The 57,671-nt window shown below is 57.4% G+C and carries 50 protein-coding genes, 1 tRNA gene and 2 pseudogenes (2 of these 53 running past the window's edge); 22 read left to right on the top strand and 31 right to left on the bottom strand.

Annotated features, from left to right (window positions below; translation table 11 throughout):
- Both FS690_RS06700 and copA read right to left on the bottom strand, forming a co-directional pair.
- Positions 1-218: the 5' end (the start) of a TraB/GumN family protein gene (locus tag FS690_RS06700; protein WP_104084635.1), read on the bottom strand. It extends 592 nt beyond the left edge of the window; 218 of the gene's 810 nt are visible here — the first part of the coding sequence; the start codon lies at positions 216-218; its stop codon lies beyond the left edge, outside the window.
- A gap of 71 nt (positions 219-289) precedes the next feature.
- Positions 290-2,797: a copper-exporting P-type ATPase CopA gene (copA, locus tag FS690_RS06695; protein ID WP_145339227.1), complete on the bottom strand. Its 2,508-nt coding sequence runs from the start codon at positions 2,795-2,797 to the stop codon at positions 290-292.
- 94 nt (positions 2,798-2,891) lie between these two features.
- Between copA and cueR the strand changes: the two genes are divergently transcribed.
- Positions 2,892-3,308 carry a Cu(I)-responsive transcriptional regulator gene (cueR, locus tag FS690_RS06690; protein ID WP_071668947.1) on the top strand — a complete coding sequence of 139 codons (417 nt, stop codon included), beginning with the start codon at positions 2,892-2,894 and terminating at the stop codon, positions 3,306-3,308.
- Here the strand turns inward: cueR and FS690_RS06685 are convergent.
- From FS690_RS06685 to tesA, 5 genes are all read right to left on the bottom strand, one after another.
- Positions 3,284-3,742 (bottom strand): NfeD family protein, encoded by a 459-nt coding sequence (locus FS690_RS06685; protein WP_071668948.1) that lies wholly within the window; start codon positions 3,740-3,742, stop codon positions 3,284-3,286. The two genes, cueR and FS690_RS06685, sit on opposite strands and share 25 nt — an antisense overlap.
- A complete protein-coding gene (locus FS690_RS06680; protein ID WP_145339225.1) occupies positions 3,742-4,656 on the bottom strand; it encodes an SPFH domain-containing protein in 915 nt (304 codons plus the stop codon). Before FS690_RS06680 ends, FS690_RS06685 begins: the two co-directional genes overlap by 1 nt.
- A 58-nt stretch (positions 4,657-4,714) precedes the next feature.
- Entirely contained in the window at positions 4,715-5,569 is an 855-nt protein-coding gene (locus FS690_RS06675) for a co-chaperone YbbN (protein WP_094111783.1), read from the bottom strand.
- Between the two features lie 79 nt (positions 5,570-5,648).
- Positions 5,649-6,422 carry an SDR family oxidoreductase gene (locus FS690_RS06670; RefSeq protein WP_104084638.1) on the bottom strand — a complete coding sequence of 258 codons (774 nt, stop codon included), beginning with the start codon at positions 6,420-6,422 and terminating at the stop codon, positions 5,649-5,651.
- Positions 6,423-6,447: 25 nt separating this feature from the next.
- Complete coding sequence (gene tesA / locus FS690_RS06665; protein WP_139803627.1) at positions 6,448-7,080, bottom strand: multifunctional acyl-CoA thioesterase I/protease I/lysophospholipase L1; 633 nt, start codon at positions 7,078-7,080, stop codon at positions 6,448-6,450.
- Between tesA and ybbA the strand changes: the two genes are divergently transcribed.
- Positions 7,048-7,734, top strand: a complete 687-nt coding sequence (gene ybbA, locus FS690_RS06660; RefSeq protein WP_039383054.1) for a putative ABC transporter ATP-binding protein YbbA — start codon at positions 7,048-7,050, stop codon at positions 7,732-7,734. The two genes, tesA and ybbA, sit on opposite strands and share 33 nt — an antisense overlap.
- The gene (gene ybbP, locus FS690_RS06655) at positions 7,731-10,148 is read left to right on the top strand and encodes a putative ABC transporter permease subunit YbbP (RefSeq protein WP_104084640.1); all 2,418 of its coding nucleotides are present in this window, start codon (positions 7,731-7,733) and stop codon (positions 10,146-10,148) included. The genes ybbA and ybbP overlap by 4 nt, the downstream gene beginning before the upstream one ends.
- A gap of 36 nt (positions 10,149-10,184) precedes the next feature.
- Here the strand turns inward: ybbP and purK are convergent, their stop codons facing one another.
- The 4 genes from purK to ppiB all read right to left on the bottom strand — a co-directional run bounded on the left by purK (position 10,185) and on the right by ppiB (position 13,097).
- Positions 10,185-11,249 (bottom strand): 5-(carboxyamino)imidazole ribonucleotide synthase, encoded by a 1,065-nt coding sequence (gene purK / locus FS690_RS06650; protein ID WP_039383059.1) that lies wholly within the window; start codon positions 11,247-11,249, stop codon positions 10,185-10,187.
- Complete coding sequence (gene purE / locus FS690_RS06645) at positions 11,246-11,755, bottom strand: 5-(carboxyamino)imidazole ribonucleotide mutase (protein WP_039383061.1); 510 nt, start codon at positions 11,753-11,755, stop codon at positions 11,246-11,248. Before purE ends, purK begins: the two co-directional genes overlap by 4 nt.
- A 131-nt stretch (positions 11,756-11,886) precedes the next feature.
- Positions 11,887-12,603 carry a UDP-2,3-diacylglucosamine diphosphatase gene (lpxH, locus tag FS690_RS06640; protein ID WP_094111780.1) on the bottom strand — a complete coding sequence of 239 codons (717 nt, stop codon included), beginning with the start codon at positions 12,601-12,603 and terminating at the stop codon, positions 11,887-11,889.
- Positions 12,603-13,097: a peptidylprolyl isomerase B gene (gene ppiB, locus FS690_RS06635; RefSeq protein WP_039383066.1), complete on the bottom strand. Its 495-nt coding sequence runs from the start codon at positions 13,095-13,097 to the stop codon at positions 12,603-12,605. The genes lpxH and ppiB overlap by 1 nt, the downstream gene beginning before the upstream one ends.
- Before the next feature lie 215 nt (positions 13,098-13,312).
- Here ppiB and cysS point away from each other — a divergent pair, with 215 nt between their 5' ends.
- Positions 13,313-14,698, top strand: coding sequence for a cysteine--tRNA ligase (gene cysS / locus FS690_RS06630; protein WP_145339223.1), 1,386 nt, complete (start codon positions 13,313-13,315; stop codon positions 14,696-14,698).
- A 33-nt stretch (positions 14,699-14,731) separates the two neighbouring features.
- Here the strand turns inward: cysS and ybcJ are convergent, their stop codons facing one another.
- Both ybcJ and folD read right to left on the bottom strand, forming a co-directional pair.
- A complete protein-coding gene (ybcJ, locus tag FS690_RS06625; RefSeq protein WP_039383070.1) occupies positions 14,732-14,944 on the bottom strand; it encodes a ribosome-associated protein YbcJ in 213 nt (70 codons plus the stop codon).
- Positions 14,944-15,810, bottom strand: coding sequence for a bifunctional methylenetetrahydrofolate dehydrogenase/methenyltetrahydrofolate cyclohydrolase FolD (gene folD, locus FS690_RS06620; protein WP_039383072.1), 867 nt, complete (start codon positions 15,808-15,810; stop codon positions 14,944-14,946). Before folD ends, ybcJ begins: the two co-directional genes overlap by 1 nt.
- 175 nt (positions 15,811-15,985) lie before the next feature.
- Here folD and FS690_RS06615 point away from each other — a divergent pair, with 175 nt between their 5' ends.
- Both FS690_RS06615 and FS690_RS06610 read left to right on the top strand, forming a co-directional pair.
- Positions 15,986-16,489 (top strand): DUF1198 family protein, encoded by a 504-nt coding sequence (locus FS690_RS06615; protein ID WP_108569674.1) that lies wholly within the window; start codon positions 15,986-15,988, stop codon positions 16,487-16,489.
- Between the two features lie 95 nt (positions 16,490-16,584).
- Positions 16,585-16,661 (top strand) — tRNA-Arg (locus FS690_RS06610).
- Between the two features lie 193 nt (positions 16,662-16,854).
- On the opposite strand, the gene FS690_RS06605 is transcribed toward FS690_RS06610, so the two are convergent.
- From FS690_RS06605 to FS690_RS06585, 5 genes are read right to left on the bottom strand one after another with little or no spacing between them, the layout of a single operon-like run.
- Positions 16,855-18,279 carry a hypothetical protein gene (locus FS690_RS06605; RefSeq protein ID WP_108569675.1) on the bottom strand — a complete coding sequence of 475 codons (1,425 nt, stop codon included), beginning with the start codon at positions 18,277-18,279 and terminating at the stop codon, positions 16,855-16,857.
- Positions 18,280-18,534: a PAAR domain-containing protein gene (locus tag FS690_RS06600; RefSeq protein ID WP_094111777.1), complete on the bottom strand. Its 255-nt coding sequence runs from the start codon at positions 18,532-18,534 to the stop codon at positions 18,280-18,282. It lies immediately after the preceding gene.
- A 50-nt stretch (positions 18,535-18,584) separates the two neighbouring features.
- Positions 18,585-19,286 (bottom strand): hypothetical protein, encoded by a 702-nt coding sequence (locus FS690_RS06595; protein WP_145339221.1) that lies wholly within the window; start codon positions 19,284-19,286, stop codon positions 18,585-18,587.
- Between the two features lie 44 nt (positions 19,287-19,330).
- Positions 19,331-21,475: a DUF3274 domain-containing protein gene (locus tag FS690_RS06590; RefSeq protein WP_108569678.1), complete on the bottom strand. Its 2,145-nt coding sequence runs from the start codon at positions 21,473-21,475 to the stop codon at positions 19,331-19,333.
- Entirely contained in the window at positions 21,472-24,009 is a 2,538-nt protein-coding gene (locus FS690_RS06585) for a type VI secretion system Vgr family protein (protein ID WP_094111774.1), read from the bottom strand. Before FS690_RS06585 ends, FS690_RS06590 begins: the two co-directional genes overlap by 4 nt.
- 437 nt (positions 24,010-24,446) lie before the next feature.
- Between FS690_RS06585 and FS690_RS06580 the strand changes: the two genes are divergently transcribed.
- The 7 genes and pseudogenes from FS690_RS06580 to FS690_RS18635 all read left to right on the top strand — a co-directional run.
- Positions 24,447-26,138: a ShlB/FhaC/HecB family hemolysin secretion/activation protein gene (locus FS690_RS06580; RefSeq protein ID WP_145339220.1), complete on the top strand. Its 1,692-nt coding sequence runs from the start codon at positions 24,447-24,449 to the stop codon at positions 26,136-26,138.
- A 2-nt stretch (positions 26,139-26,140) separates the two neighbouring features.
- The gene (locus FS690_RS06575; RefSeq protein ID WP_094111773.1) at positions 26,141-26,668 is read left to right on the top strand and encodes a toxin-activating lysine-acyltransferase; all 528 of its coding nucleotides are present in this window, start codon (positions 26,141-26,143) and stop codon (positions 26,666-26,668) included.
- A 12-nt stretch (positions 26,669-26,680) separates the two neighbouring features.
- The gene (locus FS690_RS06570) at positions 26,681-35,359 is read left to right on the top strand and encodes a hemagglutinin repeat-containing protein (RefSeq protein ID WP_145339218.1); all 8,679 of its coding nucleotides are present in this window, start codon (positions 26,681-26,683) and stop codon (positions 35,357-35,359) included.
- 9 nt (positions 35,360-35,368) lie between these two features.
- On the top strand, positions 35,369-35,716 hold the full coding sequence (locus FS690_RS06565) for an immunity 8 family protein (RefSeq protein WP_108569680.1): 348 nt from the start codon (positions 35,369-35,371) through the stop codon (positions 35,714-35,716).
- An 85-nt stretch (positions 35,717-35,801) separates the two neighbouring features.
- Positions 35,802-36,684, top strand: a pseudogene (locus tag FS690_RS06560) (VENN motif pre-toxin domain-containing protein); the annotation flags it as partial.
- Positions 36,685-36,689: 5 nt separating this feature from the next.
- Entirely contained in the window at positions 36,690-37,100 is a 411-nt protein-coding gene (locus FS690_RS06555) for a hypothetical protein (RefSeq protein WP_145339216.1), read from the top strand.
- Positions 37,070-37,441: pseudogene (locus FS690_RS18635) on the top strand (VENN motif pre-toxin domain-containing protein); the annotation flags it as partial. The gene FS690_RS06555 and the pseudogene FS690_RS18635, both read left to right, overlap by 31 nt.
- 773 nt (positions 37,442-38,214) lie before the next feature.
- Here the strand turns inward: FS690_RS18635 and FS690_RS06540 are convergent.
- Entirely contained in the window at positions 38,215-39,318 is a 1,104-nt protein-coding gene (locus tag FS690_RS06540; protein ID WP_104084651.1) for an AI-2E family transporter, read from the bottom strand.
- A 131-nt stretch (positions 39,319-39,449) separates the two neighbouring features.
- Between FS690_RS06540 and FS690_RS06535 the strand changes: the two genes are divergently transcribed.
- The 3 genes from FS690_RS06535 to FS690_RS06525 all read left to right on the top strand — a co-directional run bounded on the left by FS690_RS06535 (position 39,450) and on the right by FS690_RS06525 (position 41,616).
- The gene (locus FS690_RS06535) at positions 39,450-39,680 is read left to right on the top strand and encodes a DUF1272 domain-containing protein (protein WP_145339212.1); all 231 of its coding nucleotides are present in this window, start codon (positions 39,450-39,452) and stop codon (positions 39,678-39,680) included.
- A gap of 588 nt (positions 39,681-40,268) precedes the next feature.
- Complete coding sequence (locus FS690_RS06530) at positions 40,269-40,688, top strand: RcnB family protein (protein WP_145339347.1); 420 nt, start codon at positions 40,269-40,271, stop codon at positions 40,686-40,688.
- Between the two features lie 103 nt (positions 40,689-40,791).
- Complete coding sequence (locus tag FS690_RS06525) at positions 40,792-41,616, top strand: Cof-type HAD-IIB family hydrolase (RefSeq protein WP_071668971.1); 825 nt, start codon at positions 40,792-40,794, stop codon at positions 41,614-41,616.
- Positions 41,617-41,635: 19 nt separating this feature from the next.
- Here FS690_RS06525 and FS690_RS06520 read toward each other — a convergent pair whose 3' ends face one another.
- Positions 41,636-42,781 carry an iron-containing alcohol dehydrogenase gene (locus tag FS690_RS06520; protein ID WP_145339211.1) on the bottom strand — a complete coding sequence of 382 codons (1,146 nt, stop codon included), beginning with the start codon at positions 42,779-42,781 and terminating at the stop codon, positions 41,636-41,638.
- Between the two features lie 276 nt (positions 42,782-43,057).
- Between FS690_RS06520 and gntT the strand changes: the two genes are divergently transcribed.
- Complete coding sequence (gntT, locus tag FS690_RS06515) at positions 43,058-44,374, top strand: gluconate transporter (RefSeq protein ID WP_039383106.1); 1,317 nt, start codon at positions 43,058-43,060, stop codon at positions 44,372-44,374.
- A 39-nt stretch (positions 44,375-44,413) separates the two neighbouring features.
- On the opposite strand, the gene FS690_RS06510 is transcribed toward gntT, so the two are convergent.
- The gene (locus tag FS690_RS06510; protein ID WP_039383108.1) at positions 44,414-44,659 is read right to left on the bottom strand and encodes a hypothetical protein; all 246 of its coding nucleotides are present in this window, start codon (positions 44,657-44,659) and stop codon (positions 44,414-44,416) included.
- Positions 44,660-45,602: 943 nt separating this feature from the next.
- On the opposite strand from FS690_RS06510, the gene pagP reads away from it, so the two are divergent.
- The 5 genes from pagP (at position 45,603) to tatE (ending at position 48,430) form a co-directional block, all read left to right on the top strand.
- Complete coding sequence (gene pagP / locus FS690_RS06500) at positions 45,603-46,175, top strand: lipid IV(A) palmitoyltransferase PagP (RefSeq protein ID WP_342039323.1); 573 nt, start codon at positions 45,603-45,605, stop codon at positions 46,173-46,175.
- A gap of 150 nt (positions 46,176-46,325) precedes the next feature.
- Positions 46,326-46,535, top strand: coding sequence for a transcription antiterminator/RNA stability regulator CspE (gene cspE / locus FS690_RS06495; protein WP_010615627.1), 210 nt, complete (start codon positions 46,326-46,328; stop codon positions 46,533-46,535).
- A 347-nt stretch (positions 46,536-46,882) separates the two neighbouring features.
- A complete protein-coding gene (locus FS690_RS06490; RefSeq protein WP_094112225.1) occupies positions 46,883-47,308 on the top strand; it encodes a GNAT family N-acetyltransferase in 426 nt (141 codons plus the stop codon).
- A 24-nt stretch (positions 47,309-47,332) separates the two neighbouring features.
- On the top strand, positions 47,333-48,127 hold the full coding sequence (locus FS690_RS06485; protein ID WP_108569685.1) for a deaminated glutathione amidase: 795 nt from the start codon (positions 47,333-47,335) through the stop codon (positions 48,125-48,127).
- Between the two features lie 99 nt (positions 48,128-48,226).
- A complete protein-coding gene (tatE, locus tag FS690_RS06480; RefSeq protein WP_039383119.1) occupies positions 48,227-48,430 on the top strand; it encodes a twin-arginine translocase subunit TatE in 204 nt (67 codons plus the stop codon).
- A gap of 98 nt (positions 48,431-48,528) precedes the next feature.
- Here tatE and lipA read toward each other — a convergent pair whose 3' ends face one another.
- The 10 genes from lipA to nadD all read right to left on the bottom strand — a co-directional run.
- Complete coding sequence (gene lipA / locus FS690_RS06475) at positions 48,529-49,494, bottom strand: lipoyl synthase (RefSeq protein ID WP_039383121.1); 966 nt, start codon at positions 49,492-49,494, stop codon at positions 48,529-48,531.
- A 176-nt stretch (positions 49,495-49,670) separates the two neighbouring features.
- Positions 49,671-50,321, bottom strand: a complete 651-nt coding sequence (gene lipB, locus FS690_RS06470) for a lipoyl(octanoyl) transferase LipB (RefSeq protein WP_145339207.1) — start codon at positions 50,319-50,321, stop codon at positions 49,671-49,673.
- Positions 50,322-50,390: 69 nt separating this feature from the next.
- The gene (gene ybeD / locus FS690_RS06465; protein WP_039383125.1) at positions 50,391-50,654 is read right to left on the bottom strand and encodes a DUF493 family protein YbeD; all 264 of its coding nucleotides are present in this window, start codon (positions 50,652-50,654) and stop codon (positions 50,391-50,393) included.
- Between the two features lie 95 nt (positions 50,655-50,749).
- Positions 50,750-51,961 (bottom strand): D-alanyl-D-alanine carboxypeptidase DacA, encoded by a 1,212-nt coding sequence (gene dacA, locus FS690_RS06460; RefSeq protein ID WP_039383127.1) that lies wholly within the window; start codon positions 51,959-51,961, stop codon positions 50,750-50,752.
- 123 nt (positions 51,962-52,084) lie between these two features.
- Complete coding sequence (rlpA, locus tag FS690_RS06455; protein ID WP_104084660.1) at positions 52,085-53,164, bottom strand: endolytic peptidoglycan transglycosylase RlpA; 1,080 nt, start codon at positions 53,162-53,164, stop codon at positions 52,085-52,087.
- A gap of 10 nt (positions 53,165-53,174) precedes the next feature.
- The gene (gene mrdB / locus FS690_RS06450; protein ID WP_039385756.1) at positions 53,175-54,287 is read right to left on the bottom strand and encodes a peptidoglycan glycosyltransferase MrdB; all 1,113 of its coding nucleotides are present in this window, start codon (positions 54,285-54,287) and stop codon (positions 53,175-53,177) included.
- Positions 54,288-54,295: 8 nt separating this feature from the next.
- Positions 54,296-56,200 carry a peptidoglycan DD-transpeptidase MrdA gene (gene mrdA, locus FS690_RS06445; protein ID WP_071668977.1) on the bottom strand — a complete coding sequence of 635 codons (1,905 nt, stop codon included), beginning with the start codon at positions 56,198-56,200 and terminating at the stop codon, positions 54,296-54,298.
- A gap of 33 nt (positions 56,201-56,233) precedes the next feature.
- Positions 56,234-56,704: a 23S rRNA (pseudouridine(1915)-N(3))-methyltransferase RlmH gene (gene rlmH / locus FS690_RS06440; protein ID WP_071668978.1), complete on the bottom strand. Its 471-nt coding sequence runs from the start codon at positions 56,702-56,704 to the stop codon at positions 56,234-56,236.
- 3 nt (positions 56,705-56,707) lie between these two features.
- Positions 56,708-57,025 carry a ribosome silencing factor gene (rsfS, locus tag FS690_RS06435; protein ID WP_071668979.1) on the bottom strand — a complete coding sequence of 106 codons (318 nt, stop codon included), beginning with the start codon at positions 57,023-57,025 and terminating at the stop codon, positions 56,708-56,710.
- 111 nt (positions 57,026-57,136) lie between these two features.
- On the bottom strand, positions 57,137-57,671 hold the 3' portion of the coding sequence (gene nadD, locus FS690_RS06430) for a nicotinate-nucleotide adenylyltransferase (protein WP_094111645.1). Its footprint extends 134 nt past the window's final position; only the last 535 of its 669 coding nucleotides appear in the window; its start codon lies beyond the right edge, outside the window; it ends in the stop codon at positions 57,137-57,139.

The following is a 57,671-nucleotide window of genomic DNA, read 5'->3' as shown; positions in this document are numbered from 1 at the left end:
CGCGTGATGTCCGCCTCAACAATCAGCGCATCCGCTTTCTGCAGCTGACGCAGCAGGCCGGCTGGCAGAGGCTGCATGTTGCGTGTGCCCATATGGATACTGCCGGTCAGATGCAGCAGCCGGTCGCCCAGACGCATATCCATTGCCGGCCAGCGGTAGGCAGACGGAAAAAGCGCGGCGATCCGCTGCCAGAGACGTTGCCAGATAGGGCTGTTCATGTCCGCTCCTGTTACGGTTAAACCGTCATGCTAACGATTTATTTCGGCTAAAAACAGCGCGCTGGCTGCTATTACCGGTCGGGCGGAGTGAAACGCAGCAGGCGGTTTGCATTGCTGACGACGGTGATGGAAGAGAGGGCCATTGCTGCCCCCGCGACAATCGGGCTCAGCAGCAGGCCGGTAAAGGGATAGAGCACGCCCGCCGCAATCGGAATACCCAGGCTGTTATACACAAATGCGCCCAGCAGATTCTGGCGCATATTGCGCAGCGTGGCCTGCGAAATCGCCAGGGCATCCGCTACCCCATGCAGGTCGTTACGCATCAGCGTAAGCGGCGCCGTTTCGACCGCGACATCGCTGCCGCTGCCCATCGCAATACCGGTATCCGCCTGCGCTAACGCTGGCGCATCGTTGATGCCATCTCCTATCATCATCACCCGGCGCCCCTGCTGCTGCAGTCGGCTTATGGCTTCTGCTTTACCCTCTGGCAGCACGCCGGCGATCACTTCATCAATTCCCGCTTCAGCAGCGATAGCGCGGGCTGTGGCCTGATGATCGCCCGTCAGCATCACCAGCCGGTAGCCAGCCTGATGCAGCCGCTGCAGTGCCGCTTTACTCTCCGGCCGCAGATTATCGCGCAGCGCAATCAGGCCCAGCAGCTGGTGCGCGTCGGCCAGCAGCACTGGCGTAGCACCGCTTGCCGCGATGCGTTCGATATCTGCCCGGGCGGCGTCATAGTTAATCTGCTGCTCATCAAGCAGGGCCGTGTTGCCCAGCAGCAGGGTCTGACCTGCCACCTGTGCGCTCACGCCCCTGCCGCGCAGCGTCCGGAAGCGGGTGATCTCTGCTGCCGGCGGCTGCGGCGCGGCAGCAAGGATCGCGCTGGCAAGCGGATGCGTGGATCCCTGCTCCAGCTCCGCTGCGGCCTGCAGGATCTGCTGTTGATCCCGGTCAGCATAGCAGCAGATCTCGCCGATCTGCGGCGATCCCTGCGTCAGCGTACCGGTTTTATCAAACACCAGCGTGTCAGTTTCGCTGGCGTGCTGCAGCGCGTCGGCATCGCGCACCAGGATACCCAGCTCTGCCGCACGGCCGGTGCCGGCGATGATCGACATCGGCGTGGCCAGCCCCAGCGCACAGGGACAGGCGATGATCAGGACGGTAGTGATGATCACCAGCGCATAGGCGAGCTGCGGCTGTGGACCAATCAGATACCAGGTGAGGCCGCTCAGCAGCGCAATCGCTACCACAACCGGTACGAAAACGGCAGAGATGCGATCGGCGAGGCGGCCAATCTCCGGCTTGCTGCTTTGCGCCTGACGCACCAGATTAATAATACGTGCCAGCGTGGTGTGGCTGCCGGTGGCGCTGGCGATAAAGCGCAGCGTGCCATCCTGCACCACCGTACCGGCATAGACTTTGCTGCCAGGCGCTTTTTCCTGCGGCACGGCTTCGCCGGTCAGCATCGCTTCATCGCACCACGCCTCTCCCTGCGTGACGTCGCCATCCACCGGTACCCGATCGCCGGTGACCAGCTTCAGAGTCATACCGGCGGTGACGGCGCTCAGCGGCAGCTGCTGCTCACCCTGTTCGGTGACCACGCACGCCTGCGCCGGCGTCAGATCCAGCAGCCGCTCCAGCGCGCGCGAGGCGCGCTGACGGGCACGCTGTTCCAGCGCGTGCCCGAGGTTAATCAGGCCGATGATCATGACGCTGGCTTCAAAGTAGAGGTGGCGTGCCTGCAGCGGAAAAAATTCCGGCCACAGCGCCACGCTTATCGAATAGAGCCAGGCAGCGCCGGTGCCGAGCGCCACCAGCGTATCCATGGTGGCGGTGGCTAATCGCAGGCTGCGCCAGGCGCTGCGGTAAAAGTGGCCGCCGGCAATGATCATGACCAGCAGCGTGGCAACGCCCAGCGTACGCCACAGCGTCTGATTCTCCGGCGTCAGCATCATATGATCGCCCGCCATGCCCCAGAACATCATCGGCACGCCAAACCCCAGCGCCAGCGCCGACTGCCAGCTGAAGCGGCGCATCGCCTGCCGCGCGTTCGCCTGATGACGCTCGCGCCGGCGCTGTTCATCCTCAATCACTTCAGCGCTGTAGCCTGCCTTGTCTACGGCGGCAATCAGCGCCGGTGCGTTAACCTCACCCAGCACCAGCGCGCTGCGTTCACCGAGGTTAACGCGTGCTTCCGTGACGCCGGATACCGCGCGCAGCGCGTTCTCTACCCGGCTGACGCAGCTGGCGCAGCTCATGCCATCAATCAGCAGATGCTGTACCGGCAGCGCCGCTTCTGCCGGCTGAGAGGCCGTTGTCAGCGCCTCCGGCGGCGGCTCCTGAGCTGTCAACGGATCAGACTTTGGGGATGTTGCCTCAGGCTGCAGCGTGGCGTGGTAGCCAGCCTGCTCTACGGTTGCGATCAGCTCGCTGGCGCTGGCCGTCCCGGTCACGCGTGCCTCCTGCTGCGTGACCTCCGCCTGCTCGACGTCGCTGCGCTGTTCCAGCGCCTCTTTAACCCGTTTGACACAGTGGCCGCAGGAAAGCCCCTCCAGCGCCAGCGTTTGTCTGTCTGACATGATAGTCTCCTTAGTGAACAGAGTTGACCGGCTGCACCGGTTACAGTAGTTATAAGCGTAAACCTTCCATTCGGGGGAAGGTCAAGGAGCCGGCATGAATATCAGCGACGTTGCCAGAAAAACCGGGCTGACCAGTAAAGCGATCCGCTTTTATGAAGAGAAAGGGATCGTGACGCCGCCGCTGCGTAGCGGAAATGGCTACCGGCACTATGACGAACGCCATCTGGAAGAGCTGCATCTGCTGCGCCAGGCGCGCCAGGTTGGCTTTACGCTGGATGAGTGCCGCGAGCTGGTGGCGCTGTTCAACGATCCTGCGCGGCACAGCGCAGATGTCAAAGCGCGCACGCTGCAGAAGGCTGAAGAAATTGCAGCGCATATTGAGGAGCTGCACGCCATGCGGGCGCGCCTGCTGTCACTGGCAGAGGCGTGTCCCGGCGACGAGGGCGCCGAGTGCCCGATAATGAATCAGCTGGCGGGCTGCTGCGGTCACTCCGGCGGTAAACGCGGCTGAATCAGCAGCGTGATCCCTTCAACCGCCGTGACCGTCACCCGCGTGCCCGCGGGCAGATCGTCTGTTGCCTGTACGCGCCAGCTGCTGTCACCAATCTGTACATGTCCGATACCACTTTTAAGCGGCGTCTCCAGCGTCAGCTGCCGGCCAATCAGCTCTTTACCGCGCTGGTTCAGCGTGTTGGGTTGCTGCGTTGCAGCCTGATGGCGCATCCAGCCATACCAGCCCAGCGCACTCAGCAGCGTCAGCGCGGCAAACAGCAGCCCCTGACCAGCCCACGAGAAGGGCCACAGCCACTCGGCCAGGCCAACCAGCAGCGCCGCCATACCGCACCAGAGCAGATAACCGCTGGTGCCCAGCATTTCGGCTGCCAGCAGCAGCCCGCCCAGCGTCAGCCAGAACCAGTGCGGATGGGCAATCAGCTCCATCAGCATTACGGCCTCCGCTCCGCATAACGCTCTTTCAGCAGTTCACTGATGCCCGCTACCGAGCCGATCAGGCTGCTGGCATCGAGCGGCATCATCACCACTTTACTGTTGCCGGCTTCGCCAATTTTCTGCAGCGCATCAGTATATTTCTGCGCAACAAAGTAGTTAATGGCCTGGATATCACCGGCGGCGATCGCGTCAGACACCATGCGCGTGGCGTTCGCTTCCGCCTCTGCCTGCCGCTCACGCGCCTCGGCCTGTAAAAAAGCGGAGGTGCGCTCGCCTTCCGCTTTCAGAATCTGTGACTGCTTGTCGCCTTCAGCGCGCAGTATGGCGGCCTGACGCACGCCTTCAGCAGCCAGAATATCGGCGCGTTTGGTACGCTCAGCTTTCATCTGCGCATTCATGGCAGCGATCAGCTCCTGCGGTGGCCGCACATCGCGGATCTCAATGCGGGTAATTTTGACGCCCCAGGGGTTTGTCGCTTCATCAACGATATGCAGCAGGCGGGTGTTGATGTTGTCACGCTGCGACAGCATCTCATCCAGCTCCATGCCGCCAAGGACCGTGCGAATGTTAGTCATCGTGAGGTTGATTATCGCCAGCTCCAGATTGCTGACCTCATAGGCGGCACGCGCCGGGTCAACGACCTGAATAAAGCAGACGGCATCAATGGTGACGTTGGCGTTATCTTTGGAGATGATCTCCTGAGAAGGGATATCGAGCACCTGCTCCATCATATTGATGCGGCGTCCCACGCGATCCATAAACGGCACCACCAGGTTAAGCCCCGGCGAGAGCGTACGGGTGTAGCGTCCGAAGCGCTCTACCGTCCACTGATAGCCCTGCGGAACAATCTTGATACCGGCCCATACAATCACCAGCACCAGCACGATGATAACAGGAATAGCGGTCAGCATATAACCTCCTGGCTGTCAGATTACCGGGCCGAGTCGCTTCGGCCCGTCTGCGTATCCGTCAGTAGAGCAGCGAATAGAGCTGTCGGCGATAGCGCGAGGCGAGGGCGTCGCCGGTGCCAAGCGCGGCCAGGATCTCCTGGAACATTTTGCGCACTTCACCGTCACCGGCAGCGAGATCGCTTTTCAGAAAGCCCAGCAGCAGCTCCAGCGCCTCTTCATTACGCCCAACCTGATGCAGCTGTAACGCAAGTTTAGCAGCCAGGGTCGCGTTCTGCGGCTCGGCGTTCAGCTGCTCCTGCAGCAGCTGGATCTCAGGCGTATCCGCCGCCTGCTTCAGCAGGTCGATCTGTGAGACCAGGCTCTGATAGCGTGTATCCTGATCCTGCAGCGGCACCACATCCAGCACCGCTTCCGCTTCATCACTGCGGTTCAGGGCGATCAGCACTTCTGCCAGCAGAAAGCCAATCTCACTGTTTTTATTGCTCAGCTGCCAGGCATCTTTCAGCAGCGGCAGCGCCTCCAGCGGCTTGTTCTGCTGCATCAGTTCCATAGCCTGCTGCGCTTTCAGCTCCTCTTCGCGCGGCAGAACTTTTTCCAGTAGCGCGCGGATCGCCTCTTCCGGCTGCGGGCCCTGGAAACCATCTACCGGCTGTCCGTTCTGGAACAGATAAACCGTGGGCAGCGAGCGCAGACCGAACTGTGATGCCACCGCGGGCTCGTTGTCGCAATCGAGTTTTGCCAACAGGAACTGGCCGGCATACTCCTGTGCCAGACGCTCCAGCACCGGGGTAAGCTGCAGGCAGTGCTGGCTGCGTTCAGACCAGAAATAGAACAGAACCGGCAGCTGCATGGATTGCTCCAGCGTCTGCTGCAAATTGGACTCATTGATGTCGGTGATCAAAGCGTGTGACATGAAAAACGCTCCTGGCAGAAAGTGTAAAGAGAATATGGGGATAAAGTGTCCCGCTTCAAGCGCTGACTGATGTTACCGCTCAGTTGCTGCACAAAATGCGATCCAGCATCCAGCCCGGCAGCAGTCGTTTCAGAAAACTCATGCCCCAGGCCACCAGCGTAACCGGATAGCGCAGCCGAGGGTGACGGCTCTCCAGCGCATGGCGCAGTTTGGGCAGAATCGCTTCCGGCGGCAGGGTAAAACGCGCTGCGATACCGGGATTCTGCACCGGCTTCTCCTGTTCACCCTGCTGCACGTTATCAGTGAAGCGCGTGGCGATCGGTCCTGGCTCTATCAGGCTGACGCGCACGCCGCTGGCGCGCACTTCCATACGCAGCGCATCGCTCCACGCCTCCAGCGCCCACTTGCTGGCGGCATAGGCGCCACGCCCCGGGGTGGAGATCAGTCCCAGCACCGAGCTGGTATTGATAATGCGGCCGTCGCCGCTGTTCTGCAGCGCCGGCAGCAGCCGCATCGTCAGCTGATGGGTACCAAAGAGGTTGGTGGAGAACTGCTTTTCAAGCTGCTGGCGGCTGACGCTGCTCAGCGGCCCATACTGGCCAAATCCGCCGTTATTAAATAGCCCGTGCAGGCAATGCCCGGTGAGTGCCAGCACCTGTTCTGCCGCGGCATCCACACTTGCGGCATCGTCGAGGTCGAGCAGGATGCCGGTATATCCCAGAGCAGTCATCCGCGCAACATCCTCGGCGCGGCGGCAGGCGGCAAGCACGTGGTAGCCGCGCGCCTGTAAATCGCTGGCGGCTGCCAGCCCGATACCGCTGGAGCAGCCGGTGATCAAAACCGATTTTTGCATTTCTTTACCTGTCAAATAGCACGACTTAGCGCGAGTCATGCTTAACTAGCGGAGCCAGCGCGTCAGCCATAATGCCGGCAATAAACGGCTGCGCATCCGGATTGGGGTGAATACCATCCTGCTGCATCCACTCCGGCTTCAGATAGACCTGCTCCATAAAAAAGGGCACCAGCGGCAGGCTGTACTCTTCCGCCAGGCGCGGATAGATGGCGCTGAACGCTTCAGTGTATCGTCGTCCATAATTAGCAGGCAGCCGGATCTGCATCAGCAGCGGCTGCGCGTCAGCGGCTTTCACCGCAAGGATAATCGCACGCAGATCCTGCGCGATAGCCTGCGGCGGAAAACCGCGTAAACCATCATTACCGCCCAGTTCGATTAACACCCAGCGCGGCTGATGCTGTTTTAATAGTGCAGGCAGCCGTGCCAGACCCTGTCCGGCGGTATCACCGCTGATGCTGGCGTTGACGACGTTGGGCTGCTGCTGCCAGCGCGTGCTGAGCAGGGCAGGCCAGGCGGCGCTGGCAGACATCCGGTAGCCGGCGCTCAGGCTGTCACCTAATACCATCAGCGTATCGGCTGCAGCGATGCGCGATACCAGCAGCAGCACCACACACAGGAAGGGATAATGCCAGCGGAAAACATTGTTGCGGTTCATCATCTTACTAAGTCCGTCGGTCAGGGTGAGCATCAGCTCTCAATCCTTACCGGAGTTGAGCTGGTTGTCAAACCAGCCGAAACGCTCGCGCTGATTGGCGAATCGGGATCGGGGAAGTCGACGCTGCTGGGGATCCTCGCCGGGCTGGATGATGGCAGCAGCGGCGAGGTTCATCTGCTGGGTCAGCCGCTGCACCGCATGAACGAAGAGCAGCGCGCGGCGCTGCGCGCACGCGAAGTCGGTTTTGTGTTTCAGTCATTTATGCTGGTGCCCACGCTAAATGCGCTGGAGAACGTGCAGCTGCCGGCGCTGCTGCGCGGCGAGAGCGATCGCGACAGCCGGGCACAGGCCAGCGAGCTGCTGGCGCAGCTTGGCCTGAAAGCGCGCCTGCATCATCTTCCTGCACAGCTTTCAGGAGGCGAACAGCAGCGGGTGGCGCTGGCGCGCGCATTTAGCGGGCGTCCCGGCCTGCTGTTTGCGGATGAGCCCACCGGTAATCTCGATCGTCAGACCGGGGAGCGCATTGCCGATCTGCTGTTCTCGCTCAACCGTGATTACGCCACAACGCTGATCCTGGTGACCCATGATGAGCAGCTGGCCGCGCGCTGCGATCGGCGGCTGCGGCTGCGTGACGGCAAGCTGTGGGAGGAGGCATGATCTGGCGCTGGTTCTGGCGCGAATGGCGCTCGCCTTCGCTGCTGATTGTCTGGCTGGCGCTGACGCTGGCGGTGGCCTGCGTGCTGGCTTTGGGTTCCATCAGCGATCGCATGGAGAAAGGACTCAGCCAGCAGAGCCGCGACTTTATGGCGGGCGATCGTACGCTGCGCAGCAGCCGGCCGGTGCCGGAAGCCTGGCTGACGCAGGCGCGTGAGGAGGGATTAGCGATCAGCCGTCAACTCAGCTTCACCACTATGACCTTTGCGCGGGAGACGCCGCAGCTGGCAGATGTTAAAGCGGTGGATGACGCCTATCCGATGTTTGGTACATTGCAGACCGAGCCACCGGGCCTGCGTCCGGCGGCAGGCAGCGTGCTGGTCGCCGCGCGTCTGCTGGCGCTGCTGGATCTGCGCGTCGGCGATCCGATAGAGGTCGGCGACGCCACGCTGCGCATTGCCGGTACGGTGATCCAGGAGCCGGACAGCGGATTCAATCCCTTCCAGACGGCGCCTCGTCTGTTAATGAACCTGGCGGACGTTGAAAAAACCGGCGCCGTTCAGCCCGGCAGCCGCCTGAGCTGGCGCTATAAGTTTTCCGGCGACGCCGCACCGCTGGCGCGCTACGATCGCTGGATCGAGCCGCGCCTTAAAGGGGGCGAACGCTGGATAAGCACCGAAAACTCAGAGGATGCGCTGGGCCGTTCCATGCAGCGCGCGCAGCAGTTTCTGCTGCTGTCGGCATTACTGACGCTGCTACTGGCCATCGCGGCCGTGGCGGTAGCGATGAGCCACTACTGCCGCAGCCGTTACGATCTGGTGGCGGTGCTGAAAACGCTGGGGGCCACGCGACGTGCACTGCAGCGGCTGATTATCGGCCAGTGGCTGGCGGTGCTGCTGTTAGCGGGCGTGACCGGCAGCGCGCTGGGGCAGGGGATCGAACTGCTGCTGCTTACCCTGCTGAAGCCGGTGCTGCCCGCATCGCTGCCTGCCGCCAGCCTCTGGCCATGGCTCTGGGCGCTGGGCACCATGTTTGTTATTTCCCTGCTGGTGGGGCTGCGTCCTTATCGTCTGCTGATGGCGACCCAGCCGCTGCGCGTACTGCGGCGCGATGCGGTGGCGCGCGTCTGGCCGCTGCGCGTCTATCTGCCGGCGATGGCGCTGGTGGTGGTGCTGCTGCTGGCGCTGCTGCTGGGGGGCAGCAAAATGCTCTGGGCGCTGCTCACCGGCATCGTACTGCTGGCGCTGCTGCTCGCCGTGCTGGGCTGGGGTACGCTGCTGCTGCTGCGCCGGCTGGTCGTGCGTAACCTGGCGCTGCGGCTGGCCATTAACCGTCTGCTGCGACAGCCGGCAATGACGCTGAGCCAGCTGGCCGCGTTCTCGCTCTCTTTTATGCTGCTGGCGCTGCTGCTGGTTATGCGCGGCGATCTGCTCGATCGCTGGCAGCAGCAGCTGCCGCCGGATGCACCAAACTATTTTCTGCTGAATATTACGCAGGCGCAGGTGCCACAGGTGCGTGACTTTTTGCAGCAGCATCAGATCAAACCGGAAACCTTTTATCCCGTCGTGCGCGCGCGTCTGGTTGAGCTGAACGGCAAAGCTGCCGATCCGCGTCAGGATAATGCGCTGAACCGCGAGCTCAATCTGACCTGGCAGGCGCAGCGGCCGGATCACAACCCGCTGCTTGCCGGCAGCTGGCCCCCGCGGCCAGGGGAGGTTTCGATTGAAGCCGAACTGGCGCAGCGGCTGGGCGTTAAGCCAGGGGATGAGCTGACCTTTAGCGGCGATACGCAGACGTTCAGCGCGCGCATCAGCAGTCTGCGTAAGGTGGACTGGGAGAGCCTGCGGCCTAACTTCTTTTTTATCTTCCCGCCCGGCGCGCTGGAGCAGCAGCCGCAGACATGGCTGACCAGCTTCCGCATGGCGAATAATCCGGCGCTGCTGGCGCAGCTGAACCGGACGTTCCCGACGCTGAGCCTGCTCGATATTGGCAGCATCATGAAACAGATTGGCCAGGTGCTGGCGCAGGTGAGTCAGGCGCTGGAAATCATGGTGGTGCTGGTGACGCTGTGCGGTGTCCTGCTGCTGCTGGCGCAGATCCAGATCGGCATGCGCCAGCGTCGTCAGGAGCTGGTGGTGTATCGCACGCTGGGCGCGAGCAAACGTCTGCTGCGCGGCACGCTGTGGTGTGAGTTTGCTCTGCTCGGCGTGGTTTCCGGAATAGCGGCTGCGCTGGGTGCAGAGGCCGCGCTGTGGGCACTGCAGCGTAAAATTTTCGATTTTCCCTGGCAGCCCGACTGGACGCTGTGGTTTGCGCTACCGCTGTGCGGAGCGCTTCTGCTGTCGCTGTGCGGCGGCTGGCTGGGCGTGCGACTGCTGAAGGGCAAAGCGCTGTTCCGGCGCTTTGAAGCGGCGTAATCAGGATCCCTCTGTCTGAGGGATCCCGTCAGCAACTCAGAGCTTCGCCTGCGCCCAGGCGAGGCCCGAGGCGTATTCCGGCGGCAGCAGCGGCTGCAGCGCGTGCAGGGCAGTGGCAAGACGTGATGGCTCACTGTCAGTGAGATTCAGGTGTCCCACCTTGCGGCCAGGCCGGACCTCTTTGCCATACCAGTGCAGATGCACCAGCGGCTGCGCCAGCCAGGCGTGGTTTACGTCGCTGCCGATCAGATTCACCATCACCGAGGGTGCGAATACCGCCGGCTGCGGCAGCGGCAGGCCAAGAATGGCGCGCAGATGCAGCTCAAACTGGCTGATGGACGCGCCGTTCTGCGTCCAGTGACCGCTGTTGTGCACGCGCGGTGCCAGCTCATTGATCAGCAGTCCCTGCGGCGTGATAAAGCACTCCATCGCCATGACGCCCACGTAATCCAGCGCCTGCATAATGGCGCGCAGCATGGTTTCCGCCTGCTGCTGCTGTGCACTATCCGCCTGCGGGAACGCCACGCTGGTGCGCAGAATGCCCTCTTCGTGCAGGTTGTGTGTCAGCGGGTAGAATACCATGCTGCCATCCTGACCGCGCGCGCCTACCAGCGAAACCTCACCGCTAAAATTTATGCCCTGTTCAACAATGCACTCGCCATAGCACTCAGCGGGTAACGTCTCTGTTTCATCCGCCCGCAGCCGCCACTGGCCGCGACCGTCATAACCGCCGGTGCGGCGTTTGACAATCGCCAGTTCGCCCAGCTTCTCAAACACCGCCGGCCACTCATCAGGTGCGGCCAGCAGCTGCCACGGTGCGGTAGCCAGACCAAGCTCATCCAGCAGCTGCTTCTGCGTCAAACGGTCGGCAAGGCGCGGGAAGATATCGCGGTTCACAAAGGCGGGGTGGCGGGCGAGCTCGCGCGTCAGGGCGGTTTCCGGCCAGCGTTCAATCTCGGCGGTGATCACGCTCTCTGCAATGGGCAGCGAGGCGGGCTCCGCATCCAGTCCCACCGGATAGACCGCAATGCCCAGCGGCTCAGCCGCCTGGCGCAGCATACGGCCCAGCTGACCGTTACCCAGTACGCATACCGGCTTCATGCCTCACCCCGCGGATCCGGATTCTCCAGCACCTCATCGGTCTGCGCCTGGCGCCACGCGGTGAGACGCGATGCCAGTGCCGCATCGTGGGTGGCCAGGATCTGCGCGGCCAGCAGCGCCGCGTTGGCTGCGCCCGCTTTGCCAATGGCCAGCGTACCCACCGGAATGCCGCGCGGCATCTGTACAATCGAGTAGAGGCTGTCAACACCGCTCAGCGCGGCGCTCTGCACCGGTACGCCCAGCACCGGCACCAGCGTTTTTGCTGCGATCATGCCGGGCAGATGCGCAGCACCGCCGGCGCCCGCAATAATCACCTGGTAGCCATGCGCAGCGGCACCTTCAGCAAAACTGAACAGCTTGTCCGGGGTGCGGTGGGCAGAAACCACCTCCACGTGAAAGGGAACGTCCAGGCTGTTGAGAATTTCCTCGGCGAACTGCATGGTAGCCCAGTCACTTCTGGAACCCATGACGATAGCGATACGAGCCGGGGCGGCAGTGGATGACATGCGGTCAACTCCTGTGAATAGACAAACGAACCTGGCCGGTGAGGCAGGTAAGAAGGGCACAGAGGATAGCATGAGATAGCAGCAAGGAAAACGGTTGCGCGGCCAGAAAACGGGCAATTGCACCCGTAAAATCAGAAGGGGAAGGCGATCAGTTTTATGCCGCTGGCGTCCAGCTGGATCATCGAGCCTGCGTTGTGCCATGCCCCAAGAACAGCGCGCTGCGCGGGAAGGCCATTCAGAGAGAGCGTGTGGATTTCCGGCCGGTGCGTATGGCCGTGGATCAGCAGCGGAGCCTGCTGGCGCTGCATGGCTGCTGCCACCGCCTGCGGGTTTACATCCATAATGGCCAGCGATTTATGCTGGTTCGCCTGCCGGCTGCCGGCGCGCATTCTGGTCGCGATGCGCAACCGCAGACGCAGTGGCAACGCCAGAAACAGCCGCTGCAGCCAGCGCTGGTGGACCTTTGCGCGAAAGCGCTGATAGCCAGCATCGTCCGTGCAGAGCGTGTCGCCGTGCATAATCAGCACGCGCTGACCATACAGCTCCAGCACCTTCTCCTCCGGCAATAGCGTCATGCCGCTGGCGCGGGCAAAGCGCTTGCCCAACAGGAAATCGCGGTTGCCGTGAATAAAATAGACCGGCACCGGCAGGGCGCGCAGGGCGGTGGCGATCTGCTGATGCAGCGGATTAGGATCGTCATCGCCAATCCAGGCTTCAAACAGATCGCCCAGGATGTAAAGCGCCTCGCACTGCCGCGCTTCACCCTGCAAAAAATGCAGAAAACCGGCAGTAATTGCCGGTTCTTCCTGACACAGATGGAGATCTGCGATAAACAGCGTGCGCGACATTACTCGCTGACGGTCACTTTCTGGATGACAACGTCTTCGGTCGGCACGTCCTGATGCATACCGCTGCGGCCGGTTTTCACCGCTTTGATTTTTTCGACGACATCCATACCTTCAACCACTTCAGCAAACACGCAGTAACCCCAGCCCTGCAGGCTTTCGTCGCGGAAGTTCAGGAAGTCGTTGTCAGCAACGTTGATAAAGAACTGTGCGGTTGCCGAGTGCGGAGCCTGAGTGCGCGCCATCGCCAGCGTGCCTTTGGTGTTTTTCAGGCCGTTGTTCGCTTCGTTGCGGATTTCAGCTTTAGTAGCTTTCTGCTTCATGCCCGGTTCGAAACCGCCGCCCTGAACCATAAAGCCATTGATGACACGGTGGAAAATAGTGTTGTCATAAAAACCTTCACGGCAGTAGTCCAGGAAGTTCTGTACGGTGGCCGGCGCTTTATCATCAAAGGTTTTGATTACGATATCGCCATGGTTCGTCTGGAAAGTGACCATTATATTCGTCCTGTGGAGGTTGTATTCAGTATCAGTTGCCGCGTTCGCATGCGGACGGGCATTTTGTCGACGCCTCTTATAACATAATTTCCCGGAACGCGTCAGCAAGGCAACGGCATCTGGTATCTCAGCGATGCACAAGTCAGAAAAATACGGCACAATATCAGGCTACCAAAGAAGGCGTCTCCCGCACACGATAAAAACGGAACCGTTCAATGCTAAAGATCTATAACACCCTGAGTCGACAGAAAGAGGAATTTAAACCTATTCATGCTGGTGAAATCGGCATGTACGTGTGTGGTATTACGGTTTACGACCTCTGTCATATCGGCCATGGGCGTACGTTTGTGGCATTTGACGTGGTGGCGCGTTACCTGCGCTATATTGGCTATCAGCTGAAGTATGTGCGTAATATCACTGATATTGATGACAAAATTATTCGCCGCGCTAACGAAAATGGCGAAACCATTGAGACGCTGACCAACCGCATGATTGCGGAGATGCACCAGGATTTTGCCGCGCTGGGCATCCTGCCGCCCGATCTGGAACCACGCGCCACGCGCCATATTGCGGAAATTATTGAGCTGGTGGAGCGGCTGATTGAACGCGGTCACGCCTACGTGGCGGAGAACGGCGATGTGATGTTTGATGTGCTGAGCGATACCGATTATGGCGCGCTGTCGCGTCAGGATCTGGAGCGGCTGCAGGCGGGTGCCCGTGTGGAAGTGGCAGAGGTAAAACGCAACCCGATGGATTTCGTGCTGTGGAAGATGTCCAAAGCCGATGAGCCGTCGTGGGAATCGCCGTGGGGCAACGGTCGTCCGGGCTGGCACATCGAGTGCTCCGCCATGAACTGCAAGCAGCTTGGCAGCCACTTTGATATTCACGGCGGCGGCTCTGACCTGATGTTTCCGCACCATGAAAATGAAGTGGCGCAGTCCACCTGCGCGCACGACGGTCCCTATGTCAATTACTGGATGCACTCCGGCATGGTGATGGTTGACCGTGAGAAGATGTCAAAATCACTCGGCAACTTCTTCACCGTGCGCGATGTGCTGCAGCACTATGACGCCGAAACCGTACGCTATTTCCTGATGTCAGGCCACTATCGCAGCCAGCTTAACTACGGCGAAGATAACCTCAACCAGGCACGTGCGGCGCTGGAGCGTCTGTATACCGCACTGCGGCATACCGATACCGGCGCGCAGCCTGCCGGTGGCGAAGCTTTTGAAGCGCGTTTCCGCGCGGCGATGGATGATGACTTCAACACGCCTGAAGCCTACTCGGTGCTGTTTGATATGGCGCGCGACGTGAACCGCCTGAAGAGTGAAGATAAAGCGGCGGCTGACGGGCTGGCGGCCAGATTGCGCGAGCTGGCGAATGTGCTGGGGATACTGCAGCAGGATCCGGAGCTGTTCCTGCAGAGCGGAGCGCAGACGAATAATGACGAAGTCGCAGAGATTGAGCAGCTGATCAAAATGCGCAACGACGCGCGTCAGGCGAAAGACTGGGCGCAGGCGGATGTGGCGCGTGACCGGCTCAACGCGCTCGGCATTGTGCTGGAAGATGGTCCGCAGGGCACCACCTGGCGACGTAAATAAGAAAAAAGGGCGAACCCGGGTTCGCCCTTTTTGCTATGCGACCACCGTTATGCGCTGGCCGGCAAACTCTACCGTCTGTCCGGCGACGATTTTACAGCGCTTGCGCGTTTCAATCGCCCCGTTCACGCGCACTTCACCTTCATCAATCACCGCTTTGGCCTGCGCGCCGCTCTCTACCCAGCCTTCCAGCTTCAGCAGATCGCACAGATCAACGTGCTGATGTTTACCCAGTGAGAAACTCGCCATTATGCTTCCTCCACGTCGTGATACGCTTCGCACGCCAGCAGCGTGTTTTCAATTAAAGTGGCTACCGTCATCGGCCCGACCCCGCCCGGGACTGGCGTAATGTAAGAGGCGCGCTCAGCGGCAGCGGCAAAATCAACGTCGCCCACCACTTTACCGCTCTCCAGCCGGTTGATGCCGACGTCAATCACCACCGCGCCTGGTTTGATCCAGTCACCCGGAATAAAACCGGGCTTGCCCACGGCCACGACCAGCAGATCGGCGTGCTCCACGTGATGGCGCAGATCGCGGGTGAAGCGGTGAGTAACCGTCGTGGTACAGCCTGCCAGCAGCAGCTCCATGCTCATCGGGCGGCCAACGATGTTAGACGCGCCGACCACTACGGCGTTCAGGCCATAGGTATCGATGTTATAACGCTCCAGCAGCGTGATAATACCGCGCGGCGTGCAGGGACGCAGTTTCGGCGCACGCTGGCAGAGGCGACCCACGTTATAGGGATGGAAACCATCCACATCTTTATCCGGCGTGATGCGCTCCAGCACCTTGACGTTGTCGATACCGGCCGGCAGCGGCAGCTGCACCAGAATGCCGTCAATCGCCGGGTCACTGTTCAGCTCATCAATCAGCGTCAGCAGCTCGCTTTCGCCGGTGGAGTCGGGCAGGTTATAAGCACGGGAGACAAAGCCCACCTCTTCGCAGGCGCGACGTTTATGCGTAACGTAGATCTGCGAAGCGGGATTTTCGCCCACCAGGATCACGGCCAGACCCGGCGCACGTTTGCCCGCCGCCAGGCGCTGCTGCACTTTTTCCGCAACTTCGCTACGCACCTGCTGCGCAATCGTTTTACCGTCAATAATTTTTGCTGCCATCAGAGAGGAAATCCATCTGTAGAGAGTTAAATCGGGGATGGTGCCTATTCTGGCAGAAGCGCGGGCAGCTGTCAGTCACAGTTTCAGCAGCCTGCGCGCTTTCAGGCTTTTTTCGTGGTGACGCGTGCCAGCCTGCATAGGTATGATATCTGCAGGACACTCTGGGAACGATGTAATGATCTGGATAATGCTTGCCACTCTGGCAGTGGTGTTTGTGGCTGGATTTCAGCTGATCACCGCCGCCTCACGTCACGCTGCCCAGCGGCTCAGCAAGCGGCTGCAGCTGCCGCCGGTACAGGTGGAGTCAATGCTCTCGATGATGGGGAAAGAGGCGGCGAAAGAGTTTACCGACTACCTCAGCCGCGATAACGAAACGCACCTGCATAATGGCGCAGCGGTACTGCTGATCTGGCAGGTACTGATTGTTGACGGCAGCGAAGAGAACAGCCAGCGCTGGCATGCGATCCTCAGCCGCGCCGGTTTCCCGGCACTCATCAGCCGCCAGCAGCTGCTGCTCGCGCTGGGCTTTCTGCGCCAGCTGGAGCCGGACAGCCAGGAGCTGCACGCGCTGCGTGAGCAATATAATGCGCGCTTTACGCCACAAGGGATTGAGCTGGAAGGGGAATCCACCGGCACCAGTAATCTCGTGTCGCTCAGCGAATGGCGCAAACGCCATTGATGCAAATTGGTTATTCCCGCAGCACTCCGCTGCACAGAAACGGCAAAAACGTTGACGTACCCGCTTCCCGACGTATAATCCGACCCAACTCCTCAGCGCCCTTAGCTCAGCTGGATAGAGCACCGGCCTTCTAAGCCGTAGGTCACAGGTTCGAATCCTGTAGGGCGCGCCAAGTCAAATCAAGCAGTTACGCCACTCCGCCAGCTTTCATATTTTCAGCATGGGACAGATTTGGGACACGACTGCCTGAGGGTCGCCGTCGCAGTTTTTCGCCGCTCTGTTAACAATAGCGGCTCAGCTATCTGAATTAACAATACAGTGACATAAGGATTTCAGACGCGGTTGCTGAAACCGTACAGTATGTTTTACTCATAATCGTAATAACTGTTGAGCTCAGCTTCTTTTTTATAACTTTTCCCGAGCATAAACCCGATAGATAAAAGCGTTAAGATTATCGGCATGATAAATACTGCGCTGCGGGTAAAGAAATCTTTTTCAAAGCTCCATCCCACCTCGATACTGATTGTCATAAGCAGCAGAGAGGTGGCAAGTATAAAACTGCAGCCAAGCAGACTGCCGCTCTTTTTGAGACTTTTGATGTAGGCAGGGCTGTAATTGTCCTCGGGCCGGGCAAGTTTCCCGTTCATTTGAAGAAACGTGATTTGCTCGCCTCTCTTCTCCCTTGCTGCCAGCAGCTGAGCACGTTCTCCGTTACGAACTGCCATGGCTGCCCAGTCCATCATCAGCCACTGATAGCCCGTCGTCCAGGTATCGGCTATCCGCATATTTTGCCAGCTCCGGACGTTAATTCCTGCATTGTTCTCCGCCAGGGAATTTTTCAGCAAATTAAGACTTTCTCCCTGCAGATCGCTGGTCCAGACGTGCCGCAGGTCAGCGGGCCTGACTTGCCCGGCAGACAGCAGTGCATTAATCCTGCGCTCAAGGTTATAAATTTGAGCGCTCATTCCTTTAAAACAGCAGACCGGCACTCTGTTTCCGCTTATTTGCCGGTAGCGGGAAAAGAGCAGTGCACAGGCATATTCACAAAAGTTACGATTATCGCCATCATGCAGTTCGGCAATTAACAGCAGACGAAATCCGTTAAACGACCCGTCTGTCCACTGCTGAACCAGTGACAGTTCAGGCATGTCGTCAAAATAGTGAAAGCTGGCATGGCGGAATGCGGCATGGAAAGAGCGGACCAGCGATGTGATGTCATCGCGAACAGATCCTGCTGTATTACCCATGTAGAGAAACAGTTCAGGACGTTCGGTGATGGCGTCAATCTGTGTCAGATCCAGCTGTTCCAGCAGGCGCTGCACTGTGACCAGCATCCGTCCCATGCCTGACCTTTCATCATCCTCAACGGAAAGCCTGAGGGGAATATCGCCATCCACCGGCATTTTCCCTTCAAGTCCGAGCATTTTCAGGGCTGCGTTATCAACCGGAAAGATTGAGGTGTGTTCAGCCAGCAGCGTCCATTCAGAAGCCCGTGATTGCCAGTCTGATTCAACACCGCAGTACGCAAGCTGCATCAAAAGACGCCAGCAACAGAGAATGTTGAAAAAAATAAAGCATAGCGAAACAACCGTCATGCAGACCGCAACAGGGAGCGCCAGTAATCGCCAGATAAGCATGCTGAGCGTTAGCTGCGCATTCTCAAGCGTCAGGGCACTGAACATCAGCATCAATATAAGGGCCACAATACCTGCAGCTATCGTAAACAGACGGGGAAAGCGTATTTCCGTTTTCTCCGGACAAGAGAGCAACGGCTTCCAGAAATATTTCATTTATCGCACTCCTGCTTCGGGCAAAGAGCTTAATAGCAGGCATCCGCACGCCACTTTGCAACGATGGGTCACAACGTGACGGCCGTTCATGATCCAGGCAGGATGCCCTTCAGCAGCAGCGGTTTCACCATGCTGACTGCACCGCGCTTTGTCGCCGATCAGCATTACCGGCTTACCATCGAACATCTCTCCTGAAGCTTCAGTAACATAGCCTCCCGCCGACAGGCGGTCTCCCAGTCGAATAACGCCATCCATGAAATATCCTTACTCTCTGTCCTGTTAAATTTATTTTTGTGCAAATGAAATCACATTCCCGCCTTCATATCGCACTGCATGCGGGTCCAGCCCGTATAGCCCTTTACCTCCGGCACCCGGGTCGGCAGATTCTGGAAGTTGGCGTAATACTGCTCCATTCTTACTGGCAGGATGCGGGGGTCGATATAAAGGAGACCCCAGCGCGAAACGTTCTCACCTTTGCCAGGACGAATAGCGTCCAGCCGGTCATAGTAAACTTTGCCTTTAAATGTATAGCTGTAATCAATCCCATCTCCGCCCGGCATGATGCGCGGATCGTCAAAAGGGTGAGAGGACATATAGAGGTGCCCCTGCTTCGTCAGCAGAAACCCCTGGTCGTTGACCACGGTCAGGGAAGCGATGTTTTTAGACTCCGGAGAATCAGAACCCGCCTCATCATCTTCACGCCCCTTGATCCACGAAGGGGTCCATGTTCTGCCATAGTCCCGGGACACGGTGAAATGCGCAGAGTCCCAGCTGGGAATGGCAATGTAGCGCTCGGAGGCATTGATATAGGGCTTGGTAAAGATGCGATAAAACTGTGACGATACCTCACTGCGGATATCGCGCTTCTCATCCACAAACCACAGGGCACCCTCGCAGGCGACCCCGTGCAGCTCCAGCCAGCGGTGGTTGTCAAAGCGGTACACCACCTGCACCGGCGTCTGCCGTTTCTTCAGCGGCTTGCCGCTGCAGCCGCTGGCAGTCAACATAATCAAAGCTGCCAGCGCTGTAATTACAGTGTGTTTCCTTAACGTTACCATCCTGTTCCCTCCGTTTTTTTCTTTGCCGGCACATCGCGATAGCCTGCCGGCTCCGGCATGTCCCACTGATGCACAGGCACTTCCTTATGATGCACCTCCGGATGCCGGGCGGGCTCTACGCGCGTTTTCGGGCCGAAATCATTCACCACGCCGAACTCACCGGCCGGCAAAGTTTGATCCGGTTTATTCATAAACTTTTTGGTTATATCTTCATTCAGCACGCCCGTTTTGTAATATTTCTTTGTATTGGCATCCGGATTAAACTCGTGCCGCCAGTCTGCGCGCTTGCGCAGATTGAGCCAGAAGGCGGGATCTTCAAAGGCCATGCAGTTACCGATGGCGAGGTCGTAGGCAACAGCCTTTTCCTGCACGTTCTGATCCATCACTATTGAAGAGTGCTGGCTGAACCTCACCGGATCGCCATATTTTTCCATCTCGTTGATTTCTTCGCTTGTTTTACGCCGCTTCAGCTGGTAGCGCTGCGTGCTGCTGCCGACCACGCGACCGGAGACAAACGCGGTGCCGTAATACCGGTTGACCGCAGCCAGCTCGGTTTCAGACAGCAGCTGACCGGAGCGATGCGGATAAACAAATCCGATCGCCGGACGAAACTCTGTCACCTGCCAGGCGTTCTCATACTCGCGGGCGGAGTAGTCGATATAGCGATCTTCGCCTCCAACGCCCGTTTTATATTTCATGTCCCCGCTGCGATCGTGCCCCATCAGGGTCAGCTCTATCACTTCAGGCAGGGCCTCGGCGTTTTCAGTCACGCCGCTTTCCATTGGATAGGCCACGTTAGTGGGCCAGCCGTCATACGTAAAATCTCCGGGCCGGAAAGCAGGCTTTTTGAAAGGCGCACCGGACGCGTTACCGCCCGTACTGTGGTGCTGACAGAACGCGCGCTGATAGAGATTGGGTATGCCGCCGGCGAGCGTATCAGGAATACCGCGCCAGCCGATGCCCTGCACACTGGACAGCGACACCGTGCCGTCATTCGGGCAGAAATAGTTATAAACCCGGCCGTAGTTATTGCGGCTGTAGCGGGGATCGCTGCTCCAGCGGTGTTTGCGCCACAGTGTGGTATCGTGGTACATGGCTGTGACAAACTCCGGCCGGTAGCAACCCGTGGCGTCATACTTTGGATTTGTGGCCATCAGCCGGCAGAAATTACGCAGCGTCTCCTGACGCCCGTGCGACGTCTGCTGCTTGCCGGGCAGCATATTTTCCATGAGCCGCGGATCAAGTGAGTAGGGGGAGTGGCAGAGGATGGCGCAGTCGGCAACCGGATAATCAGCTACCTGTTGCCTGACCAGCATATTCGCCAGCATGGTAATGATGGTGCCCTGGCTGTGCGCCACTATATTGATGGTGTCGTGACGTGTACTGGGGTTCTTTCTGATTTCCAGAATCAGATCTGCCAGCCGCTGAGCAGCAAAAAACTGATAAATGCGGTGCGGATTGCCATAAATCGGGTGGGTAAAGTCCCCGCCGTTAAGTTTGCGGCTGTAGATCCCCGCCATCCAGATGGCCCCGCCGTTCGCGCCGGGCCCCAGCATGTCAGGAATGCAGGTGGTTGCGTTAGCAAAGGTGCCGCCATTCTTCGCTGCTGCCAGGTTCAGCACGTTGCCGTAGTTATCGTTGCAGAAGCCGCGTCCCTCAGCGTTCAGCTTTTTCAGCCGTACCGGATCATCTTCCTGAAACGCATCGTAGGGGAGAACTGTTTCCAGCCCGAGGCGGGCGACCTCATCACGGTAGCGCCGCTGGTCTGCGTTATAGGTTTCACGATCGACCGGGCGATAGCCCCAGTAGAACGGAATAACCGGCGATCGCCCGCTGGCCGTCACGCGCTTTGGCGCATCTTTCAGGTCGGTTAATCCCTCAATTTCACTCCACTGGTGCGGGTACATGTCGTCGCGCGCCAGTCGGGTATTCAGCCCGGCAATAATCCCTTTCTCCTGCGTTTCGTAAGCTTCGCCGATGTCGTTGACGCCGTGTACAAGAATAACAATACAGGGCAGGGGGCTGTTTACAGGAAACTCCTGCATCAGCATACCGCCGGCGGTATCGCGATTAAGGCCGATGAAGCTGCCCAGTTCCGGATCGTTAAAGGCGCTGTTTTTTGAGGTGTGATGAGTCATCGCTTTGCCTCCCTGATAAGCGTAACAACCAGCTGTTCGGTCTCTGCAAGATCCAGCAGCGGAGAGTGCCCGGCAGCATCGGTGATACCCTCCACCGTGCTGCCGTCCGGCCGGGTAACGCGGAAGGGCTGGCTGACCAGCGGGTGTTTCCGGTCGCCGTTTCGGTACAGGCGTACACCGCGCGCCAGCGGGTTATCTTTAAACAGCGGATCGACAATTTTTGCCGGTTCCCCCTTCTGATAAACAAGAGTCGGCGCTTTCTGCTCAATGTGCGCCGGCGAGAATATCTCTACGCCGCCGTTCGGGTGCAGGCGGATCCCGCCGCCGCCGCAGTGCAGATACAGGCCTTTTTTGGCGCTTATCTGAAGCTCTCCGTTGACGCTGGCGATCTGCATGTTCCGATCGGCAAGCGCCGCCAGCTGGCCGCGCTGCGCCTGAAGCGTGATATCGCCAGACGCGGCAATCAGTTTGATGCCAAGCCTGCGCACAAAGGCGGAAATTCCCTGGCCCGCCGCGACAGAAAGACGTTTGAACACGCTGACGCTGCCGTTACTGCCGGCGGTGATCACCGCATCTTTACCGGCGGCGAGATGGAGGCTTTCAGGTGTTGCCTGTGCAATACCCGCTTCACCCCAGGAGAGAATGCCCGGCTGCGCCAGCCCGGAAACGGCCTGCTGCAGCGCCTGCTGCGGGGCAGTGTCAGCGCCGTCAGCGCCGGCCCCGGCGGCCGACGACTGCAGGCTGTAAGCTATGCTGAGCGCCTGCTCCAGATGCGCGATCGCGTCGGTCATCTCCAGCAGCGTTCCGCGTGCACCGGTCTGCGCGGCGGTCGTCAGGTAGATCCCCTTTGCGGCACGCACGGTGGCGTGATGATCGGTGCGCAACTCTGCGCCTTTACCGCGTGCTTTGCGACCGGTATCGACCATATGACCGAGGTTAAGCTGCGTTTTGCCGAACTCGGTTGATAGCTTGATGTGCTCATTGCCTGCCGCATCTTCCAGCCGGATTTTGTTCTTCCCCTTTGTCCGGATAACATTGCGCGTGCTGTTACTATCGTTAACGACGTCCGGATTTAGCGCGTCATGCAATACATGGGCAATGTAAGGCCGCTCGGGATCGCCACTTTCAAATGCGATTGCCACCTCCGTGTTGTCCAGCAGCGGAAAATGCACGCCATACTTATCGCCTGCGTAGATGCGGGCCAGACGGACAGGCATGCTTTCCCTGCCTTTCTCCCAGCTGGCGAGATCAAAACTGAATTTCACCCGATAGCGCCCCTGACTATCGGGACGGGCAAGGCTATCGTTCATAACGCTGCCGGAGACGCGGGCGGGAATCGTTCCTGAGATAACCGGTCTTGGCAGGCGCTCCGGCCGGAAAGCGGCGCGCTCACTACAGGGAATACCGCTGAGTGCCGTCTGATAGCCTGTTGCCCGGCTTGCGCGGCAGACGCTCTCAACGATAAGAAAGCCGGACATAAATGCTTCAGGCTGCTCGCCGTCGATTTCAGCCACCATGCCCGGCTGCAGTGCGGGATCGTCAGTGATGGCTTCCAGACACGTCCGGCCGGACAGATGGCGCTCATGGCGGATGCGGGCATAGTGCCAGGCTGTTTCAGCATCTCCGCCCTGAATGCTGCTCCACCGATCGCCCGTGCTATGCTGAATATCAGCGTAGTGATAATCGCTGCCTGTGGTGTAGGGAGCTTCACCGCTCATGTCCGCCTCATGTTCCGGCGGAATAAGCCGGCTTTGCCGGTAGTCGTAATTGCGCGTACGTACCGATGCAGGCACCACCGCTGAGTGGCAGCGCATCTGCCATATTGTCAGGGTATCGCCTGTTAACCCTGCTCCGGGCAGCGACTGAATTTTCGCGCCAGATAGGTAGCCTGCCTGCTGATCGGCAAATACGATGACGGTGATCTCTTCAGCAGTTTCATGTTTGCAGAAGCGGAACCAGATCCCGACTTCAGAAAGCAGACGCCGGATAAAACTCAGGTCACTCTCTCCCCACTGAACGATCATCTCACGCCTGGGGTAACGCCACTGCAGCAGGCTCATGTCAATCTCATAATCCCTAAAGCCGTGCGACTTCAGGACAGAATTGACGAGCTCGGGAACAGACGTCCGCTGATAGATAGCGTACCGGTGCGTGCTGGACATCAGCGCCAGAGGATGTTCGAGTGTGACTTCATACGTTGATTCGTCAACGCTGGTTGATATATGGGAAAGGCGGGTGATAACCCCATAAATTTTGCGTAATGTGTGCCAGCGATCCTTAGCAGGCCGAAAGAGGGAGCACGCCGTGGAACAGGCCCGCATCATAAAAACTGCCGGCTGCATCATCACTTTCTCAGGTGGTATATCCTGAACGGATGAAGTAAAGCGGATGATAAATCGATAGGGCTGGCTAAGGGACTCTCGCCCTTCGAAAGATTTAACGTCTGCAACGATCTCGCAGCTTTCAAAGGCGAGCAGATAGTGATTGAGCGAATCCGCAACGGCGAATGAGCCCGAACGTCCTGTCAGGGGCATAGATATCCTTATTTAGTTTGGCATTACAAACCATAAGGACAAGTGTAAATAATTACAGAGGGTTAGTATATTGTAAAATTTGATTTAATTCTGGCTCTGATTCCGACAGGGGAGAAGCATTGAACCCTGCAGGGCAACGGACTCTGGTCATGATTTTTTCGGTTTTCCGCCCCTATCCTGAGTCAGCAGACGGATGCGCTTTTGCCAGTAGTCCGGCCTTTCAGTAAATAATGGCCCTTTTTTTTGCCTCTCTCTACTCTCGCTGCTGCATAACATACATCCCGGAAAAATTAGCAGAATGATTAATCAGTCTGAATTATCTGGCTTAAAAAAAACCATACTGACGTTGTTATCAGGTCATTTTCGTGAATAATATGCGGCAATTTTTATATTAATTAATAAGATTTGCGTTTAGTTTACGTGACAAGGATTGTCTGATGGTTTCATCTGATACATCAATTACGCTCTGTTTCTCTTTTCTGGTTGCTGCTTTTATAACCAGCGAGGCCACTGCGGAGCCCTTGCCTGATGCAGGTGAACAGGTCCGGCAGCAGCAACAGCGCCAGCGGGCGCTGGAGCAGCAGATAGAGCCGAAAGCGCCTGATGTGCGACTTTCACCGCCCGCTTCTGGTTTTGGCCGCCTCTCTTTTCCTGCAGAAAAACCCTGCTTTCCTCTCACGCGTATCGTGCTTGAAGGGCAGCAGGCGCTGCCGCACTGGCTGCCGCTTAACGCTATTGCCAGCCAGGCGCAGGGAAAGTGCCTGGGCGGGCGCGGCATTAATCTGCTGATGAGTACGCTGCAAAACCGGCTGGTTGATCATGGCTATGTTACTACGCGGGTGCTGGCACCTTCGCAGGACCTTAACAGCGGCACGCTACGGCTGGTGATCCTGCCCGGTTACGTGCGGGAGGCCAGACTGACGCCGGGTAGCGATCGTTATCTGTGGCTCTACAGCGCATTTCCTGCCCGCGACGGTAATCTGCTGGATTTGCGTGATATCGAACAGGGGCTGGAAAACCTGCAACGGCTGCCGACCGTGGTAGCCGATATGTCGGTCGTGCCCGGTGAACAGCCGGGCGAGAGCGATATAGAGGTACGCTGGCAGCAGAAAAAGATGTGGCGCCTCGGTCTCTCGCTGGATGATTCCGGTACGCGCAGCACCGGACGCTATCTGGGTGGCGTCACGCTGTCGCTCGATAACCCTTTTGCGCTGAGCGATCTTTTTTATCTGTCGGCCACGCACGATCTGCAGGGCAAAGGCGGTAAAGGCAGCAAAAACGTCATCGGCCACTACTCGGTGCCGTTTGGATACTGGATGTTCTCCGCAACGGTCAGCGACTATGACTATCACCAGACGGTCGCCGGAGCCCATCAGGACTACCGCTATAGCGGAAAGAGTCAGAGCCTCGATTTACAGCTTAGCCGGGTACTGCATCGCAGCGGCTCGCAAAAAACCTCGCTGACCTATGACGTCCTGACGCGCGAAACCCGCAACTATATCAACGACACCGAAGTTCAGGTGCAGCATCGCCAGACGGCGGCGTGGCGTATCGGTCTGCAACACCGCCACTATATCCGCCAGGCGACGCTGGATGCGGGCATCAGCTATCAGCGCGGCACGCGCTGGTTCGGTGCCCAGCCCGCACCCGAGGAGTATTTCGGCGAGGCGACGGCGCTGAGTAAAATCGTTCAGCTCAATGCGCAGTTCAGCCTGCCGTTCAGCATCGGCAGCCAGCATTTTCGCTACGGTGCGCAATACCTGCGTCAGATGAGTAATACGCCGCTCACGCCGCAGGAGCAGTTTTCGATAGGTAACCGCTGGACTGTGCGCGGTTTCGACGGCGAACGCACGCTGAACGCGAGCCGCGGCTGGTTCGTCCGCAATGACATCGCCTGGAGTACGCCGCTGCCTGCACAGGAGTTCTACCTGGGCGCGGACTATGGCGAGGTGGGCGGCGCGGGCAGTGAGCTGCTGACCGGCCAGCATCTGGCGGGCGGGGTGGCGGGGCTGCGCGGTCAGGCCTGGAATACCGGTTATGACCTGTTTATCGGGACGCCGCTGTCGAAGCCTGACGGTTTACGCACCAGCAGCGTCACGCTCGGCTTCAACCTCAACTGGAGCTACTGAGAATGCGCGCAGGCAAGTATGAGGTTAAATCACCGCTGATTCTGGGCGGTGAAGAGAGTGAAGCGGAAATACTGGGATCGGCGGTGTGGCTCTGGATGCACTCGCCGCTGCATCGTGATGCGCCGCTGCACGCCCTGCCGACGCTGCTGCTGCCGATCATCAAACAGCGACAATATGTGCTGGTGGCTGAAGCCGGTACGCCGGTTTTTTTCTTCAGCTGGGCCTGGCTGAACGAAGAAGCCGAAGCGCTTTATCTTACACGGCCCGCTATCCATTTTCCGCCTGACGCGTGGAACAGTGGCACACGCATGTGGTGCTGCGACTGGATCGCGCCATTTGGCCATACCGTAGCGATGAGTCGCCTGATCCGGCGCGATCTCTTTCCTCATGCCTGCTGGCGGGCATTAGATCACCGCGGTGAGCAGCGCGGCAGGCGCGTATTCAGCTTTCATGGCAGCCGCGTGACCCATAAAGCGGCAAAAACGTGGCGCCAGCAGCATCCGCTCGCCGCCGCGTTACCGCAAATCTGATAAGGATATTAGATGAACAAAAATCGCTACCGCGTGATTTTTAACACAGTCCGCGGCATGCTGATGGTGGTGCCGGATATTGCTAAATCAGGCCGGGCCGGCAGCGCACGCGCGTCAGGTCTCAGCCACACGCTTAGCAGCCTCACTGGCCGAGTCGGCGCATTATGTTTTAGTCTCTGGCTGGCGATGGGCGTGATACAGCCTGCCAGCGCCGCCATTGTGGCAGATGCACAGGCGCCTGGCGGCCAGCGGCCCACGATAATAAACAGCGCCAGCGGTACGCCGCAGATCAATATCCAGACGCCCTCCGCAGGCGGTGTTTCCCGCAATACGTATAGTCAGTTTGATGTCGGAAAGCGGGGAGCGATCCTCAACAACTCCCACAAAAACGTTCAGACCGGACTCGGCGGTATGGTAAGCGGCAATCCCTGGCTGGCCCGGGGCGAAGCCAAAGTGATCCTGAATGAGGTTAACTCACGCAATCCCAGCCGCCTCAACGGCTTTGTTGAAGTCGCGGGTCAGAAAGCCCAGGTCGTTATCGCCAACCCGTCCGGGATCACCTGCAACGGCTGCGGATTTATCAATGCCAGTCGCGGCACCCTGACCACCGGACAGGCGCAGCTCAACAATGGCAACCTGACGGGCTTTAACGTTGAACGTGGTGAAGTGGTGGTCGAAGGGGCGGGGATGGACAGCTCACGCCAGGACTATACCGACATTATTGCCCGATCGGTGAAGGTCAATGCCAGCGTCTGGGCCAGGGATCTTCGCGTCACCACCGGACGAAACAAGGTGGATGCCGCACACCAGCAGGTCACGAAGCAGAGCGACGAGCCCGCTACAGAACCCCGGATGGCGCTTGATGTCTCCAGCCTGGGCGGCATGTATGCCGGAAAAATCCGTCTGGTCGGCACGGAGAGGGGCGTCGGCGTTCGCAATGCGGGCAATATTGGCGCGCAGGCGGGTTCGGTGGTTATCACCGCTGATGGCCGCATTGAGAACAGCGGCGCTATTCAGAGCCGTAGCGATCTGCAGCTCGCCGCGCGGCAAGGGGTCAGCAACAGCGGTACGATCTTTTCTGGCGGAAAAGCGTCGGTAACCAGTGCGGCAGATGTGCAGAACCGCGGCTCTGTTGTGGCACGCAATGACGTTACGCTGCAGGCTGGCAGCCTCAACAGCACGGCTTCAGGCGTTCTCGCGGCAGGTGTGCAGGATGACGGCAGGCCTGGTGAATCGGGCAATCTGACCCTGACGACAACGGGCCAGCTTCGCGCGCAGGGGAAAAACCTGGCCGGCGGCAGCCTGAGCGCACGCGGGCAGACTATTGACCTCAGCGGCAGCCGTACTGAGGGTAAAAACCTGACGCTCGACGCCCGCGAGGGCGATATCGCGACGCGCAGCGGCACCCTGACCGCGCAGCAGCAGCTCACCGCGCGCACCGGAAAAATGCTGAACAACGATGGCGCCACGCTGACAGCCAGCAAGCTCAACCTGCAGGCGCGCGATCTCTCCAGCCAGCAGGGTCAGATCCTGCAAACCGGGCGTGACGATCTCACGCTTAGTTTCGCGGGCAGCCTGAATAATCAGGGCGGCCGTATCGCGACTAACAGTGACAACCTGACGCTCAATGCGGCTGCGATCGATAACCAGTCGGGTGACATCACCCATACAGGCCGCGGCACACTGTCGATCACCACCGGTAATCTGCGCGGCAGTAAGGGATCGCTGCGCTCAAATGGTCAGCTCACCCTGCGCGGTGGCGATGTCGATCTTGATAGCGGCACCACCTCGGCCCGGCAGATCGATATCAACGCGGACAGCCTGGCGAACCGGCAGGGCTTTATCGCGAGTGAAGGCGATCTCAGCCTGCGAGGCGCACAGCTGGCTAATCAGCAGGGCGTTGTGAGGGCGGGTAAGACGCTGCGCGTCACGGCGGATGCGCTGCAGAACGGTCAGGGCAGGATAGTCAGTAGCGACACCGGGCATGTGGATGCCCGCTTACTGGATAACCGTAACGGCCAGCTGGCGGCGCAGCAGGCGCTAACGCTGCGCGGCGATACGCTCGATAATCGTGACGGCGGCCTTATCCAGAGCGGTGCGCAGCTTGATATCGGCGCAGAGACGCTGCTTAATCAGAACAGCGGCGAAAAAGGCGGCGTGATCAGCCAGGGCGACATGCTTATCCGCGCCGGACAGATAAACAATACGCAGGGTCTGATGCTGAGCGGAAACGCGTTGCAACTGGCGGCTGGCGGCCTGAATAATGTCGCTGGCACGCTGGTGGCACAGGAGCAGCTCAGCCTCGACACGCACTCCGCGTTCAACAACCGGGCAGGTCTGCTGCAGGGCGGTAGCGTGCTTATCGACAGCCACGGCGAGGCGATCGATAACCAGAGCGGCACCCTCTACAGCCTTAGCGATCTTCATCTGCACAGCGGCGCGATCGACAATCAGGCCGGAACCGTGGGCGCGAAAGGCGATCTTACGCTGCAGAGTGGTGAAGTGGATAACCGCAGCGGCGGGCGCATCGTCAGCGAGCAGGCGGCTTCGCTGGAAATGGCTCGTCTGGATAACCGTGGCGGAGAGATCCAGAGCATTGGCGATCTGCTGGTGAGTGCGCAGAGCATGATAGACAATGCGGGCGGCCTGATTCGCAGTGGCGCGAACGCCGTGCTGAACGCATTGCAGCTGAACAATCAGGATACTCAGGGTGATCAGCAGGGGATTGAAGCGGCCAGCCTGCGGATCAACAGCGACGATGTGTTCAATCAGCGCGGCATGTTACTGGCCGATCGGCAACTGACCATCAGCAGCCGTGGCTCGGTCGATAACCGGCAGGGTACGATTTCGGCCGGAGAAGATCTGCTGCTGCAGAGCAATGACCTGACGCCGGAGAGTCGCCTGCGCAGCTTCAGAGTGGCGCAGCCTCAGAGCAATAGTCTGACGCTGGAAAATCGGGAGGGCGTCCTTAAAGCGGGCCGATCGCTAACGATCCGTGCCGATCGCCTGGCGGGTGACGGACAGATCCTCTCCCTGGGTGACATCACGCTGGTCAGCCAGCAGAGCCTGAACAACCGTGGCGAGATGATTGCCAACGGCAATTTCAACTTCACAACCGCAGGCGATGTTGACAACAGCGGTAAACTGCTGGCGGGCGGCAAGCTCGATCTGCGCGCCCCCCACCTGCTGAACGCTGCCACCGGCGAAATCAATGCCGGACAGAACTGGCTGACGCTTAGCGGACAGCTGACCAACTATGGGCTGATCGACGGCAAACAGACGCTGCTGAAGGCGTCGGTGCTGACCAATACCGGCAGTGGCCGGCTCTATGGCGACAGCGTTGGCGTACAGGCTAATATTTTCAACAACCTGGCGGAAAACGGCACTGCCGCCACGCTGGCGGGACGTGAGCGGGTGGATATCGGCGTGCAGACGCTGAACAATCGTGACCACGGCCTGATCTACAGTGCCGGCGATATGGCGCTGGGCGGTGAGCTGAATGCTGACGGCCTGGCAACCGGCAGAGCGGGCACCCTCAATAATCACAGCTCCACCATCGAGTCAGCGGGCAACATGCAGATGGCTGCCGGTGAAATCAATAACGTCAACGATCGTTTCAGCACCGGGCTGGTAACCGTGTCTTCGGAGGCGATTACCGGGTATCAGCACTCGGGCGATACCGTTCGCTGGAAAGCTGGCGAGCCGGGCGTCTTTGTTGACCGCAACTCGGCCGACTCACTGCTTAATCTCAACACGCCAGGCAATACCGGCAGCAATAACGATAACTTCTACCAGTATGACTACACGCGTACGGTGCAGGAGACGCAGATCGCCGAAAGCGATCCGGCGAAGATTATCGCGGGCGGTGATTTGACGATAAACGCTGACCGCGTGCTGAATGATAAGAGCCAGATTATCGCGGGCAATACGCTGACAATAAACGCGCGCGATCTCAATAACGTCGAGGTGGCGGGCCAGCGAATCACGACTGACGTCGGTAAGGTGACTCACTACAAGCGCATCCGTCATAAAGGTGGCGACGAGCAGGGCGACAGCACATCGGATTACACGCCGCCGGACGTGATTGAGACGATTGCCCTGAAGCCAGGAGAGCTGGTCGATCACGGTGAACTGAGCGGCAACCCCCTTTCGCTCGTCCCACAGAGCACAGAGGGAACCGACGCCACGACGGGGCGTGCGGGCGGCGTGAATGCCCATATCACAGGCAGCATGCCTGACATTGCCGCGCTGCTTAAACCCGGCCAGCATTTTGATGTGCCCGGCAGCCAGGGGGAAAACGCGAGCGTGATCCGCATCGTCGGGCCCGATACGCGCCTGCCGGACAACAGCCTGTTCAGAACCAATCCCTCTCCCGGCGGGAAATATCTGGTAGAGACCGATCCGCGCTTTACTCAGGAGAAGCAGTGGCTGAGCAGCGACTATATGCAGGACGCCCTGACGCAGAACAGCGATAACGTACTGAAGCGCCTGGGTGACGGCTATTACGAGCAGCGGCTGATCCGGGAACAGGTCATGAACCTGACAGGGCAGCGCTACCTGGGCGGCTTTACCAACGACGAAGATCAGTACAAGGCGCTGATGAACAACGCTATCGCCTTTAGTCAGCGCTATCACCTGACGCCAGGCGTGGCGCTGACGCCTGAGCAGATGGGACTGCTGACAAAAGATATTGTCTGGCTGGTTAATGCGCAGGTCAGACTGCCGGATGGCTCCAGCCAGACGGTGCTGGTACCGCAGGTGTATGCGCGCATTCAGCCAGGCGATGTCGATGGCAGCGGTGCGCTGATTGCGGGCCGCAACCTCAACCTGAACCTGGGCGGTGGCCTGTTTAACAGCGGTACGCTGGCCGGGCGCGAAGTGGTGAAGCTGAGCGCCGGTAATATCACCAACATGGCGGGGACGATCAAAGGCGCCAGTGTCGATCTTCTCGCCCGCGCAGATATCAATAACATCGGCGGCGTAATCGGGGCAACCGACTCGCTGCTCGCCCACGCCGGACGGGATATCAATACCGTCAGCACAACCCGCAGCGTGAGCAGCCGGAACGGTGAAAACCAGTTCGACCGGACCACGGTGGATAGCGTGGCAGGCATGTACGTGCAGGGCGACGACGGCCGGCTGATACTGCAGGCCGGACGTGATATCACTCTCACGGCGGCGCAGGTGGTTAACAGCGGCGAAAATAGCCAGACGGTGATTAAGGCCGGACGCGATCTGACGCTCAATACTGTCAGTACGGCGAATCGGGACACGCTTGTCTGGGATAGCGATAACAGCCTGAAGCAGGGCAATACGCAGGAGATCGGCAGCGAAGTCGTCAGCAAGGGCGATCTCTCGCTGCTGGCAGGCAACGATCTCCATGCCCGCGCGGCCACCCTGTCGGCAGATGTTGCGCTGGCGCTGACCGCCGGACATGACGTCACACTGACAAACGGCGAGAACACGCGGGATCTGGACGAGCGGCAAAAGACGACGGGCAGCGGCGGCTGGCTGTCGAAGAGCACGACAACCACACGCGACCAGATTTCGCGTCAGACGGCGCAGGGGAGTTCGCTGAATGGCGACACTATTTCCGTGGCGGCGGGCAACGATCTGCGCGTACAGGGCAGCCAGATAGCGAGTACCGGCGATCTCTCCCTGCAGGCGGGCCACGATCTCAGCGTTACCGGAGCGACTGAACGCAACAGTGAACAGCATCTGGCGCAGGAGAAAAAGAGCGGGTTTTCCGGCACCGGCGGTATCGGCTTCAGTTACGGCAAACAGAGCCTGAAAACCACTGACACCGCGCAGGAGACGACCAGCCAGAGCAGCACCGTGGGCAGCGTGAACGGCAGCGTGTCGCTGACGGCGGGCAACCGGCTGGATATCAACGGCTCCGATCTTATCGCGGGCAAAAACCTGACGCTGGACGGCCGCGAGGTGAGCATCACCGCAGCGGAAAACCAGAGCAGCCAGACGCACCGGGTGGAGCAGAAAACCTCGGGCCTGACGCTGGCGCTTTCCGGCACGGCAGGCAGCGCGCTGAACACGGCGGCGCAGACGGTGCAGGAGGCGAAGTCTGCCGACAGCGGACGGCTGGCGGCGCTGCAGGGTACTAAAGCGGCGCTCAGCGGCGTGCAGGCGGTGCAGGCCGGCCGGCTGGCAGAGGCGCAGGGCGACAGCCCGGAGAACAACAACGCCATCGGCGTCAGCCTCTCTTACGGTAGCCAGTCTTCCACTTCCACACAGCGCAGCGAGCAGCGCACCGCACAGGGCAGCAGCCTGACGGCGGGCGATAATCTGAGCGTGGTGGCGCGCGGCAGCGGCGTGAAAGGCGACAGCGGCGACCTGACGGTGCAGGGCAGCCAGCTGCAGGCGGGCAGAGACCTGCTGCTGTCGGCGAACCGGGACCTCAACCTGCTTTCGGCCGCGAACACCTCGTCGCTGGAGGGTAAAAACGAGAGCCACGGCGGCACGGCGGGCGTGGGCATCGGCGCGGGTCAGGGCGGCTGGGGCATCAGCGTCTCCGCCAGCGCAAATAAGGCAAAAGGCAGCGAACAGGGCAGCGGCGTCACCCACACAGAAACGCAGGTGAGCGCGGGCCGTGAGGTGACGCTGATAAGCGGGCGCGACACCACGCTTCAGGGCGCGCAGGTGAGCGGCGAAAAAATCAGGGCGGACGTGGCGCGCAACCTGACGCTGACGAGCGAGCAGGACAGCGACCGCTACGACTCGAAGCAGCAGAGCGCCAGCGCCGGGGGCAGCTTCACCTTCGGGTCGATGACCGGCTCGGCGAACGTGAACCTGAGCCGGGATAAGATGCACAGCACCTGGCAGAGCGTGGAGGAGCAGACCGGCCTGTTCGCGGGGAAAGGCGGCTTTGACGTGACGGCTGGAGGACACACGCAGCTGAACGGCGCGGTTATCGGCTCGACGGCGACGGCGGATAAAAACCGTCTGGAGACGGGCACGCTGGGCTGGCGCGACATCGAAAACCGGGCGGACTATAAGGTGGAGCATCAGAGCGCGGGCGTGAGCACCGGGGGCAGCATCGGCGGCCAGTTTGCGGGGAACATGGCGAACGGGCTGCTTACGGGGGCGAACCACAGCGGCAGCGGCAGCTCGCTGACGAATGCGGCGGTGAGCGGGGGCGCGCTGGTTATCCGCGACGGAGATAAGCAGTCGCAGGACGTGAGCGGGCTGAGCCGCGACGCCGCGCACGCGAACCAGACGCTGTCGCCGATATTCGATAAAGAGAGGGAGCAGAACCGGCTGCAGGCGGCGCAGCTGATAGGTGAGATAGGCAACCAGGCGGCGGACATCGCGCGCGCGGAGGGGCAGATAAGGGCCACGAATGCCGGTAAGGCGGAGCTGGCCTCGAAGGATATCAGAGAGCCGGGCGAAGGCGCGCCGAAGGCGAAGTGGGCTGACTACAACAAAGCGCTGGCCGCAACGGACAGCTATAAAGCCGCCGCGGCGCCTTTTGGCACCGGCAGCGCCCTTCAGCAGGGTATTCAGGCGGCGACGGCTGCGGTGCAGGGCCTGGCGGGGGGCAGTCTGGCGCAGGCGGTAACGGGCGCGGCGGCACCGTACCTGGCAGAGGTTATTCATAAACAGACGCTGAATGCGGACGGTTCGGTGAACGTGCAGGCGAACCTGATGGCGCACGCGGTGGTGGGTGCGGTGACGGCTTACGCGGCGGGGAACAGCGCGCTGTCGGGAGCGTCGGGGGCGGCGATGGGCGAGTACATCGCACAGCAGATGTATCCGGGCACTGACCGCAGCGACCTGACGGAGACGCAGCGCCAGACCATCAGCGCGCTGGGGACGCTGGCGGCGGGCCTCGCGGGCGGAGTAGCGGGCGACAGCACGGCGGGCGCGGTGGCGGGCGCGCTGGCGGGGAGGAATGCGGTTGAGAATAATTCTCTCGCTGATATCGCTCAGGCGCAGTCTGAAGGCAAGACGCTTGAGCAGAAGGCCGGTGAGTACGTTGAGGCCGAAAACGAGCGCTATAAGAAGGCCAACTGTGGCGGCATGAGCGCCGAAACCTGCTCAGTGAAAATGTACAACGAGCGGCGTGAAGCGCTGAAAGCAACGGCTTCGCTGAGCGTTGATTTTGTACCGATTGTGAGCGATATCAAAGGTTTTGCGGAGGCGCAGTCGGCTATTGACTATCTGGCAGCGGTGGTGGGTATTATACCGGGTGCAGGTGATGTTGCCGGTAAGGCCATTAAAGCGGCAGAAGTAGCACTGAAGAAAGGCGATATAGCGGAGGCATCGAAGCTGATCAATAAGGCCAGCGATGAAGTCTCTGCTTATAACATTGCAAACTATCCAAAGTTAAAAGATGAACTCAGGCAGCAGAATCTGAATAATATTGCGAAGCAGGATACGAGACTGGCAGCCGTTATTAAAGGTGATAATGGCAAGCTAAATTATGGTATTGGCTCAGGAACATCAGCAGAAGCCGATCAGTTAGGTAAAATCTGGGTTGGCGATGGAGCAAGACTTACCAGTGATAAATCTGGATTAATGAGTGCTGATGGTACTCGTGTATATCGTTTTCCTGCTTCAAAAGATAATAGTTCATATGCAACAACTGGTACTCAGGCTAATTTTGAAACGTTTAAAATAGATCCTGCTACCGGCGACAAAACTAAGATCGGTAATGGCCATCTGGATATCAAATAGGAAATAAAAATGAAGGCTATTTTAAAAAGCATTTCAAATGACGACGTTGAGTTGGATACATTTCATCCAGAAGATGAACTTAATTTTTCTCTCCGTTTATTATTGCGAATTGGATGTGAAGATAGCTCTGGTGCAGACAACTTCGATCTTCGTATATACACACCCGAATGGCTCTGTAAACATCATTGGGTGCCAGAGTTGATGCGGCATACGCTCCTTGTACGTAAATATGACCTGGAAGAGATAACCAAAACTATCACTGATTATATCGATCAATGCGAAGGCAAAAACTGGATTGAGATAGCACAAAAATTATCCCGAGTTTTCGCCTGGGAATATGAAGACTACCAGCCATAGACATTGAGACTCCCGGATATTATGCCGGGAGTCTTATCACTGGTAAGTAGCAACAGCATTCCGCTATCCGGGGATTGACCGTAAAAACCTGAGTGAAGATCAGAAGCAGACCATCAGCGCACTGGCCACGCTTGCGGCAGGGCTTGCGGGCGGATTGGCGGGCAACAGCACGGCGGATGTGGTTGCGGGCGCACAGGCGAGGAGGAATGCGGTTGAGAATAACTCACTGTCCGGTGACCAGGCGCGTGCCACGGTGAAACAGGCAGCTGAATCGCTGAAAGAACAGGTCAGGGACAAGCTGTGTAATGGTACGACCTCTGCCATCGCAAACACCATCATTGGTACTATAGCAAATACCAGTGAGTCGGCATTAGGTGGCGTGGATTACGTAGCGGATGCTGCAATGGCCCTGGCGGCCTGTGCAACCGGAGACAGCTACTGTAGTAAAGCGTTAAGCGACCTGACCGGGAAGAACCAGGCGGTAGCCGACAGCGTGAAAGCGCTGCTGAAAAGTGAAACCTGGTCGGCAGTGGCAGACACGGTAAAACAGGCAGCGGACGGGAATCAGCTTGCACTGGAAGCGACGGGCGGGATGCTGGCCGGGATTATATTGCCGGGTAAGAAAGTTCCGGGAGTCGGAAACCGTATTGAAACGGTGCTTAAAGCTGAAAAGAATTGGGAAACAGCCAGAAATAAAGCCATAAATATGGTCGATGATTTAGGTATTGATTCAAAGCCTGTTATTGGTCGGTTAGAATTAAGTGCTGGCAATGAAAAAATTATTAGTCGTAAATCCAGTGATGGCAAGTTAGGTTGGTGGGTTGATTATGACCCAGAAAAAAGGGACGCACATTAATACATGGGGTTATTCGAAAGGTAAAAGACCTGGTAAAGCAGTTAAAACAGTCATACCTTTTGAAGGTAATGAAAAGGTTTTTGAAACTATATTGAAACAATTAAATAAGTAGAGATAATGACTTTGTTTGATGAGTGTAAAGAAGCATTGTTTTCTGATTTTCATTTGCTTATCGGTGACGAGGAGAATAATGCCATTGACTTACTTAATAAATACCCTATTACCCCAAGGGGAGTTGTATGGAATGAGATGGAATATAGTGATTATGATAATTTTTATGATGTATTAAACGTAAGCACAGTAAAAAATCAAGACGTATTTGTCCTGACGGATAATGCTGATATACCGATATTCAGGACGAATATTAAGCTGGTTGCTGAAAATGTCTATGACGTTACGGCATTGTCACCAAAATTATTTATTTATAATAATGAAATTATAATACAACCTTTATTCCCATCAGAGAGGTTTCGTGTTGGGTCAAGACCTGGACGTTCGTGGCGGGAGGCAGCCGGGCGCAGGCGATAACGGGCGCGGCGGCACCCTACTTGGCAGAGTAGATACACAGACTGACGAAAGGCAATCCGGAAGCGAATCTGATGGCACATGCTGTTGTGGGCGCAGTGGTTGCGCAGGCATCAGGTAATTCAGCCCTGGCCGATGCAGCAGGTGCAGCGAGCGCATCCGCTGCAACTTCCGTGATAGCGAAAACGCTCTATGGCACTGATGACTACAGCAGGCTGGACGAAACGCAGAAACAGACTATATCCGCTCTTAGCACACTGGCAGGCGGGCTGGCCGGAGGACTCACCGGAGACAGCGTGGCTTCGGCAGTGTCTGGCGCGCAGGCCGGGAAAAACACACCTGAAACAATGATACGTTCAGCCTGCCGAAATTTAGCTCTTCTGCTGGTTTTTGGTCAGATGTGGGTAGTGCTTATATATCTCGAGCTACAGGAAGGGCGGTTAAAGATGCTATTAATAAGCAGGAGAAAAATAAGTGAAAAGAAGACCTACAATAATGCTTTTTGCATTAAGTATTTTATATGGCTGGGCTATTTTTTTTCTCACTGGGATCGTACTGAGATTAGTTATTAACTTTTTTTATGTAAAGGAATTGTTCCCGGAGGAGCAGGATGTGTTTAAAACAGGTGTTATGAGTCTTATTGCTGCTGTCGCAGGTGGAGCTGGTTCATGGATTTTTGCCAAAATAGACGAATGTAAAGCCCGAAAATCACCTCCATCAGATTCCTGATAAACAGCGGCCCCGGTCAAATCAGGCCGGGATATTTTGACCTGCTGAACGGCAGGGGCAGCGTTCTCCGGCTGGGCATCCAGGCGTCGACGGCGGCGATGCAGGGACTGGCCGCACTTCAGGCCGCGCTGACCGAAAAAGGCTATCGTTGCATCTCTGGCTGGTGGGTCTGGGCTGAAGAGTGTGGCAGTGAAGGCAGTGGGGAACGTGGCGGCTGAACAGCCTTCAACATCTGAAAGAGTATCAGCCCTGGTACTGGCTTATCCGGCAGTTTGCGCCAGCAGAAATCGGGCCAGCGTCTGGATCGGTTATAGGATTTACTTTGTTCGCAGCCGCCGTCATAAAAAAACCGCCCGCAGGCGGTTTTTAGTCAGCTCAGCGCATAGCGCTACTCGCGCGTTTTGCCCTCTTCAATAAACTCTTCATCAATCTCTTCGGCGTTGTCGCGGTTATCGCGACCGGAGAGGAGGTTCCAGCAGGCGATGAACAGAGCGGCAATCAGCGGGCCAATCACAAAGCCGTTGATGCCGTAGATTTCCATGCCGCCCAGCGTGGCGATCAGGATCATATAGTCCGGCATCTTGGTGTCTTTGCCCACCAGCAGCGGGCGCAGAATGTTATCTACCAGGCCGACAATCACCACAAAGAAGCCGACCAGGAAGAGGCCTTTCCACAGCGCGCCGGTGGCAAAGAAAAAGATCGCTGCCGGTACCCAGACGATGGCGGATCCGACCGCCGGGATAAGCGACAGAAATGCCATCAGCGCACCCCACAGCAGGCTGCCGTCGATGTCAGTGATCCAGAAAGCAAAGCCGCCCAGTACACCCTGAACAATTGCCACCACCACGGTTCCTTTCACCGTCGCGCGCGACACCGCAGCAAACTTCATCAGCAGATGATGCTTCACATAGGTGGAGAGCGGCAGCGCTTCGAGGATCAGGCCCACCAGCCAGGCACCATCTTTCAGCAGGAAGAACAGTAAATAGAGCATCACGCCAAAGCTCACGGTAAAGGTAAACGTGCCTTTACCAATCAGCAGCACGCTGCCCGCCATATACTGGCCACCTTTCAGCGCGAACTCAGAGAGCTTTTGCTGAATCTGGGTAGAGTTGTTGAGATCGTGGTCGGCCAGATAGCGCTGCGCCCAGCCCGGCAGATGCTGCAGCAGCTCAGCAAACACCGTCGGAAACTGCGCTGAATTATTCTGCAGCTTGACGTAAACGGTATTGATCTCCACCACCAGCGATGAGGTAATGATCGCCAGCGGCGTAAATACAATCAGACAGATAATCAGCAGCGTGACAAAAGAGGCAAGCCCGTTACGGTCGCCCATTTTACGCCGCAGCAGCACCTTTAGCGGGGCAAAAATCACCGCCAGGATAGCCGCCCAGAGAATGGCAGAGAAATAAGGTGACAGCACATCAAAAAAGGCGATGGTGACAATCGCCAGGATAAGAATAAAGAAACCGATATTTAAGCCTTTAACACGCATTCCATAGCCTCGCAAATAAACGTAGCGAAAGAACTATAGAACGGCTGGCGCAGAATGTAATCTGTTTCACATGATTGAATGCAGTAACGGATAAAAATCTGTCCTGAGCCTGCGCTAAACCGGAGAACCCTATGCTTGAACTGCGACCTAACTGTGAGTGGTGCGATACCGATTTACCGCCGGAAAGCGCGGAGGCACGTATCTGCTCATTTGAATGCACATTCTGCTCAACCTGCGCTGAGCATGTTCTGCTGCAGCGCTGTCCGAACTGCAGCGGCGAACTGGTCCGTCGCCCGATACGACCTGCCGCAGCGCTGGCGCGGCATCCGGCTTCTCTGCTGCGGCACATCCGGCAGCCGTAATTCCGGCGCGCGCAATGAGTGACCAGCAGATAATTAATTGTGCTACTTACAATGTTATCCGCAGTTAAACCAGAGATCAGAAAGGGCAGTTATTTTCCTGTTGCCAGCCCCAAAAGGTAATTATTTTAATTTTATGTTTTTTATGAGATTTTAATTCCGTCACTGGCGTGAGGTCAGAGCACTGACCTTATTTATAAGCAGCGTTAATCTGCCTGGCAGCGTTAAGTAATATTCCTAAATCCGATTAATTTTATTTATTGTTTTAGCGGTGAAGTGTTATTCTGCGCGCGCAATGCTGGTGATGTGGCGTTGTGTGCTTCAGTTTTACCCTCTGATTTGCAGGGTTTCCCTGTTTCTGAATAATGAAACATTTTTATTTACCCGATCCCTGCGGTCGGGTTTTTTTATGTTTTTTTCTCTGCGGTACTTATTTGTATCCGGCCGGACATCTTCGTTAAGAAAGCGCTAAGGCAGTGTAATTTACTGTAATAATGAGGTTTTTAAGAATGAAAGAACTATTATTCGCTGCGTGACTGGTTAATAGTCTCTGCCGGCAGCGCACTTATTGCTGCTGTGATGGAGACCATGATGAAAAAAATTAAAACGCAGATCGCTATTTCCCTTATTGCATGCAGCACGCTGTTTTCTGCGCTGAGTCAGGCAGAAGGTCCTGGCGGTCCCCGCTGGAATACACATGAAAGCCAGCACGCATCCGGGCGGGAAGCCGATCGCCGTGGGCCAGGTAATGAGCGTCACGGCGAGCGGGGCGGGCCGGAAGGGCATCATCACGCTGACCGCTTTACCTGGCAGGGGCACGAGTTCCGGCGCGGCCAGCCGATGCCACCCGCCTATCGCGGTGCCGGATACCGCGTGGATAACTGGCGCGATCGCGGCCTCACCGCACCGCCGCGCGGTGAGCACTGGGCCTTTATCGACGGCAATTATGTGCTGGTAGCGGCTGCAACCGGCATCATCACCGCTATATTACTCAACGGCGCCTTAGATTAATCTCTTGCCGGGAGGAACCACGCCTCCCGCTATGCTTCTGCTTTTACCCTTTGCCAGGCTATTCTGTGAGCTACCGCTAATACATATGTGCTAAGGAGTGATGATGGCCGCAGTAAAAATGGTAGCAGTGGATATGGATGGCACCTTTCTGGATGACCGTAAGCAGTATGACCGTCCGCGGTTCATGGCCTGCTACCAAATGATGAAACAGCGCGGTATCCGGTTTGTCGTCGCCAGCGGCAATCAGTATTACCAGCTGAAATCCTTTTTTCCGGAAATAGCGCATGAGATCGCGTTTGTTGCGGAGAACGGTGCGTGGATCCTCGATAGTGAAGAGGAGCTTTTCTGCGGCGCGTTCAGCCGTGAGGCGGTGCACGCCGTACTGGATACGCTGCAGCAGGGTAACTATCCCGGCCTGCGCTTTCTTATCTGTGGTCGCAACAGCGCCTACTACTTTGCCGGTGCGGACGCGCAGTGGCTGCAGAAGATGCGGCATTATTGTCACCGCCTGCGGCCCATTGAGACGCTGGATGAGATTGCCGACGATCGACTGTTTAAATTTGCCCTGAACCTCTCTGATGACTATGTGCCGGTTTTAATGGCAGACATTGAGCGGCTGCACCAGGGATCGGCTGCGGCCACCTCCAGCGGCCACGGCTCAGTAGATTTGATTGTGCCTGGCCTCCACAAGGCCAACGGACTGCGTCTGCTGCAGCAGCGCTGGGGAATTGAGAGCAGCGAAGTCCTGGCATTCGGCGATGGTGGCAACGATCTGGAAATGCTGACGCAGTCGGGATTTAGCTTTGCGATGCAGAACGCGCCGGCGCGGGTGAAAGCCGCGGCACGCTATGTCACCGCGGATAATAATCATGCTGGCGTGCTGCAGGTCATTGAGCAGATGCTGGCAGGTGAGGGCCCGTTCGCCTGAGCAGAGCGCGCCGGCAGGCTCAGAGCACGCGCCACGCCTGAACAAGCATGTCGGTCATCTGCGCGCTGTTATAGGTTACCCGGCTATTTTTACTGTTGGCGCGTGCGACAATCCAGTCCACCTCTGTGGCAGAGATCGCAGGTCCCTCCTGCCAGAACGGCACAATAGCGTGCTGCTGCAGCCAGGCTTTCAGCGCCAGCGGGGCAGGCGCGGAGGCGCCGGGCATCAGCTGCGCCGCAAACGTGCTCATCAGGCGCTGCTGTTCAGGGTGGTCGCTTTCTGCCAGCTGATCCAGAAACGGAAACAGCAGGCGGCCGCAGGCTTCACCATGGTGAATCGCTTTGATCGCCCCCAACTCGCCTGCGATGCCATGGATCACGCCCAGGCCGGCGCTGCTCAGGCAGAGGCCGCCCAGCCAGGACGCCATCATCATTGCCTCACGCGCCTCGTCACCCTGCCGGTCAGCGCGGTTCAGGTAAGGCCAGGCCTGAAAAAAGAGCCGCAGGCCGCTGAGCGCCATCTGCTGAGTAAATATGTTGCCTTTCTTTGACAGATACGCTTCAAACAGATGCGTAAAGGCATCAATTGCGCAGGTAGCGAGGACGCTATCAGGTGCGCCGCGCAGCAGGTCGGGATCGAGAATCGCGACGGGAGGAACAAAGTTCGGATGGCGCAGCGACGCTTTAATTTTGATGTGCTGCTGATCGGTGACCACAGCGTTTTGCGTAACTTCACTGCCGGTGCCGGCGGTAGTGGGGATGGCGATCAGCGGCAGCGTGTCGCCCTGCACCGGTGTATCCCCCACTTTTTCCAGGTAGCGCGCCGTCGGCAGCGGATGCTCTATCATGGCGCAGAACGCTTTTGCCGCATCCAGCACGCTGCCGCCACCAATCGCCACCACCCGCTTAACCCGTCCGCGCCAGCGCGCGACCCAGAGGTCAATCTCTTCCGGAGAAGCTTCATGACTGACTATTTCATAGTCCTGAATAGCGTGTTGCAGCTCACCCTTCAGCTGCTGCCACGTCTCGCTATTGAGAAATGAGCGGCCGCAAAACAGCAGCGCAGGCTGCGGCTCCTCAGCCAGCAGCGCGGGCAGAGTGCGAATGCTGCCGCGTCCGCACAGGGTTCGCTGGTTACTGTAAAGTGCAATCAGGTTCTCACTCACCTGTCTATCCTTTCAGATTGATTTCGGGCAGCCAGTGTAGCGAAAAGCGCTGCTGACGCAGGTATAAACGCCGGTAGCTTAATGAGCAAAAGTTGATCGCCTTCGCAAAAACGAAATTCAGCCCGCTGCTCTGATGTTACCGGCCCGGTGTTGCCCTTAACATGATACCGGTAACAGTATGACGCATTTCGCAACATCCGGCCGCATCTGGCCGATCCGGTAGTACAACGCAACCCGCTGGCAACTGACGCCGCGCGTAAAAAGTGGAGAATAACCATGCCATTACTCTATGTGGCCATCGGCGTAGCGCTGCTGCTGCTGCTGATGATTCGCTTCAAACTTAACGGCTTTATCGCGCTGATTCTGGTGGCGCTGGCGGTGGGCATGATGCAGGGCATGCCGGTCAATAAAGTGATCGGCTCAATCAAAACCGGCGTAGGCGGGACACTTGGCAGCCTGGCGCTGATCATGGGCTTTGGAGCCATGCTGGGTAAGCTGCTGGCTGACTGCGGCGGCGCGCAGCGTATCGCCACCACCCTGATTGCAAAATTTGGTGAGAAGCATATCCAGTGGGCGCTGGTGCTGACCGGTTTTACCGTGGGCTTCGCGCTGTTTTATGAGGTAGGGTTTGTACTGATGCTGCCGCTGGTATTCAGTATCGCTGCCTCAGCGCGCGTGCCGCTGCTTTACGTCGGCGTTCCCATGGCAGCCGCGCTCTCGGTAACGCACGGTTTTCTGCCGCCGCATCCGGGTCCGACCGCGATCGCGACGCTGTTTAACGCTGATATGGGTAAAACGCTGCTTTACGGCACGCTGCTGGGGATCCCTACCGTGATTCTGGCTGGCCCGGTGTATGCGCGTTTTCTGAAAGGCATCGATAAGCCAATTCCGGAAGGGCTGTGGAATCCCAAAACCTTTACAGAAGCAGAGATGCCAGGATTTGGCGTCAGCGTCTGGACCGCACTGGTGCCAGTGATCCTGATGGCATTGCGTGCGGTGGCTGAGATGCTGCTGCCGAAAGGACACGTACTGCTGCCTTACGCTGAATTCTTTGGCGACCCGATTATGGCAACGCTGATCGCCGTTCTTATCGCTATTTTTACCTTCGGTCTGAATCGCGGACGCAGCATGGATGAGGTGATGGGCACCATCACCGACTCCATCAAGATCATTGCAATGATGCTGCTGATTATTGGCGGTGGCGGAGCCTTTAAACAGGTGCTGGTAGACAGCGGCGTGGATAAATATATTGCGGGCATGATGCATGCGACCAATCTGTCGCCGATTTTTATGGCCTGGTCGATTGCGGCGATCCTGCGTATTGCGCTGGGTTCAGCCACGGTTGCCGCCATTACGGCTGGCGGGATTGTTGCACCGCTGATCGTGACCAGTGGTGCCAGCCCTGAGCTGATGGTGATAGCAGTAGGCTCCGGCAGCGTTATCTTCTCGCACGTTAACGATCCCGGCTTCTGGCTGTTTAAAGAGTATTTTAATCTCACCATCGGTGAGACTATCCGATCGTGGTCGGCGCTGGAGACGATTATTTCCGTATGCGGTCTGGCAGGCTGTTTGCTGCTCTCTGCTGCGCTGTAATCAGCTTATAACGGGCCACAGAATTGTGGCCCGACAGCCTTAATGTGGCTGCTCAAAACCCGCTTTTACCATCTGCTCGCGCAGTGCACGGGTAATTTCACGATTGCCTCCCGTTACCGGGTAGATGACATTATTTACCACATCATCCAGATAGTGTTCATCAAACTCCTGCATGGTCAGCTGCGTACCGCCTTCGTCGTTAATAGCGATACTCCCTTTAATATGGCTGCCGACCTCCTTCGCCTTCAGGCTATAACGTCCCATGCTGGTATTAATCGTACTCATAATTTCTCCTCGTTTCGCTAACAGAGATAACCATTGAGGCCCGTCACAGGCGCTTTAAGTTTAGCGCGTCGAAATCTGTAAAGAGCGCCTGCAGGGCCAGTTAATGGCTGAGCTGCGACCCTGCTCGCAGAAATAGCACAGGCTTATTCACCTGGCCGGTGAAGCGAAACGCGTACCGGCAGCGTGCGGCGCGTTCAGGATATTCAGCTATACTCATCGGCGGATGCATAAATTTTCAAACTGAAGGAGCGAATAATGAAAATATTTCTGTGGATTATTGCGATTGTCTTTATTGTCGGGCTGCTGACTATTACGGGTGTATTCAAGCTGATTTTCTGACGTGTTCAGGCACCTGCGGGTGCCTGAAATTGTTATCGCGCATAGCGTACAATAGTCTCTCTGACGGCTATTTCAGGCGGTTTAATATCCGAACTGTTTAGCGGCTTTCTGCATACGGCACAGCGTGCGCCGTGATGAGCTGCCGGCTCTGAAGCTTCACTCCGCTGGCACGTATAAAAGAATTTTTTACTGCCGCACTGGCTGCAACAAATCGTCACCGTTTCTCTCCCTGTTCCCTCCCGGAAAATAAGAAATATCGCAATCAGACCCTGGCTTCAAATGATTAATTCTGTTTATCTGTATGGTGACAGGAAAAATTTACGTTATTTTATGATAAATAACATTTTTTTGCTTTTAGCCGATTATCAAAACTGCACTTTATGTCACAAAAGCACTTTTTCTGATTCGTTTAACTCCGGTTTTATTCGTAACGGCTCTCGCAGGTACAATATGCCCCTTGCATGCGCGTTATTTCAGGCTATATCTGAAAAGGATTACCGCTACTTTTGGCAATTTCAGACGCAAAAATGCAGCAATCACTTTTGCAGAGCTGGCTACAGAGGTTCTGCACGCTATTAAATTTTGTAATAACAGGGTTTTATCCGTGAATCGACACGTTTCAGCAGCCATGTCGGGCTGCGTGTTGACCTTACTGGTCTCATTTTCTGCCTCAGCCGCTACGGCAGGCGCCGCGCTTAAAGCGGGATGGAATAGTTTCAGCGACAGTGTGGCTCAGACCTGGTCTGCGCCGCAGCATTACGATCTTTATGTGCCTGCCATCACCTGGCACAACCGCTGGACGTATGATGATGCGCACATCAGAAAATATAACGAACGGCCGTGGGGGGCAGGGGGCGGCATCTCGCGCTGGGACGATAAGGGTAACTGGAATGGGCTCTACGTGATGGCGTTTAAAGACTCCTTCAACAAGTGGGAACCGATTGCCGGCTATGGCTGGGAAGCGACGTGGCGTCCGCTGCAGGATCAGCGTTTTCATCTGGGAGCTGGCTATACGGCTGGCTTCACCGCGCGCGATAACTGGAAATATATTCCGGTGCCGCTGGTGCTGCCGCTGGCATCCGTAGGCTACGGACCCGCCACGTTTCAAATGACTTACATTCCCGGTACTTATAACAACGGCAACGTCTATTTTGCCTGGCTCAGATTCCAGTTTTAAGCGAGCACATAAGTGCAAAAGTGTGATGCAAAGACAAAAATCCGATATTTATCACTTTTTCATCAATTCGGACTGGACAAATGCCACTGCAATTGCTGTACTAGATGACGACACAGTTTAGTGTCCATTTTTCATGTAAAGGTAATATAGATGTCCAAGATCAAAGGTAACGTTAAGTGGTTTAATGAGTCCAAAGGATTCGGTTTCATTACTCCAGAAGATGGCAGCAAAGATGTATTCGTACACTTCTCTGCTATCCAGAGCAACGGCTTCAAAACTCTGGCTGAAGGTCAGCGTGTAGAGTTTGAAATCACCGACGGCGCTAAAGGCCCATCTGCTGCTAACGTTACCGCTCTGTAAGTTAACAGTCAGAATTTTAAAAACCCGCCTGATGGCGGGTTTTTTTTATTCTTTTTTCAGTTCTGCCACCAGGTGATCAGCCAGGCGGCTACCACTACCGCAGCAAAAGTCAGTGCCAGCATCTCTTCCGAAGAACGTGGGATCCAGTTTTTCATTCTACTCGCCTCAGATGTGATTTCCCTCAGCATGCCAAAGCAAGATTAAGTCAGCCTTAAGCTCAGATGACAGAAATATGACGCCACAGAGTGCGCTTAATGCTTCACAAACCAGAGTTTTAACCACTGCCGCTTGCAGCTTTTCCCGTTCACAGGCTATATAAACATCAGCCCGATACAAGGAGAAGCACTATGCATATACGTGAGGCGCGGCCTGATGACTGTTTCGCCCTGAGCGCGCTGCTGGCTGAGCTTGGCTATAGTGGCACTGAGCACTTTATTGAAGCGCGGCTGGCGCAGCTTTGTACTCATCAGGATGAGATCCTGCTGGTGGCTGAACACGGAACGCAGGTACTGGGATTTTTGTCGCTGCATTTTATTCCGCAGCTGGCGCTGGCAGGTGATTTTGCCCGCATCAGCTACTTTTGCATTGCTGAAGGTGAACGCAGTAAAGGCAGCGGCCAGCAGCTGCTGTCCCACGCTGAACAGCTGGCGCGGCAGCGAGGTTGCGATCGTATGGAGGTGCACTGTCACGCTTCGCGGCTTAAAGCTAATCAGTTTTACGCACGTGAAGGCTATGTGGAGTCACCGCGCTACCATACAAAAGATCTCTGTTAGCGCACCGGTATCGGAGGAGAGACAATGAGAGCGGCAATGGGGCAGTTCGCCGTCAGCAGCGAATGGCAGGAGAATATCGTCACCTGTCGCGATTTGATGCAGCGTGCGCGGGCAGGAGGAGCCGATCTGCTGGTGCTGCCGGAAGCGGTACTGATGCAGGACAGAGAGCATCCCGATCGTATTCTGCAGGCGGCCCAGCCACTTGATGGGCCGTTTGTCAGCGCGCTGCTGGCTGAGAGCGCAGAGAACAGCCTCACCACGATTATGAGCGTGCACGTACCGGCTGCCGCAGGAAAAACGCAAAATGTGCTGATCGCCCTGCGTAATGGCAGGATCATTGCGCACTACGCCAAGCTGCATCTCTATGACGCCTTTGCGATGCAGGAATCACAGCGCGTTACGGCAGGCAGCACTATTCCGCCGCTGATTGAGGTCGCCGGCATGAAGGTCGGGCTGATGACCTGCTACGATATCCGTTTTCCTGAGCTGGCGCGACGCCTGGCGCTTGACGGGGCAGAGGTACTGGTGCTGCCCGCTGCGTGGGTCAGAGGGCCGCAGAAAGAGCGTCACTGGGCGTTACTGACGGCGACCCGGGCGCTGGAAAACACCTGTTATCTGGTCGCCACTGGTGAATGCGGGCCGCGTAATATTGGCAACAGCATGACGATCGATCCGCTGGGGGTGACGATCGCGCAGGCTGCTGAATCTGCCACGCTGATCTTCGCCGATCTTGAGGCGGAGCGACTCGCTTACGCACGCCGCATTTTGCCGGTGCTGGAGAACCGTCGCTTTGCCACGCCGCAGCTGCGTCAGGAGTGACCGATCCGATCTTACTCTGTTACAGAATTCTGTTGAGTGCCGGCGCAGAGTGCGCGTTAATAAAGGCTGTCCGTTATACGTGAGAGCTGAAGGTAGAGTATGGAAGGTATCAGTATTGCCAAGCTGCTGATTATCGGTGCACTTATTGTTCTGTTATTTGGTACCAATAAGCTGCGTTCGCTGGGCGGTGATTTAGGATCGGCGATCAAGGGCTTTAAAAAAGCCATGAAAGACGACGACAGCACCGTTGCAAAGAGCAGTGCAGATGAGATCCCGGCAGAGCGCGTCAGCCATAAAGAGTAAAGGCGTGCCCGGGCCGCACAACTGTAACAAGTTGTGATGAAAAAAAACCAGACTCACAGAGGCTGGTTTTTTTGTATCAGGAGGATGTCAGCAGAGGATTATTTTACTTCCAGTCCTTTAGCCTGCATATCCGCATGGTAAGAAGAGCGCACAAACGGGCCGCAGGCGGCGTGAGTGAAGCCCATCGCCATCGCTTCTTCTTTCATCTCATCAAATTCCGCCGGGCTGACATAGCGCTGTACCGGCAGATGATGACGGCTCGGCTGCAGATATTGCCCCAGCGTCAGCATGGTCACACCGTGACGGCGCAAATCGCGCATCACTTCCACGATCTCCGCGTTGGTCTCGCCCAGGCCCACCATCAGGCCCGATTTGGTCGGGATATCGGGATGCGCCTCTTTAAAGCGCTCCAGCAGCTTAAGCGACCACTCATAGTTAGCGCCGGGACGCACCTGACGGTAGACGCGCGGCACGTTTTCCAGGTTGTGGTTAAACACGTCAGGCGGCGTGGCGGTGAGGATCTCCAGCGCACGATCCATACGCCCGCGGAAGTCAGGGACCAGCGTTTCAATTTTGATGCTGGGACTCTTCTCACGAATAGCCGTGATGCAGTCAGCAAAGTGCTGTGCGCCGCCATCACGCAGATCGTCACGATCGACAGAGGTGATAACCACGTACCGCAGCGCCATATCGGCAATGGTCTGCGCCAGCTTCAGCGGCTCGTTCGCATCAGGAGCGTTAGGACGACCGTGTGCCACGTCGCAGAACGGGCAGCGGCGGGTACAGATAGCGCCAAGGATCATAAAGGTGGCGGTGCCGTGGTTGAAACACTCTGCCAGGTTAGGGCAGGACGCTTCTTCGCAAACAGAGTGCAGGCCATTTTTGCGCATCGCAGCTTTAATGCCCTGGATACGGCTGGAGTCAGCCGGCAGCTTGATCTTCATCCACTCCGGCTTACGCAGAATTTCGTCGCGCTCGGTGACCACGGTTTTCACCGGAATCAGCGCCATTTTGTCGGCATCGCGATACTTGACGCCGCGTTCCATCTGAATTGGTTTACTCATAAATCTGCAGGTTCCGATCGGGATTGCGATTTGAAAGCTTCCTCACTCAAACTGAGAACCAGGCTTTCAACTTTTTTTGAAAAATTTGCAAAAATTATATCATCTCGCCGCTGCATAAGCAGCCGCTATGCGGTGAGAAAGGTTACAATTTTGTAAATACGCACGCACAGACAAGGTCAGTCCGCGCTTTCATCCTGCCACGCCATCTCTTCAAATCCCGTCAGACGCGCGAAGTGTGCCACCAGACGCGGACGCACATCAGCTGGCATAGCGTCAGGCCGGAACTGGCTCAGCTGCGTCATCTGCATCCCGGCATAGCCGCATGGATTGATACGCAGAAACGGAGCCAGATCCATTGCGATATTCAGCGCCAGCCCGTGGAATGAACAGCCTTTACGGATCCGCAGTCCGAGTGAACAGATTTTGTCATCACCCACATAGACGCCGGGCGCATCTGCGCGCGCGCGCGCCGTCACGCCGTACTCTGCCAGGGTGGCAATGACGGTCTCTTCCAGCGCCGTAACCAGCTCGCGCACGCCCAGCCTGCGCCGCTTGATATCCACCAGCACGTACATGATCTGCTGCCCCGGGCCGTGATACGTCACCTGACCGCCGCGATCGCTCTGCACTACCGGGATATCGCCCGGCATCAGCAGATGTTCAGCTTTACCAGCCTGTCCCTGCGTAAAGACCGGCGCGTGCTCAACCAGCCAGAGCTCATCGGGCGTTTCCGCATTGCGGGTATCGGTGAAGTGATGCATGGCATCAGAGACGGGCTGCCAGTCGCGCAGGCCGAGGTTGCGTACAAGAAGCGTATTTGCAGACACAGCGGAGGTCCGGTAAAGAGGGAAAGCCTGAGTATAACGCTGGCAAAGCGGGCTTTGCCAGCGCCGGTGTTACAGTACCATGCGCACGATATCGATGTTACCCAGCTCTTCATAGAGCGTTTCAACCTGCTCAATATGGGTCGCGTTAATGGTAATGGATACAGAGTGGTAGTTGCCTTTGCTGCTGGGCTTTACATCAGGCGTATAGTCGCCAGGCGCATGCCGCTGCACCACTTCAACCACTTGATCAACCAGCTCTGGCTGCGCCAGTCCCATAACTTTATAGGTAAACGGGGTAGGGAATTCGAGCAGTTCATTCAGTTTGGTTTTCATATTGGCTCCGGTGCTTAAAAAAACAGGCTCCCGCCTGGGCGAGAGCCTTGATCATATCTTATTTATGGGCGAGCTGGTGGTTTTTCAACCGTAAATCAGCCAAACCAGTGATGGAACATCAGTTTGATGTAGTCGATGATACGGCCAAAGAAACCGCCTTCCTCAACTTCATTCAGTACAACCAGCGGACGCTGTTCAACCGTTTTACCATCCAGCTGGAAGTTAATGCTGCCAACCACCTGGTTTTTCTTCAGCGGCGCGTGCAGTTCGGTGTTGTTCAGCACATAGCTCGCTTTCAGATCTTTCATCCGGCCGCGCGGGATAGTCAGATAGGCATCTTTCTCCACGCCCAGCTGAACGCGATCGGTATTACCGAACCAGACCGGTTCAGAAGCAAACTCTTTACCCGCTTTCAGGGGTGCCACGGTTTCAAAGAAGCGGAAGCCCCAGGTCAGCAGCTTTTTGCTTTCGGTCTCGCGTCCTTTAAAGGTGTGACCGCCCATTACGGCGGAGATCAGGCGCATCTGGCCTTCAGTGGCAGACGCCACCAGATTGTAGCCCGCGGCTTCAGTATGGCCGGTCTTGATGCCGTCTACCGCCAGGCTGCTGTCCCACAACAGGCCGTTGCGGTTCATCTGACGAATGTTGTTAAAGGTGAACTCTTTTTCACGATAGATAGCATACTCATCCGGCACGTCGCGGATCAGCGCCTGACCAATCAGCGCCATATCGCGCGCGGAGCTGTACTGGCCGTCAGCATCCAGCCCATGTACCGTCTGGAAATGGGTGTTTTTCAGACCCAGCGCCCCGACATAGTTATTCATCAGGTTAACGAACGCATCCTGACTGCCAGCCACGTAATCTGCCATTGCAACACAGGCGTCGTTACCGGACTGCAGCACGATGCCGCGTGTCAGCTGGGAGACCGGCACGCGATCGCCAGGCTTAAGGAACATCAGCGATGAGCCCCTGAATACCGGGTTGCCGGTAGCCCAGGCGTCTTTACCCACGGTAACAATGTCATCCTGATGGATTTTACCGGCTTTAACCGCCTGACCAATGACGTAGCTGGTCATCATTTTTGTCAGGCTGGCGGGATCGCGGCGCGCATCGGCGTTCTTTTCGGCCAGCACCTTACCGGAGTTATAGTCGATTAGTACATAAGCCTCAGCATCAATGTCCGGCACGCCCGGAATCATAGTTTTGAGATTGATATCATCAGCAAAGGCAACATGGCTGAGAGAGAGGGCGACCAGTGATCCCACTGTCAGGCGTTTCAGCAAACGAGAAGGTTTCAGCGTATTCATGTTAAGGACTACAACATCCGTGGGGTTAGGGTGAAAAAAGTGCCTTACTATAGCAAATGCGGGATCGGGCAGCATCCCGCATTGCCGGTCAGTTTTAGCCGTAAATGTTACTGTCCGTCACTATCAGGGACGGGCTGTGGTAATAAAGGCGTTAATCTGCGCTTCGGTACTGAGGCGCTGCTGCAGCGCTGCGGCGTCAGCCCGACGGGCAAAGCTGCCAAGCTGAACACGATAGACATTACCGCTGGTCTCAACCTTACCCGGCACGCCGAAGCGCTTACCGAGCGTGCTGGCCAGCTGCTGCGCGCGACCCGCATCGTTCAGCGCGCCAGCCTGAACAACAAAGCTGCCGCTGGCCGGTGCGCCCGCGCTGGCCGCGGCGGCGGTAGCAGCAGGTGCCGCTACCGCGGGTGCTGGCGCAGGGGCCGGAGACGGCTCGCTGCCCTCCAGCACGCCGGTTGCTAACGGCTGCGGCGCGCCCAGAAAGCCGCTGCTCTGTACCGGCGCACCCAGGCTGTCGTCGCCCTGCAGCGAACGGTTATCAACCTCGCGTACGTCTGATTCTGTCGGCTGTGGCGCACTGCCGCCGTTCATCACATTGCCGCCGCTGAGATCGGGACGGGCAGGCAGCGCATAGCTCTGCTTCGCCACCCTGGTGCCAATTGTACCAGGGCCGGAGAGTGAGCCATCAGGCGCAACGTTGATAAAATCGACCCGCACACGGGTGTTATTAGAAATGTTCAGACGATCGCCGGCGGCGCGTGACAGATCGATAATGCGCCCGGGCATGTAGGGGCCGCGATCGTTAACGCGCACCACAATCTGCCGGCCGTTCGCCATATTGGTAACGCGTACGTAGCTCGGCAGTGGCAGGGTAGGGTGCGCAGCGGTCAGTGCATCAGGATCGTAAGTTTCACCGATAGCGGTACGGTTGCCTTTAGCCTCATCGCCATACCAGGTTGCCAGGCCAACTTCGCTGAAGTCAGATGGATTTTTGACCACGCGCCAGGTTTTGCCATTCACGCTGTAATCCTGGCTGGTAGCCGGATTAATCGGTTCATAGCGCGGCTCAACGCCCGGGATCTCCACTACCGGACCGTTATACGCCGGCTGTGGCGGCGGCGTATTTGTTTGCGGTTCCTGTGTGGTACAGGCACTTAATACCAGTGACGCCAGTGCAACCCCAAGCCAGTCCTTACGCATGTGCAGCCTCTTAAACGCTTTTAGACAACATTTTTCGATGAGTATGGATCGACATGACAATGCCGAACCCCGCCATTAATACGATCAGCGCCGAACCGCCGTAACTGACCAGCGGCAGCGGTACGCCAACCACCGGTAAGATACCACTTACCATGCCGATATTAACGAAAACATAAACAAACAGAATCAGCATTAATCCGCCTGACATCACACGACCAAACGTGGTTTGCGCCCGTGCGGCGATGATCAGGCCGCGCATAATCAGCAGCAGATAGAGCAGCAGCAGCAGCAGCACGCCGACCAGGCCCAGCTCCTCTGCCAGCACGGCAAAGATAAAGTCGGTATGGCGCTCCGGCAGAAACTCCAGCTGTGACTGCGTGCCGTGCAGCCAGCCTTTACCGCGCAGCCCGCCTGAGCCGATAGCTATTTTGGACTGAATAATGTGATACCCCGCGCCGAGCGGGTCGCTTTCGGGATCGAGCAGCATCATCACGCGATCGCGCTGGTAGTCATGCATCAGGAAAAACCACAGCACCGGAATAAAGGCCGCAACCAGCAGCACCGCAACGCCAATCAGTTTCCAGCTCATACCGGACAGGAAGAGCACAAACAGGCCGGAAGCGGCGATCAGAATAGAGGTGCCGAGGTCGGGCTGTGCGGCCACCAGCAGCGTGGGCATAAAGATCAGCACCAGCGCGATGCCGGTATTTTTCAGCGTGGGCGGACAGACGTCGCGGTTAATAAAGCGCGCAACCATCAGCGGCACGGCAATTTTGGCGATCTCTGACGGCTGAAAGCGGACGAATCCAAGATCCAGCCAGCGCTGTGCGCCTTTACTGATATGACCAAAGGCGTCAACGGCTATCAGCAAAATCACGCAGACAATATAGAGATAGGGCGCCCAGCTCTCATAAACGCGCGGCGGAACCTGCGCCATGACCAGCATAATCACCGTGCCCATGGCAATCTGACCCAGCTTACGCTCCATCATGCCCGGATCCTGCCCGCTGGCGCTCCAGATCACAATGGCGCTGTAGGTCAGCAGCGCGAGAATAATTAACATAAACAGCGGGTCGATATGGATACGCGTCCAGATCGTCCTTTTCTGCGGACTATCGTTCATCGACATGATTATTCACCTTCGTAGCCGGGCGGCGTCGGGGCGGCTTCAGGCAGCACCGTATTATTGTCACCCAGCATTATGTGATCGAGGATCTGGCGCATCACGGTTCCCACCGCCGGGCCGGCACCACCGTTCTCCAGAATGATGGTCACGGCCACCCGCGGTTTGTCGTACGGCGCAAACGCGGTCATAAGTTTGTGATCGCGCAGGCGCTCGGCAATTTTATGCGCGTTATAGGTCTCATTCTCTTTCAGACCAAATACCTGGGCGGTACCTGATTTGGCAGCAATCTTATAGGGCGCATCAGCAAAGCTTTTGTGCGCAGTCCCGTTAGGCCGGTTGGCGACGCCATACATGCCATCTTTGGCAATTTCCCAGTACCCGGAGTGAATATCGCCAATCGGCGCATCAGGCGGCTGACGATAAGGCACCATGGCGCTGCCCTCACGCGTAGCGCGCAGCAGATGCGGCACTTTGATCACGCCGTCATTAATCAGGATCATCATCGCTTTGTTCATCTGTACCGGCGTAGCGGTCCAGTAACCCTGTCCGATGCCGACCGGAATGGTGTCACCCTGATACCAGGGCTTTTTAAAACGCTTCATTTTCCAGTCGCGCGTCGGCATGTTACCGGCGCTCTCCTGCGGCAGGTCAATACCGGTGCGATGACCATAGCCAAATTTAGTCATCCACTCGGAGAGGCGATCGATGCCCATATCGTAGGCGACCTGATAGAAGAACGTATCGGCTGACTCTTCCAGCGATTTGGTCACGTTAAGACGGCCGTGGCCCCACTTTTTCCAGTCGCGATAACGCTTTTCAGAACCGGGCAGCTGCCACCAGCCAGGATCAAACAGGCTGGTATTACGGTTAATGACCCCCGCGCTCAGCGCTGATACCGCTACGTAAGGTTTTACCGTTGAGGCGGGCGGATAGGCAGCCTGCAGCGCACGGTTATAGAGCGGCCGGTTTTCATCACTGAGCAGCGCCTTGTAATCTTTACTGGAGATCCCATCGACAAACAGGTTGGGGTCGTAGCTTGGCGTGGAGACCAGCGCCAGGATCTCACCGGTGCGCGGATCGCTGACGACTACCGCCGCCCGGCTGCCGGTCAGCAGCGTTTCAATGTACTGCTGAAGCCGCAGGTCAACGGTCAGCCAGATATCGCGGCCCGCCTGCGGGGATTGCTCATGCAGCTGGCGTATCACGCGTCCGCGGTTATTGACCTCAACCTCTTCATAGCCGGTTTTGCCATGCAGCACATCTTCGTAGTAGTTTTCGATACCTAGCTTGCCAATATCATGCGTGGCGGCATAGTTAGGCCACTTGCCCTCTTCATCAAGGCGTTTTACGTCACGATCGTTGATTTTCGATACGTATCCCACAACGTGGGTCAGCGTCTGACCATAAGGATAATAGCGGCGCTGGTAGCCTTTAACTTCCACGCCGGGAAAGCGGTATTGATTCACGGCAAAACGTGCGACCTGTACTTCATTCAGGCCGGTTTTTACCGGAATAGAGGTAAAGCGACGCGAGCGCTTGCGCTCTTTTTCAAAAGCGTCGATATCGTCGTCAGTCAGATCCAGCACTGGTCGCAGCGCCTGCAGCGTCTGCTTAAGGTCGTCAACTTTTTCCGGCACCAGTTCAGCCTGGTAAATCGTGCGGTTCAGCGCCAGCGGAACGCCGTTGCGATCGTAGATGATACCGCGACTCGGGGCGACCGGCACCAGCTTGATACGGTTTTCATTCGAGCGGGTGCTGTAATCATCAAAGCGCAGGATCTGCAGATGATAGAGGTTGAAAACCAGCACGCAGGAGAGCAGCAGAATGCCGATGAACGCCACAAGGGCGCGGCGGACAAACAGTTTTTGTTCGGCAGTGTAATCGCGAAAAGCGTTGCTCTGTAGTTTCATCCGCTGCGTTTTTATCTGGAGGTTGTCGGGCGTTTATTCACGATGATAAGGGTGATTCGTGGTGATACTCCAGGCGCGGTATAGGCTCTCAGCAACCAGCACGCGTACCAGCGGATGAGGCAGCGTCAGCGCCGACAGCGACCAGCTCTGTTCAGCAGCGGCTTTACACGCCGGAGCCAGGCCTTCAGGACCACCAATCAGCAGGCTGACATCACGACCATCCAGCTTCCAGCGCTCCAGCTGCTGCGCCAGCTGCGGGGTCTCCCACGGCTGTCCGGGAATGTCGAGCGTGACAATACGGTTGCCTTTGCCTGTTGCCGCCAGCATCGCTTCACCTTCTTTTTCCAGAATGCGTTTGATGTCAGCGTTTTTGCCGCGTTTCCCGGCCGGAACTTCAGTCAGCTCAAACGGCATATCTTTCGGAAAGCGCCGCAGATACTCCATAAAACCGGTCTGAACCCAGTCGGGCATTTTGGTGCCAACGGCTACAAGTTGCAGTTTCACTGCTTAGCTCCAGAGCTTTTCCAGCTCATAAAGCTGACGGCTCTCTTCCTGCATTACATGCACAATGACGTCACCGAGATCGACGACAACCCAGTCTGCCGCTGCTTTACCTTCCACGCCCAGCGGAGTCAGGCCAGCTACGCGGGACTCCTGCATAACGTGATCGGCAATAGCGGAGACGTGGCGGGTTGAGGTGCCGGTGCAGATGATCATGTAATCGGTGATGCTGGATTTGCCCTGGACATCAATCGCAATGATATCCTGGCCTTTCAGATCATCAATCTTATCAATAACGAACTCTTGGAGTGCTTTGCCTTGCAAAAGGTTCCCCTTAAAAACAGGTAATGCGGGCTGGCTGAATGCCCGGAAATGCAGCCAAAAATTAAGCGGCGCAGTATAGCATGCTACAACCGGAGGAGATATATATCCGGGTTATTTACCCGCGCCGGCGGGCGGAGCATCCAGATAGAGGCCAGCGCGATCGATATAGTCGATCACCGCTGGCGGCAGCAGCGTGCTGCAGGATTCTCCCTGATGGCGCCGCTGGCGGATCTCGGTGGCAGAAATCGCATAAAGCGGCGTCTCCGCCAGCCAGATATGGCCTGCCGGTGCCTGATGCAGCGCCGCACTGTCCTGCGTCTGATGCTGCTCCAGCCACCGCTGCATCTCAGGCGAACCCATTTCCGTCGCATAGCCCGGCCGTTTGCAAACCAGCAGATGGGAGAGTGACAGCAGTTCCTGCCAGCGATGCCATTTATGCAGCGACAGCAGCGAATCCTGACCGATGATAAAGCCCAGCGGCTGCCGCGGGCCGCGCTCCTGGCGCAGTGCTTCCAGCGTAGTCACTGTCCAGGAGGGGGTCTGACGCTGCAGTTCGCGCGTGTCGATATCAAACAGCGGCCGGTCGGCAATCGCACACTGCAGCATCGCCACCCGCTGTGCGGCACTCGCTTCCGGCTGTGGCCGG

This window comes from Pantoea sp. PSNIH1 (assembly GCF_007680655.1).
GTDB classification, from domain to species: Bacteria; Pseudomonadota; Gammaproteobacteria; order Enterobacterales; family Enterobacteriaceae; genus Pantoea; species Pantoea eucrina.
This window is presented reverse-complemented; position numbering and strand designations above follow the sequence as displayed.

What these genes read in the sequence shown, in the direction of transcription:
- mrdA (WP_071668977.1), bottom strand. Translation starts at nt 56,200, where the DNA reads ATGAAACTACAGAGCAACGCTTTTCGCGATTACACTGCCGAACAAAAA.
- FS690_RS06600 (WP_094111777.1), bottom strand. Translation starts at nt 18,534, where the DNA reads ATGGATGGCGTTATTCGACTGGGAGACCGCCTGTCGGCGGGAGGCTAT.
- FS690_RS06490 (WP_094112225.1), top strand. Translation starts at nt 46,883, where the DNA reads ATGCATATACGTGAGGCGCGGCCTGATGACTGTTTCGCCCTGAGCGCG.
- FS690_RS06615 (WP_108569674.1), top strand. Translation starts at nt 15,986, where the DNA reads ATGATCTGGATAATGCTTGCCACTCTGGCAGTGGTGTTTGTGGCTGGA.
- cueR (WP_071668947.1), top strand. Translation starts at nt 2,892, where the DNA reads ATGAATATCAGCGACGTTGCCAGAAAAACCGGGCTGACCAGTAAAGCG.
- cysS (WP_145339223.1), top strand. Translation starts at nt 13,313, where the DNA reads ATGCTAAAGATCTATAACACCCTGAGTCGACAGAAAGAGGAATTTAAA.
- FS690_RS06525 (WP_071668971.1), top strand. Translation starts at nt 40,792, where the DNA reads ATGGCCGCAGTAAAAATGGTAGCAGTGGATATGGATGGCACCTTTCTG.
- FS690_RS06530 (WP_145339347.1), top strand. Translation starts at nt 40,269, where the DNA reads ATGAAAAAAATTAAAACGCAGATCGCTATTTCCCTTATTGCATGCAGC.
- FS690_RS06570 (WP_145339218.1), top strand. Translation starts at nt 26,681, where the DNA reads ATGAACAAAAATCGCTACCGCGTGATTTTTAACACAGTCCGCGGCATG.
- FS690_RS06510 (WP_039383108.1), bottom strand. Translation starts at nt 44,659, where the DNA reads ATGAGTACGATTAATACCAGCATGGGACGTTATAGCCTGAAGGCGAAG.
- tatE (WP_039383119.1), top strand. Translation starts at nt 48,227, where the DNA reads ATGGAAGGTATCAGTATTGCCAAGCTGCTGATTATCGGTGCACTTATT.
- ybcJ (WP_039383070.1), bottom strand. Translation starts at nt 14,944, where the DNA reads ATGGCGAGTTTCTCACTGGGTAAACATCAGCACGTTGATCTGTGCGAT.
- ybbA (WP_039383054.1), top strand. Translation starts at nt 7,048, where the DNA reads ATGCCAGCGGAAAACATTGTTGCGGTTCATCATCTTACTAAGTCCGTC.
- FS690_RS06605 (WP_108569675.1), bottom strand. Translation starts at nt 18,279, where the DNA reads ATGAAATATTTCTGGAAGCCGTTGCTCTCTTGTCCGGAGAAAACGGAA.
- purE (WP_039383061.1), bottom strand. Translation starts at nt 11,755, where the DNA reads ATGTCATCCACTGCCGCCCCGGCTCGTATCGCTATCGTCATGGGTTCC.
- ybeD (WP_039383125.1), bottom strand. Translation starts at nt 50,654, where the DNA reads ATGAAAACCAAACTGAATGAACTGCTCGAATTCCCTACCCCGTTTACC.
- FS690_RS06590 (WP_108569678.1), bottom strand. Translation starts at nt 21,475, where the DNA reads ATGACTCATCACACCTCAAAAAACAGCGCCTTTAACGATCCGGAACTG.
- copA (WP_145339227.1), bottom strand. Translation starts at nt 2,797, where the DNA reads ATGTCAGACAGACAAACGCTGGCGCTGGAGGGGCTTTCCTGCGGCCAC.
- gntT (WP_039383106.1), top strand. Translation starts at nt 43,058, where the DNA reads ATGCCATTACTCTATGTGGCCATCGGCGTAGCGCTGCTGCTGCTGCTG.
- tesA (WP_139803627.1), bottom strand. Translation starts at nt 7,080, where the DNA reads ATGATGAACCGCAACAATGTTTTCCGCTGGCATTATCCCTTCCTGTGT.
- FS690_RS06675 (WP_094111783.1), bottom strand. Translation starts at nt 5,569, where the DNA reads ATGTCACACGCTTTGATCACCGACATCAATGAGTCCAATTTGCAGCAG.
- FS690_RS06555 (WP_145339216.1), top strand. Translation starts at nt 36,690, where the DNA reads ATGACTTTGTTTGATGAGTGTAAAGAAGCATTGTTTTCTGATTTTCAT.
- dacA (WP_039383127.1), bottom strand. Translation starts at nt 51,961, where the DNA reads ATGAATACGCTGAAACCTTCTCGTTTGCTGAAACGCCTGACAGTGGGA.
- FS690_RS06575 (WP_094111773.1), top strand. Translation starts at nt 26,141, where the DNA reads ATGCGCGCAGGCAAGTATGAGGTTAAATCACCGCTGATTCTGGGCGGT.
- FS690_RS06535 (WP_145339212.1), top strand. Translation starts at nt 39,450, where the DNA reads ATGCTTGAACTGCGACCTAACTGTGAGTGGTGCGATACCGATTTACCG.
- ppiB (WP_039383066.1), bottom strand. Translation starts at nt 13,097, where the DNA reads ATGGTCACTTTCCAGACGAACCATGGCGATATCGTAATCAAAACCTTT.
- lipA (WP_039383121.1), bottom strand. Translation starts at nt 49,494, where the DNA reads ATGAGTAAACCAATTCAGATGGAACGCGGCGTCAAGTATCGCGATGCC.
- folD (WP_039383072.1), bottom strand. Translation starts at nt 15,810, where the DNA reads ATGGCAGCAAAAATTATTGACGGTAAAACGATTGCGCAGCAGGTGCGT.
- lpxH (WP_094111780.1), bottom strand. Translation starts at nt 12,603, where the DNA reads ATGTCGCGCACGCTGTTTATCGCAGATCTCCATCTGTGTCAGGAAGAA.
- FS690_RS06485 (WP_108569685.1), top strand. Translation starts at nt 47,333, where the DNA reads ATGAGAGCGGCAATGGGGCAGTTCGCCGTCAGCAGCGAATGGCAGGAG.
- FS690_RS06670 (WP_104084638.1), bottom strand. Translation starts at nt 6,422, where the DNA reads ATGCAAAAATCGGTTTTGATCACCGGCTGCTCCAGCGGTATCGGGCTG.
- cspE (WP_010615627.1), top strand. Translation starts at nt 46,326, where the DNA reads ATGTCCAAGATCAAAGGTAACGTTAAGTGGTTTAATGAGTCCAAAGGA.
- mrdB (WP_039385756.1), bottom strand. Translation starts at nt 54,287, where the DNA reads ATGAACGATAGTCCGCAGAAAAGGACGATCTGGACGCGTATCCATATC.
- rlpA (WP_104084660.1), bottom strand. Translation starts at nt 53,164, where the DNA reads ATGCGTAAGGACTGGCTTGGGGTTGCACTGGCGTCACTGGTATTAAGT.
- FS690_RS06680 (WP_145339225.1), bottom strand. Translation starts at nt 4,656, where the DNA reads ATGCTGACCGCTATTCCTGTTATCATCGTGCTGGTGCTGGTGATTGTA.
- ybbP (WP_104084640.1), top strand. Translation starts at nt 7,731, where the DNA reads ATGATCTGGCGCTGGTTCTGGCGCGAATGGCGCTCGCCTTCGCTGCTG.
- FS690_RS06595 (WP_145339221.1), bottom strand. Translation starts at nt 19,286, where the DNA reads ATGTTGACTGCCAGCGGCTGCAGCGGCAAGCCGCTGAAGAAACGGCAG.
- FS690_RS06685 (WP_071668948.1), bottom strand. Translation starts at nt 3,742, where the DNA reads ATGCTGATGGAGCTGATTGCCCATCCGCACTGGTTCTGGCTGACGCTG.
- FS690_RS06580 (WP_145339220.1), top strand. Translation starts at nt 24,447, where the DNA reads ATGGTTTCATCTGATACATCAATTACGCTCTGTTTCTCTTTTCTGGTT.
- FS690_RS06585 (WP_094111774.1), bottom strand. Translation starts at nt 24,009, where the DNA reads ATGCCCCTGACAGGACGTTCGGGCTCATTCGCCGTTGCGGATTCGCTC.
- FS690_RS06540 (WP_104084651.1), bottom strand. Translation starts at nt 39,318, where the DNA reads ATGCGTGTTAAAGGCTTAAATATCGGTTTCTTTATTCTTATCCTGGCG.
- FS690_RS06565 (WP_108569680.1), top strand. Translation starts at nt 35,369, where the DNA reads ATGAAGGCTATTTTAAAAAGCATTTCAAATGACGACGTTGAGTTGGAT.
- purK (WP_039383059.1), bottom strand. Translation starts at nt 11,249, where the DNA reads ATGAAGCCGGTATGCGTACTGGGTAACGGTCAGCTGGGCCGTATGCTG.